53 protein-coding genes, 1 tRNA gene and 1 pseudogene (2 of these 55 only partly in view) are annotated in these 56233 nt (G+C 62.0%); 20 read left to right on the forward strand and 35 right to left on the reverse strand.

Features of this window, described 5'->3' with window-relative positions; translation table 11 throughout:
• On the forward strand, positions 1–266 hold the end of the coding sequence (locus LJE98_RS03220; protein ID WP_229573377.1) for a class I SAM-dependent methyltransferase. 538 nt of this gene lie to the left of the window's left edge; only the last 266 of its 804 coding nucleotides appear in the window; the start codon falls outside the window, past its left edge; the stop codon is at positions 264–266.
• A 132-nt stretch (positions 267–398) separates the two neighbouring features.
• Here the strand turns inward: LJE98_RS03220 and LJE98_RS03225 are convergent.
• Together LJE98_RS03225 and LJE98_RS03230 are read right to left on the reverse strand one after the other, a co-directional pair.
• Positions 399–475, reverse strand: a tRNA-Arg gene (locus LJE98_RS03225).
• 115 nt (positions 476–590) lie between these two features.
• Positions 591–2024 carry a sensor histidine kinase gene (locus tag LJE98_RS03230; RefSeq protein WP_229573898.1) on the reverse strand — a complete coding sequence of 478 codons (1434 nt, stop codon included), beginning with the start codon at positions 2022–2024 and terminating at the stop codon, positions 591–593.
• A gap of 425 nt (positions 2025–2449) precedes the next feature.
• On the opposite strand from LJE98_RS03230, the gene rpmH reads away from it, so the two are divergent.
• Genes rpmH through yihA form a run of 5 tightly spaced genes read left to right on the forward strand, consistent with a single transcriptional unit; the run spans position 2450 to position 6475 of the window.
• Positions 2450–2587 (forward strand): 50S ribosomal protein L34, encoded by a 138-nt coding sequence (gene rpmH / locus LJE98_RS03235; RefSeq protein WP_102020813.1) that lies wholly within the window; start codon positions 2450–2452, stop codon positions 2585–2587.
• A 32-nt stretch (positions 2588–2619) separates the two neighbouring features.
• Positions 2620–3009, forward strand: coding sequence for a ribonuclease P protein component (gene rnpA, locus LJE98_RS03240; RefSeq protein ID WP_136556811.1), 390 nt, complete (start codon positions 2620–2622; stop codon positions 3007–3009).
• Entirely contained in the window at positions 3009–4799 is a 1791-nt protein-coding gene (gene yidC, locus LJE98_RS03245; protein WP_229573379.1) for a membrane protein insertase YidC, read from the forward strand. Before rnpA ends, yidC begins: the two co-directional genes overlap by 1 nt.
• Before the next feature lie 57 nt (positions 4800–4856).
• Positions 4857–5765: a DMT family transporter gene (locus LJE98_RS03250; protein ID WP_229573381.1), complete on the forward strand. Its 909-nt coding sequence runs from the start codon at positions 4857–4859 to the stop codon at positions 5763–5765.
• Between the two features lie 50 nt (positions 5766–5815).
• Complete coding sequence (gene yihA / locus LJE98_RS03255) at positions 5816–6475, forward strand: ribosome biogenesis GTP-binding protein YihA/YsxC (protein ID WP_229573383.1); 660 nt, start codon at positions 5816–5818, stop codon at positions 6473–6475.
• A 48-nt stretch (positions 6476–6523) separates the two neighbouring features.
• Here the strand turns inward: yihA and LJE98_RS03260 are convergent, their stop codons facing one another.
• The 3 genes from LJE98_RS03260 to LJE98_RS03270 all read right to left on the reverse strand — a co-directional run bounded on the left by LJE98_RS03260 (position 6524) and on the right by LJE98_RS03270 (position 8510).
• Positions 6524–7081 (reverse strand): fasciclin domain-containing protein, encoded by a 558-nt coding sequence (locus LJE98_RS03260; protein ID WP_229573385.1) that lies wholly within the window; start codon positions 7079–7081, stop codon positions 6524–6526.
• Positions 7082–7261: 180 nt separating this feature from the next.
• A complete protein-coding gene (locus LJE98_RS03265; protein ID WP_229573387.1) occupies positions 7262–7978 on the reverse strand; it encodes an anti-sigma factor in 717 nt (238 codons plus the stop codon).
• A complete protein-coding gene (locus LJE98_RS03270; protein WP_229573388.1) occupies positions 7965–8510 on the reverse strand; it encodes a sigma-70 family RNA polymerase sigma factor in 546 nt (181 codons plus the stop codon). The genes LJE98_RS03265 and LJE98_RS03270 overlap by 14 nt, the downstream gene beginning before the upstream one ends.
• Positions 8511–8669: 159 nt before the next feature.
• Here LJE98_RS03270 and argB point away from each other — a divergent pair, with 159 nt between their 5' ends.
• On the forward strand, positions 8670–9557 hold the full coding sequence (argB, locus tag LJE98_RS03275; protein ID WP_229573389.1) for an acetylglutamate kinase: 888 nt from the start codon (positions 8670–8672) through the stop codon (positions 9555–9557).
• 27 nt (positions 9558–9584) lie between these two features.
• Here argB and LJE98_RS03280 read toward each other — a convergent pair whose 3' ends face one another.
• Both LJE98_RS03280 and LJE98_RS03285 read right to left on the reverse strand, forming a co-directional pair.
• Positions 9585–11093 carry an MFS transporter gene (locus LJE98_RS03280; RefSeq protein WP_229573390.1) on the reverse strand — a complete coding sequence of 503 codons (1509 nt, stop codon included), beginning with the start codon at positions 11091–11093 and terminating at the stop codon, positions 9585–9587.
• A gap of 204 nt (positions 11094–11297) precedes the next feature.
• Positions 11298–12212 carry an EamA family transporter gene (locus LJE98_RS03285; RefSeq protein ID WP_229573391.1) on the reverse strand — a complete coding sequence of 305 codons (915 nt, stop codon included), beginning with the start codon at positions 12210–12212 and terminating at the stop codon, positions 11298–11300.
• Between the two features lie 321 nt (positions 12213–12533).
• Here LJE98_RS03285 and LJE98_RS03290 point away from each other — a divergent pair, with 321 nt between their 5' ends.
• Complete coding sequence (locus LJE98_RS03290) at positions 12534–13253, forward strand: pyrimidine 5'-nucleotidase (protein ID WP_229573392.1); 720 nt, start codon at positions 12534–12536, stop codon at positions 13251–13253.
• Positions 13254–13361: 108 nt separating this feature from the next.
• A complete protein-coding gene (locus LJE98_RS03295; protein WP_229573393.1) occupies positions 13362–14045 on the forward strand; it encodes a calcium-binding protein in 684 nt (227 codons plus the stop codon).
• A 40-nt stretch (positions 14046–14085) separates the two neighbouring features.
• Here LJE98_RS03295 and LJE98_RS03300 read toward each other — a convergent pair whose 3' ends face one another.
• Entirely contained in the window at positions 14086–14964 is an 879-nt protein-coding gene (locus LJE98_RS03300) for an LOG family protein (RefSeq protein ID WP_229573395.1), read from the reverse strand.
• A 138-nt stretch (positions 14965–15102) separates the two neighbouring features.
• On the opposite strand from LJE98_RS03300, the gene dapD reads away from it, so the two are divergent.
• From dapD to LJE98_RS03320, 4 genes are all read left to right on the forward strand, one after another.
• A complete protein-coding gene (dapD, locus tag LJE98_RS03305) occupies positions 15103–15963 on the forward strand; it encodes a 2,3,4,5-tetrahydropyridine-2,6-dicarboxylate N-succinyltransferase (RefSeq protein ID WP_229573396.1) in 861 nt (286 codons plus the stop codon).
• Positions 15964–16028: 65 nt separating this feature from the next.
• On the forward strand, positions 16029–16349 hold the full coding sequence (locus LJE98_RS03310; RefSeq protein ID WP_324255813.1) for a DUF805 domain-containing protein: 321 nt from the start codon (positions 16029–16031) through the stop codon (positions 16347–16349).
• Positions 16350–16453: 104 nt separating this feature from the next.
• Positions 16454–17647: a succinyl-diaminopimelate desuccinylase gene (dapE, locus tag LJE98_RS03315; protein WP_229573400.1), complete on the forward strand. Its 1194-nt coding sequence runs from the start codon at positions 16454–16456 to the stop codon at positions 17645–17647.
• Positions 17634–18230, forward strand: coding sequence for a hypothetical protein (locus LJE98_RS03320; protein WP_229573401.1), 597 nt, complete (start codon positions 17634–17636; stop codon positions 18228–18230). Before dapE ends, LJE98_RS03320 begins: the two co-directional genes overlap by 14 nt.
• Before the next feature lie 7 nt (positions 18231–18237).
• Here the strand turns inward: LJE98_RS03320 and truA are convergent, their stop codons facing one another.
• From truA to LJE98_RS03345, 5 genes are all read right to left on the reverse strand, one after another.
• Positions 18238–19005: a tRNA pseudouridine(38-40) synthase TruA gene (gene truA / locus LJE98_RS03325; RefSeq protein ID WP_229573408.1), complete on the reverse strand. Its 768-nt coding sequence runs from the start codon at positions 19003–19005 to the stop codon at positions 18238–18240.
• A complete protein-coding gene (fmt, locus tag LJE98_RS03330; RefSeq protein WP_229573414.1) occupies positions 19005–19949 on the reverse strand; it encodes a methionyl-tRNA formyltransferase in 945 nt (314 codons plus the stop codon). The genes truA and fmt overlap by 1 nt, the downstream gene beginning before the upstream one ends.
• Before the next feature lie 39 nt (positions 19950–19988).
• On the reverse strand, positions 19989–20501 hold the full coding sequence (gene def / locus LJE98_RS03335) for a peptide deformylase (protein WP_229573416.1): 513 nt from the start codon (positions 20499–20501) through the stop codon (positions 19989–19991).
• A 71-nt stretch (positions 20502–20572) separates the two neighbouring features.
• Positions 20573–22078 (reverse strand): globin-coupled sensor protein, encoded by a 1506-nt coding sequence (locus LJE98_RS03340; RefSeq protein ID WP_229573417.1) that lies wholly within the window; start codon positions 22076–22078, stop codon positions 20573–20575.
• A 117-nt stretch (positions 22079–22195) separates the two neighbouring features.
• Positions 22196–23707 (reverse strand): globin-coupled sensor protein, encoded by a 1512-nt coding sequence (locus tag LJE98_RS03345; RefSeq protein ID WP_229573419.1) that lies wholly within the window; start codon positions 23705–23707, stop codon positions 22196–22198.
• Between the two features lie 280 nt (positions 23708–23987).
• On the opposite strand from LJE98_RS03345, the gene LJE98_RS03350 reads away from it, so the two are divergent.
• From LJE98_RS03350 to LJE98_RS03360, 3 genes are all read left to right on the forward strand, one after another.
• Positions 23988–25211: a DNA recombination protein RmuC gene (locus LJE98_RS03350; protein ID WP_229573420.1), complete on the forward strand. Its 1224-nt coding sequence runs from the start codon at positions 23988–23990 to the stop codon at positions 25209–25211.
• Positions 25212–25359: 148 nt separating this feature from the next.
• Positions 25360–26259 carry a ribokinase gene (locus LJE98_RS03355; protein WP_229573422.1) on the forward strand — a complete coding sequence of 300 codons (900 nt, stop codon included), beginning with the start codon at positions 25360–25362 and terminating at the stop codon, positions 26257–26259.
• Positions 26260–26411: 152 nt separating this feature from the next.
• Entirely contained in the window at positions 26412–28757 is a 2346-nt protein-coding gene (locus tag LJE98_RS03360; protein ID WP_229573424.1) for a methyl-accepting chemotaxis protein, read from the forward strand.
• A 56-nt stretch (positions 28758–28813) separates the two neighbouring features.
• Here the strand turns inward: LJE98_RS03360 and LJE98_RS03365 are convergent, their stop codons facing one another.
• Entirely contained in the window at positions 28814–29761 is a 948-nt protein-coding gene (locus LJE98_RS03365) for a nucleoside hydrolase (RefSeq protein ID WP_229573426.1), read from the reverse strand.
• 142 nt (positions 29762–29903) lie between these two features.
• On the opposite strand from LJE98_RS03365, the gene LJE98_RS03370 reads away from it, so the two are divergent.
• Both LJE98_RS03370 and LJE98_RS03375 read left to right on the forward strand, forming a co-directional pair.
• Complete coding sequence (locus tag LJE98_RS03370) at positions 29904–30326, forward strand: Hsp20 family protein (protein WP_229573427.1); 423 nt, start codon at positions 29904–29906, stop codon at positions 30324–30326.
• Positions 30327–30375: 49 nt separating this feature from the next.
• Positions 30376–30633: a DUF1150 family protein gene (locus tag LJE98_RS03375; protein WP_229573429.1), complete on the forward strand. Its 258-nt coding sequence runs from the start codon at positions 30376–30378 to the stop codon at positions 30631–30633.
• Positions 30634–30673: 40 nt separating this feature from the next.
• On the opposite strand, the gene trmB is transcribed toward LJE98_RS03375, so the two are convergent.
• The 17 genes and pseudogenes from trmB to LJE98_RS03455 all read right to left on the reverse strand — a co-directional run bounded on the left by trmB (position 30674) and on the right by LJE98_RS03455 (position 45290).
• Positions 30674–31375 (reverse strand): tRNA (guanosine(46)-N7)-methyltransferase TrmB, encoded by a 702-nt coding sequence (gene trmB, locus LJE98_RS03380; protein ID WP_229573431.1) that lies wholly within the window; start codon positions 31373–31375, stop codon positions 30674–30676.
• A gap of 5 nt (positions 31376–31380) precedes the next feature.
• Positions 31381–32619, reverse strand: coding sequence for a methionine adenosyltransferase (metK, locus tag LJE98_RS03385; RefSeq protein WP_229573433.1), 1239 nt, complete (start codon positions 32617–32619; stop codon positions 31381–31383).
• 163 nt (positions 32620–32782) lie between these two features.
• The gene (locus tag LJE98_RS03390; protein WP_102020784.1) at positions 32783–33202 is read right to left on the reverse strand and encodes a helix-turn-helix domain-containing protein; all 420 of its coding nucleotides are present in this window, start codon (positions 33200–33202) and stop codon (positions 32783–32785) included.
• A gap of 147 nt (positions 33203–33349) precedes the next feature.
• Entirely contained in the window at positions 33350–34939 is a 1590-nt protein-coding gene (gene lnt / locus LJE98_RS03395; protein ID WP_229573434.1) for an apolipoprotein N-acyltransferase, read from the reverse strand.
• Positions 34940–35254: 315 nt separating this feature from the next.
• A pseudogene (locus LJE98_RS03400) lies at positions 35255–36337 on the reverse strand (transporter associated domain-containing protein); the annotation flags it as partial.
• 12 nt (positions 36338–36349) lie between these two features.
• Entirely contained in the window at positions 36350–36856 is a 507-nt protein-coding gene (gene ybeY, locus LJE98_RS03405; RefSeq protein WP_229573438.1) for an rRNA maturation RNase YbeY, read from the reverse strand.
• Between the two features lie 21 nt (positions 36857–36877).
• Positions 36878–37933, reverse strand: a complete 1056-nt coding sequence (locus tag LJE98_RS03410; RefSeq protein WP_229573439.1) for a PhoH family protein — start codon at positions 37931–37933, stop codon at positions 36878–36880.
• Between the two features lie 40 nt (positions 37934–37973).
• On the reverse strand, positions 37974–39368 hold the full coding sequence (miaB, locus tag LJE98_RS03415) for a tRNA (N6-isopentenyl adenosine(37)-C2)-methylthiotransferase MiaB (protein WP_229573440.1): 1395 nt from the start codon (positions 39366–39368) through the stop codon (positions 37974–37976).
• A 64-nt stretch (positions 39369–39432) separates the two neighbouring features.
• On the reverse strand, positions 39433–39936 hold the full coding sequence (locus tag LJE98_RS20275; protein ID WP_420710086.1) for a thermonuclease family protein: 504 nt from the start codon (positions 39934–39936) through the stop codon (positions 39433–39435).
• A gap of 79 nt (positions 39937–40015) precedes the next feature.
• Positions 40016–40810 (reverse strand): lysophospholipid acyltransferase family protein, encoded by a 795-nt coding sequence (locus LJE98_RS03420; RefSeq protein ID WP_420710100.1) that lies wholly within the window; start codon positions 40808–40810, stop codon positions 40016–40018.
• A 33-nt stretch (positions 40811–40843) separates the two neighbouring features.
• Positions 40844–41272 (reverse strand): Fur family transcriptional regulator, encoded by a 429-nt coding sequence (locus tag LJE98_RS03425; RefSeq protein WP_229573442.1) that lies wholly within the window; start codon positions 41270–41272, stop codon positions 40844–40846.
• 44 nt (positions 41273–41316) lie between these two features.
• Positions 41317–41814 carry a GNAT family N-acetyltransferase gene (locus LJE98_RS03430; protein ID WP_229573443.1) on the reverse strand — a complete coding sequence of 166 codons (498 nt, stop codon included), beginning with the start codon at positions 41812–41814 and terminating at the stop codon, positions 41317–41319.
• Between the two features lies 1 nt (position 41815).
• Complete coding sequence (tsaB, locus tag LJE98_RS03435; protein ID WP_229573444.1) at positions 41816–42463, reverse strand: tRNA (adenosine(37)-N6)-threonylcarbamoyltransferase complex dimerization subunit type 1 TsaB; 648 nt, start codon at positions 42461–42463, stop codon at positions 41816–41818.
• 21 nt (positions 42464–42484) lie between these two features.
• Positions 42485–43048, reverse strand: coding sequence for a NifU family protein (locus LJE98_RS03440; protein WP_229573445.1), 564 nt, complete (start codon positions 43046–43048; stop codon positions 42485–42487).
• A 101-nt stretch (positions 43049–43149) separates the two neighbouring features.
• Positions 43150–43641 carry a universal stress protein gene (locus LJE98_RS03445; RefSeq protein WP_229573446.1) on the reverse strand — a complete coding sequence of 164 codons (492 nt, stop codon included), beginning with the start codon at positions 43639–43641 and terminating at the stop codon, positions 43150–43152.
• A 73-nt stretch (positions 43642–43714) separates the two neighbouring features.
• The gene (trpS, locus tag LJE98_RS03450; RefSeq protein ID WP_229573447.1) at positions 43715–44779 is read right to left on the reverse strand and encodes a tryptophan--tRNA ligase; all 1065 of its coding nucleotides are present in this window, start codon (positions 44777–44779) and stop codon (positions 43715–43717) included.
• Positions 44780–44891: 112 nt separating this feature from the next.
• The gene (locus LJE98_RS03455; protein ID WP_229573448.1) at positions 44892–45290 is read right to left on the reverse strand and encodes a VOC family protein; all 399 of its coding nucleotides are present in this window, start codon (positions 45288–45290) and stop codon (positions 44892–44894) included.
• 251 nt (positions 45291–45541) lie between these two features.
• Between LJE98_RS03455 and LJE98_RS03460 the strand changes: the two genes are divergently transcribed.
• Complete coding sequence (locus tag LJE98_RS03460; protein WP_229573449.1) at positions 45542–45961, forward strand: YcbK family protein; 420 nt, start codon at positions 45542–45544, stop codon at positions 45959–45961.
• Here LJE98_RS03460 and murJ read toward each other — a convergent pair.
• The 3 genes from murJ to mutS all read right to left on the reverse strand — a co-directional run bounded on the left by murJ (position 45952) and on the right by mutS (position 53135).
• Positions 45952–47562: a murein biosynthesis integral membrane protein MurJ gene (gene murJ / locus LJE98_RS03465; RefSeq protein ID WP_229573450.1), complete on the reverse strand. Its 1611-nt coding sequence runs from the start codon at positions 47560–47562 to the stop codon at positions 45952–45954. The two genes, LJE98_RS03460 and murJ, sit on opposite strands and share 10 nt — an antisense overlap.
• A 3-nt stretch (positions 47563–47565) precedes the next feature.
• Positions 47566–50391, reverse strand: a complete 2826-nt coding sequence (locus LJE98_RS03470) for a [protein-PII] uridylyltransferase (protein ID WP_229573451.1) — start codon at positions 50389–50391, stop codon at positions 47566–47568.
• Positions 50392–50483: 92 nt separating this feature from the next.
• Complete coding sequence (gene mutS / locus LJE98_RS03475) at positions 50484–53135, reverse strand: DNA mismatch repair protein MutS (protein WP_229573899.1); 2652 nt, start codon at positions 53133–53135, stop codon at positions 50484–50486.
• Between the two features lie 198 nt (positions 53136–53333).
• Here mutS and LJE98_RS03480 point away from each other — a divergent pair, with 198 nt between their 5' ends.
• Positions 53334–55619 (forward strand): NADP-dependent malic enzyme, encoded by a 2286-nt coding sequence (locus tag LJE98_RS03480; RefSeq protein WP_229573452.1) that lies wholly within the window; start codon positions 53334–53336, stop codon positions 55617–55619.
• A 15-nt stretch (positions 55620–55634) separates the two neighbouring features.
• Here LJE98_RS03480 and LJE98_RS03485 read toward each other — a convergent pair whose 3' ends face one another.
• Positions 55635–56233, reverse strand: partial view of a LysR substrate-binding domain-containing protein gene (locus tag LJE98_RS03485; protein WP_229573453.1) — the 3' portion only. It continues 319 nt past the right edge of the window; only the last 599 of its 918 coding nucleotides appear in the window; its start codon lies beyond the right edge, outside the window — the gene reads right to left on this strand; the stop codon is at positions 55635–55637.

Raw genomic sequence — 56233 nt, forward strand, 5'->3', positions numbered from 1 at the left:
GTGGCATCCTCAAGGCCATTCGCCTCAGGAAGCATCGAACGCTCGAGCTGCGCGCAGAGGACCATGCGATCCTGATGCATGGCGCGCATGATTTCGGCATCATGGTGCATGCGACCACGCGCCGACATCTTCTGGATCAACTCGGACAGGCGGGTTTTGCAAGCGATCCGCTGCTCATGGACAGGGACGGAAGCGTCCTTGGGCATCAGTGGCCCAGCAGCCTGCATTTTCTGTATGTGCTCGCACAGAAGCCGTTGCGGAGCTGAGAACCGCATCTCCCTGGACTGTGCAGTCTCACCCAGCGAGCCCGCCACTACGGGCAAGCCCCGCTGTCTGCATAGATGCAGCCAGGACACGTGCAGTGTCAGGTTTGTGCAATAAAATAATCAGAGAAAGAATGGCGCACCCGAAGAGATTCGAACTCCTGACCCCCAGATTCGTAGTCTGGTGCTCTATCCAGCTGAGCTACGGGTGCGTGCCAACCGACTGTTCGTCGGCGTGTGGCGATCCTCTAAAACGGGACGATCCGGAATGCAAGCGTCCATTTCGAAAAAGAGTCATTTTCCTGTCACGTCCCGGCCAGGCTTCGCTCAGGCGCGGGCGCGCCAATCGTCGAGAGCCACTGGCCTGTCAGGGATCTCGACCCGGAACATAGTGCCCGGGCCGGGTTTTTCGACCAGCGCGATGGTGCCGCCATGGGCGATCACGAGTTCGCGGGCAATGGCGAGGCCGAGCCCCGTGCCGCCGGAGCGGGCAGAGCCGCGGAAGGCGGCAAACAGGTTTTCGCGGGCCTTGCGCGGCATGCCTGGCCCCGTGTCGTCGATGACGATGCCGACGACAGAGCCGGTGCGCTGCGCCGAGATGGTGATGCGCCTGACATGTTCAGGATCGTCGGTCGAGAAGCCGGCCAGGGCCTGAACTGCATTGCGGCAGATGTTGTGAACCACGCGGAACAATTGCTCGCTGTCGGCGTCCACTTCGATATCCGTTCCGACGCTGTCGACAAATTCAATGCCGGTTTCCGGACTGAGATGCAGGAGGTCGCGCACTTCCTGGCAGAGCTCCGCCAGGAGAAATCGCCGCCGGCGCGGCGCGGCCTCCGACGTCTGCCCATAGGACAGAACCTCGCTCGTATACCCGACAGCACGGTCAATGGTCCGCAACAACTTCGGTGCAAAGCTCTTCACCAGCGGATCGTCCACATCCACCAGCCGGTCGGACATCAGCTGGGCCGAAGCCAGAATGTTGCGCATGTCGTGATTGATCTTCGAGACTGCGAGACCGAGGTCGGCGAGCGTCTTCTGCTGGCGCAGCGTCTTCTGCAACTGGACCTGCATGCGCGACAGATGGCGCCCCGCAACGGCAATCTCATCCTTGCCTTCGGGCGTCGGCAGCACACGGGTCGGATCCTCGGGGGCTTCCGCGAAGAACTGCATGCTGCGGGCGAGCCGTCGGACCGGCATGATCATCACCCGGTTGATGGCGAGGAACATCAGGAAGGCCGTGATGACCGAAATGATCAGGGATACGACGAGGATGTTGCGCGCATAACCCAGCATAGCCTTGCGCAGCGGCGCCTCGTCGATGACGATTTCGACGGTCACTTCGCTGGTCTCGGCGATCGGGCCATAGACCCGGAGCAGCCGATCGCCGCCGAAGAAAAGCGTGTAGAGGGCATCGCGGATGGAGCCGAATTCGGAATAGTCCGCGAGATCGAAGGCGGCATCCACTTCGCTCGGCATCTCCGTGACCGCGAGCAACTGAGACGTGCCGTCCTTACGCAGAACGATCGCCTTGGTTCCAGTCGTCGCAAGAGTAAGGTCCTGCACGCCACGGGGCAATTCCAGCGGTTGCAGCCCGTCGATCACGACGCTTGCGGCCGCCGCCGTGTTGAGACGGTCCTGCAGCCAGCGCTGGCGCATGGTCGCCACAGACGGCGCAAAGATTAAAATTTCGGCCAGCATGACAAAGGCGATCGTCAGCCAGAGCAGCTTGCCCGACAAACCGCGGATGCGGGACGGCATGGCGTAACCTCCGGAGAGGTCTGCCTGCAGATCGGTGTCCTGCAGATCACTGTCCTGCCGGTCGAACATCAGCCCTCGTTCCTATCGCCCCTGTCCACTGCCCGAGGTTCACAAACATCAAGGCAGCGTCACAAGACTAATGCAGCGCGATCGCACATGCCATGCGTAAGTCGCGAAGAAACATGAAACTTCGTCCATGTTATGGAGAGAGATTGCATGGCGGAGGCACGGCAAGGCGGCTATATTTCACAAAGTCGTATGGCTGGAGACGGTTCTTGCCCGGCTGATTGACTCCTAGGGCCCCTGACACTATAAGCCGCGCACGTTCGGAAACATGCGCCCGGCGGCGCGTACCCGTGCGAAGAACCAAAACGCTGTTGCAATTTGCACATCCAAGAAGGGCCGCACACCGCGGTATTAAATAAATGTCGAAGCGTACTTTCCAACCTTCCAAGCTTGTTCGCAAGCGCCGCCACGGCTTCCGTGCGCGTATGGCCACCAAGGGCGGCCGCCTGGTCTTGAACGCTCGCCGCGGTCGCGGTCGCGCCAAGCTTTCGGCCTAACGGCCAGATGAGCCCGACGAGATGACGGGCCCATGACGTCCACGGACTCCAAAAATCCTGTCGGCCGGCTGAAAAGCCGGCCCCAGTTTCTCGCCGTGAGACACGGCGAAGCGCGCAAGGGTCGCATCTTCCTTCTCGAAGTGCTCGACCGCAAGGACGACGCGCCGCCCCGCGTGGGCTTCACCGTCACCAAGAAACACGGCAATGCAGTAGAGCGAAACCGCATGCGGCGCAGGTTGAAGGAAGCCGTGCGACTGAATGCGGCGTTTGCAATGCAGCCGGGACATGACTATGTCATTGTCGCCCGGCGCGAGGTGCTGGGTATTCCCTTTGATCAATTGTCCCGGCAATTGATCCACCGCATCGAAAACCGCCCGTCGAACAAAAGCCGGTCCGACAAGACCGCTCCCAGGAAAGAGTGATGCAGAACAACCGCAACTATTTCATCGCGATTGCCTTATCGGTGGTGATCGTCCTCGCCTGGCAGTTCTTCTACATGAACCCGCGGATCGAAGCCCAGCGCAAGGTCCAGGAAGCCCAGATCGAACAGCAGCAGGCTCAGACGGAGCAGCAGGTCACCACACCGGCCGCGACCGTCGATGGCAGCCTTCCGGCCGGTGGTGTCGCCACTGCGGAAGCCAGCCGCGAAGCAGCCGTCGCAAAGACGGCGCGTGTTGCGATCGAGACGCAGGACCTGGTTGGTTCGATCAACCTGACCGGCGGCCGCCTCGACGATCTGAAACTGCGCCAATATCGCGAGACCGTGGATCCGGCGAGCCCGATCGTCACCTTGTTCAATCCGGCTGAAACCCGCGACGCCTATTTTGCCGAACTCGGCTTCATCGCCGGGGAAAATGCCGGGTCCGTTCCGGGTCCGAACACCGTCTGGACCGCAGCGGACGGCTCCAAGCTCACCGAGACGACGCCTGTCACGCTGACTTTCACGAACGAAGCCGGCCTGACCTTCTCCCGCAAGATCACCGTCGACGAACATTACATGTTCACCATCGAAGACGAGATCGTCAACAATGGCACGGCTGCCGCAAGCCTTGCGCCCTATGGCCGTGTCACGCGCTATAACAAGCCCGCAACGCCCTCGATCTTCGTCCTGCATGAAGGTTTCCTCGGCGTCCTCGGAGCCGAAGGCAGCCTCGCCGAACACGACTACACGGATGTCGAGGAAGAGGCGATCGCCAATGCCAAGGCGACCGGTGGCTGGATCGGCATCACCGACAAGTACTGGGCAACGTCGCTCATCCCGCAGCAGACGTTCCCTTACGAATCGCGCTTCTCGTACTTCACCGATGGCCAGCCCCGTTTCCAGGCCGACTACAAGAACGACGCCGTCAGCATTCCCGCCGGCCAGAGCACCTCGGTGAAGACACTTCTCTTCGCCGGCGCCAAGCAGGTTCCGGTCATTGACAGCTATCAGGAAAGCCTGGGCATTCCGAAGTTCGACCTGATGATCGACTGGGGCTGGTTCTATTTCATTACCAAGCCGATGTTCCACCTGATGGACTACTTCTTCCATCTCGTTGGCAATTTCGGCGTGGCCATCCTGCTCACCACCATCGTCGTCAAGCTGCTCTTCTTCCCGCTCGCCAGCAAGCAATACGCCTCCATGGCCAACATGAAGCGCGTGCAGCCGAAGCTTGAAGAGCTGAAGACCAAGTTCGCCGACGACCGCATGGGCCTGCAGCAGGCGATGATGGCGCTCTACAAGGAAGAGAAGATCAATCCGGTGGCCGGCTGCTGGCCGGTTCTCCTGCAGATCCCGGTCTTCTTCGCCCTCTACAAGGTCATCTACGTCACGATCGAAATGCGTCATGCGCCGTTCTTCGGCTGGATCCAGGATCTCTCGGCGCCCGATCCGACGACCTTCATCAACCTGTTCGGCCTCCTGCCGTTCGATGCGCCAACCTTCCTGCATCTCGGCGTCTGGCCGATCATCATGGGTGTCACCATGTGGCTGCAGATGCGCATGAACCCGACACCGCCGGACCCGACACAGGCGATGCTGTTCAACTGGATGCCCGTGATCTTCACCTTCATGCTCGGCACGTTCCCGGCAGGTCTGGTGATCTACTGGGCCTGGAACAACACGCTGTCGATCCTGCAGCAGGGCTTGATCATGAAGCGCCACGGCGTCGAGATCGAACTGTTCAAGAACATTGGTCGAATGTTCCGGCGAAAGCCCGCAACGACCAAATAACGATCAGAAAGCCCCGGCCCAAGCCGGGGCTTTCTGCTTTTTGGAACGAGATCGCCAATGACGGACATCACTGCCCCCACTCCACGCGCCTGGCTCGGCATCGCGCTCGTTGCCGGCTCTGCCCTGGCCTGGAGCTATGGCGGTGCAATCCAGCGCTTCATTGGTGTGGAGGACGGTTGGACCATCGTCTTCTGGCGCTGCCAGTTCGCCGGGCTTTTCCTTCTGGCCTTCATGCTGCTGCGCGATCGGTTCGACGGCACCATCCGTCTCTTCCGCTCCATGGGCTGGCCCGGCTTCTTCATCGCCGTCGGCTTTGCCCTCGTCTCCACCTTCTTTGTCTTGGCAGTGACGATGACGCCGGTCGCGAATGTCGTGCTGTTCTTGGCCTCCATCCCGCTCTTTGCCGCCCTCCTCGCGCGGATCGTGCTGAAAGAGCCGATTACGCCCGTCACCTGGGGCGCCATCTTCGCGGTCATCCTTGGCGTCGGTATCATGGTGTCATCATCGATCGGCGACGGCGGCTCAATCCTCGGGCTGGCGCTTGCCGCAGCCATTCCGGCGATCTTTGCCTGCATGACGGTGATCACCCGCAGCTATCCCGGCATCCGCATGACGCCCGCGGCCTGTGGCGGCTCGTTCATCGCGTCCGCAATAGCCGCCAGCCAGGCCGGCACCTTTGCCGTCAGCGGACAGGACCTCGCACTTCTCTTCTGCTTCGGCGCACTCAACCTGGGGCTCGGCATGGCGCTTTATGTCACGGGCGCGCGCATGATCCCCTCGGCGCTCGCCGCCCTGATTGGTACAGCCGAAATGATCCTCGCCCCGGTCTGGATGGTGGTCCTGCACAACGAGATCCCCTCCGGCCGCACAATCATCGGGGGCGCACTCGTCATGGCGGCCCTCTTCACCTATCTCATCAACCACGCACGGCAGGGGCCGAGGCACCCAGATGCAGCGGCGGCTTGACTTTGCCGCGCAAAACCCTGATTTGACCGGGTTCAAGAGAGACCCAAGCCATGCGCGACCCTAATCAGAGAAGTGACTATCCCCTGTTCGTCCGCCCGTGGATCTTCATCCGCGGCGTGCCGTCGATGGACTTCCTGCCGCCGGAAGGCCCGCTCGAAGTCGCCTTCGCCGGTCGTTCGAATGTCGGAAAGTCGTCATTGATCAATGCGCTGGTCGGTCAGGCTGGCCTCGCCCGCACCTCGAACACGCCGGGTCGCACCCAGGAACTCAACTACTTCGTGCCCGACGGCTATTCCGGCAATGCCGGTGACCTGCCGCCGATGGCGCTCGTCGACATGCCTGGCTACGGCTACGCCAAGGCGCCGAAAGAACAGGTCGACGCCTGGACCAGGCTGGTCTTCGATTATCTGCGCGGTCGCGCGACACTGAAGCGCGTCTATGTGCTGATCGACAGCCGCCACGGTATCATGAAGAATGACGACGAGGTGCTGACCTTGCTCGACAAGGCCGCCGTCTCCTACCAGATCGTGCTCACCAAGACCGACAAGATCAAGGAAGCCGGCGTACCGCGGCTGATCGCCGAAACGCTTGAGAAGATCAAGAAGCATCCGGCCGCCTTCCCGGAAGTGCTGTCGACTTCGTCCGAAAAGGCAGACGGCCTCGAAGAGTTGCGGGGCGCAATCACCGAGGCCGTCAAACAGGGCCTTTGACGCTCAGGCGCCTGTCGTCGCGTCAGGGGCGGTTACGCCCCCTTAGCCTTACATCTTCGGCAGGATGACCGTGTCGACGACATGGATCACGCCATTCGACTGCTTGACGTCGGCGATGGTCACGGTGGAGACACCGCCATTTTCATCTGTCAGCGTGACCTTGCCGTCCATGGCCTTGGCCTTCAGCACGCAACCGCCGACGGTGGTCACGTCGTGTTCGCCGCCGTCATCCGCAATCATCTTGACGATGGCATCAGACATCACGTCGGCTGCAACCACGTGGCAGGTCAGAACCTTGGTGAGCTGGTCCTTGTTTTCCGGCTTCAGCAGGGTGTCGACCGTGCCGGCCGGCAGCTTGGCGAAGGCGTCATTGGTCGGGGCGAAAACGGTGAACGGACCGGCGCCCGAAAGGGTTTCAACGAGACCTGCGGCCTGAACGGCGGCAACCAGCGTCGTGTGATCCTTCGAGTTAACGGCGTTTTCAACGATGTTCTTGGTTTCGAGCATTTCACCACCGCCGACCATCGGATTGGCGGCATAGGCTGCGGCAGCGCCTGCCAGGATGGCTGCGGAGAATGCGAGCGGGCGAAGAGCGGTCTTGAACATTGCGGTTTCCTCTTATCCTTGGTGTTCTCGATCGTGTCCCTGCGGTTCGCGCGGGACATCGGGGCGTTCCTCAGCGGGAACACCTTCAAGGACGGAGGCGCGGTCAGCTAAGTTTCAGGCGGCTCGAAATATCCGGCCGCCTGACATTCATTGCATTGATTCTACGAGGGGATTTCTTCGTCAGGGCCGTATTTCACCGACCGCCACAACGGGACCTGTCGCCTTGCCCGTCGGCGACCCGCCGAATGGTTCGAGGCTGACGGCCAGGACGACGCCTTCGGTCAGGCGAGCGCGCAGATCCCTGGGAACGTCGAGTTCCCCCAGCCCCGATTGCGGCAAGACGCCGAGCGAGATCGGCGCCTGCTCTCCTTCGACAAGCCAGAGTTCCAGAGACTGCTCCTCTGCACCGCCACTGGCCACCGGCGTCACCGAAAGGCGTCCGGATGCTCCGTCGTAACGGGCATGGAGCGCGATGGCCTGATTGTCTCCGGCGAGATCTGCCATCAGCGCCGCTTGCGGCTTCGGGCGGATCTGCTCCGCATAATCGAGGCCGAAGACGAGACCGAGCGCTGCGATCGAGGCGAGGCTCAGCCCGCGCCAGAGCACCAGCGAATTCCACAGGCTGCCTCTGACCCCAGCCGTTGTGGCCGGAGATGCAAACAGCCGATCCTCGATCGTCGAAAGCAGTTGATCCGGCGGCGTCACCTCGGCGTAGTCGTCGTTGAACTGGGTAAGGTTCTCTTCCCAGCGACGGACCATGGCGGCGAACTGCCAATCGTGGCGCAGGCGCGCGTCCACCTTCTGGCGTTCTGATCCGCTCAGGACGCCGAGGACATATTCGCCCGCGAGAACTTCATCCCGCGACCGGTCTCCCTTGCTTTGGTCAGGCGTGCTCATCCATGCACTCTCTCAGTTTCAAAAGGCTGCGCCGCAGCCATGTGCGCATCGTGTTCAGCGGAACGGCGAAATGATCCGCCAGCTCCTGGTAGGAGAGACCTTCGACATAGGCCTGGCGTACCGCCAGCGCCCTGTCAGGATCCAATGCCTCCAGGCAGGTGTCAATGCGGCCGCCCTCGGATCGAAGCACGGCGTTCTGCTCCGGATCGGGTGCCAGATCAGCGATATCCACCGCAGCCTCGATATCCTCCCCCTGCGGCCGACGCGCCCTCAGGCGATCGATGCAATGGTAGCGGACGATGGCGCATAGCCATGGATAGGCATTGGCTCCGTCGCCCGTATAGCTGCCGGCCTTGTGCCAGATCTTCACGAACACATCCTGGAGCGCCTCTTCGGCCTCGCCCCTGTCTTTGAGCATACGGATGCAGATGGCGAAAAGTTTCGCCGAAACACCACTATAGAGCAAGGAAAAGGCATTCCGGTCCCGCAGGGATACCCGGGCCAGCAATCCGCCGATGTCGTCGCGTTCCATTCAGCCCCCTCACGCCACCGCCGATCATATAGCGCATCATCAGCGGCGGACAATGCAACGAGAAGAAGAAGCATGTCACGCGCCGCTTATATTGCCGGGCGATTATTCCATCGCGGCGACACATGCGCTAAAAGGCCGCGATCCACAGCGAGGTTTTCCATGTCAGCTTCCGAAAGCGAAATCCAGGCCCGCCTTCTCGTCCAGGCACTGCCCTTCATGCAGCGCTACGAGAACAAGACCATCGTGGTCAAATATGGCGGTCATGCCATGGGCAATCCCGAGCTCGGCAAGGCTTTCGCCGCCGACATCGGGCTTCTGAAGCAGTCCGGCGTCAACCCGATCGTCGTGCATGGCGGCGGCCCGCAGATCGGCGCCATGCTCGCCAAGATGGGCATCGAATCGCGTTTCGAAAACGGCTTGCGCGTGACCGACCAGAAAACGGTCGAGATCGTCGAAATGGTCTTGGCCGGCTCGATCAACAAGGAAATCGTCGCGCTGATCAACCAGACCGGCGAATGGGCGATCGGGCTCTGCGGCAAGGATGGCAACATGGTCTTTGCCGAAAAGGCGCAGAAGAAGGTCCGTGACCCTGACAGCAATATCGAGCGCGTGCTCGATCTCGGCTTTGTCGGCGAGGTTGTCGAAGTCGACCGCACCCTGCTCGACCTCTTGGCACGGTCGGAAATGATCCCGGTCATTGCCCCCGTTGCCCCGGGCCGTGATGGACATACCTATAACATCAATGCCGACACCTTTGCCGGTGCCATTGCCGGTGCGCTCAACGCCTCGCGCCTGCTCTTCCTGACCGACGTTCCCGGCGTGCTCGACAAGAATGGCACGCTGATCAAGGAACTCTCGGTCGCCGAAGCGCATGCGCTGATTGCCGACGGCACGATTTCAGGTGGCATGATTCCCAAGGTCGAAACCTGCATCGAGGCGATCCAGGCCGGCGTTCAGGGCGTTGTCATCCTCAACGGCAAGACTGCTCATTCCGTGCTTCTCGAGCTCTTCACCGAAACCGGTGCCGGCACGTTGCTCGTCCCTTGAGTCGACAATGCTTCTGCCTGCCGCCGGTCACTCGATCGGCAGCGGGCGCTCCAGTTTCTCGCTCGCGGGCGTAACAGTGCGCATGGAAAGGACCGCGCCCAGCACGATCGCATATGCGACGAAGTTGTAGATCAAGCCGAGGCTCATGCCCTCGGCATAGGCCGCCTTGCCGCTCAGACCTTCAGCCGTATTGCGCGCCAGATCGGAGAAGAAGATCTCGCTGACGATCGCGATCCCGAGCGCGCTGCCAACCTGCTGGATCGCTTGAAGCGCGCCCGATCCACCACCAGCATCCTGCGGCGGCACGCCCGCCAGCACCAGCTGGAACATCGGTGCGATCGCAATGCCCATGCCAAGGCCGCTCAACAGGAACCAGGGCAGAAGCGCCATACGGTCAACGATCTCGCCGACCGTCTGGATCTCGCTCCGCAGCAGGCCCATGCCGATCGCCACCATCACCACGCCGACGATAACGCGGATTCGGGGCGCGATATTGCCAAGACGTCCCGAGATCAGCGAGGCGATGAAGATGCCGACGGAAAAGGGCACGGTCGTCATGCCGGACTGGAGGGGCGTCAGGCCATAACCCTGCTGCAGGAACATCGCCAAGATCAGGAAGAAGCCGGGCAGCGTCGAGAAGAAGGTCGCTGTCATCAGCGCGCCGATGACGAAGTTCCGGTTCTTCATCAGCGCGACCGGCAAGAGTTCGGGCGCCTTCAAGCGGTGTTGGCGCCGCTCCCAGAGACCGAAGGTGACACCTAGTGGAACGGCCATGGCGAGCATGACGAAGCACCAGAGGGGCCAGCCGAAGCCACGCCCCTCGATCAGCGGAAAGATGATGCAGAAGATCGCGGCCGCCGCCAGCACGATGCCACCGAAATCGTTCCTGAGACCGGGCTTTGGCGCAAGCGCCGGGATCAGCCGCCAGCCGAGCAGGATGGTCACGATGCCAACCGGGATGTTGATCAGGAAAATCGGCCGCCAGCCGAGCTCGAAGAGATCAAGGGCAATCAGCCATCCCCCGAGGATCGGCCCAGAGACCGCGGCAAGTCCCGCACTCAGGCCAAACAGCGAAAAGGCCGCGGCCCGCTCCTTCGGCGGAAACATCATCTGGGCAATCGCCAGCACCTGCGGCGTCATCACCGCCGCCCCTGCCCCTTGCAGCAGGCGTGCCACCACAAGCCAGCCGATATCGGGCGCCAGCCCGCAGAGCAGCGAGGCAAAGGTGAAGGCCGCGACGCCGACGAGAAACACCTGCTTCTTTCCCCGGACGTCACCGAGCCGCCCGAAGGGTAGCAGACCGAGCGCGAAAACCAGCACATAACCGGCCACCACCCATTCGATCTGGCTTGAGGTTGCCCCGAGTTCCGACTGCAGACTGGGCAGCGCGACATTGACGATGGTGACATCGAGCAAATTCATGAAATTCGCCAGCATCATCACCGCCAGAGCCGTCCAGCGCTTCGGGTAGGGATGGGACGCAGACATTTGCGGTGCATCGGCAGGGCGGTTTACGACGGGCGTCTCGGTCATCATCTTCTCTCCCGCCTTCGGCACGCTTGCGGCATCCGGTGTATCGCGCTGGGGAATGGGTCGCAACCATATGGAGCAAACGGCAGCGCAAACTTTTCCCTCATGCTGAGAGGGACGCGCCGCGCTCCTTGAATTACGAGGACTTAGACGTGTCAGCCGAAAGCATGCTTCGAGGCCCGCGTTGCTTGGGCACTCCAGCATGAGGGCTCACACCAGAACCAGCAGCAATACCCCGAACACGATCAGCACGCAGCCCGCGATCTCCAGCCGGTTGATGCTTTCCTTGAAGAAAAGGACCGAGGACGCAAATGTGAAGAGCATCTCGACCTGGGCCAAGGCCTTGACCACGGCCACTTGCTGCAGGGTCATCGCCGTGAACCAGCCGAAGGAGGCCGTAGCACCGACAAAGCCGACCAGGGCGCTGATCTTCCAGGCGGCACGGACGCGGGCGAGTTCGGCGCGGTCACGCCAGGTCATCCAGGCAAGCATGGACAGCGTCTGGAGGGTGATCACCACGCAGAGCGTGTAGCCGGCTTGGACCATGGCATCCGGCGCAGGCAGGCTCGGCGCCAGCGAAAGCGAGGCGGTGCGGTAGGCAATTGCGGAGACGCCGAAGAAACAGCCTGAGGCGAGGCCGATCAGCGCGGTGCGGCTGGTGACCGAAGTGACGAGGCTCAAGGGCGTGAAGGCCGTACGGGCCACAGAGATCAGCATGACCCCGAGGATGGAGACGAGGATTGCAGCTGCGGTGCCCAAGCCAATCGTTTCGCCGAAGAGTATCAGTGCCAGCAATGCCGCCTGGGCCGGTTCGGTGCGCGAATAGGCCGTTCCGACTGCAAAGTTGCGGAAGGAGAAGAGGTGCACGAGCAGGAAGGTGGCACTGATCTGGGCGAGCGCCCCGATGACCGCCCAGACCGCAAAGGTCAGCCCCGGAGCCGGCAGTGGGCGGCCGAGGCCAAGATGCAGGATGGCAAGATAAAGAAAGGCGAATGGCAGACCGAATCCGAAGCGCACGAAGGTGGCGCCTGTCGTGCCCATCAGGCCTTTGAGGTGTTTTTGCAGCGTCGAGCGCAGGTTCTGCAGGAAGGCGCTGCCAACCGTGATGATGGCCCAGAGTTCCATGGGAAAGCGTCCAGAAGAGCCGCGGCGCGGTTTACCCGGCTTGCGGCGGGAGATCGATGAAGTGGTGAATTTCGCCAGAGCGGCTGAGGCTCAAGGCCGCGTATATCAACCGGCGCGGTGGCGAATGGTGCCCGCACTGACCGGGTGAAACCGCGACGGCAAACGCTTGCGGTCCTGAAGGACCACGACGCGTTCCATTGTCGAAATCGGCATCTTCTTTCCCATCTTACCCAGATAGCACTTCCCGAAGCGGCGACCAATGCTAATTAGGGACAACGCGCCTGATGTCATCAGGCGATCCGCACCACCCAAGAGGACCTGATGAACACCCCAGCCAAGATCCCCTCGCCCGCCGATTTCGCCCATGTGCGCGACTGGGTCTTCGACCTCGACAACACGCTCTATCCACATCACATCAACCTTTTCGAGCAGATCGACTCGAATATGACCGCCTTCGTGGCGGAAATCCTGCAAATGGAGCCGGCCGAGGCGAAGGTGCTGCAGAAGCGCTACTACCACGAGCACGGCACGACGCTCGCCGGTTTGATGCTGCATCACAAGGTCGATCCGAACGCGTTTCTGGAGCGGGCGCATGCCATCGACTATTCGGCGCTGATCCCGGACGAGGCGCTGGGCTCGGCGATCAAGCGGCTTCCGGGACGGAAGTTCATCTTCACCAATGGAACCGTTGCGCATGCCGAGGCTGCAGCACGGGCGCTCGGCATCCTCGACCATTTCGACGATATCTTCGACATCGTCGCTGCCGACTACGTGCCGAAGCCGGCCGGAGCTACATACGACAAGTTTGCGAGCCTCAACCGGATCGACACGAAACATGCGGTGATGTTCGAGGATCTGCCGCGCAATCTGATGGTGCCCAAGGCACTCGGGATGAAAACCGTGCTGCTCGTGCCGCGCAATCTGGGTACTGCGATCCTGGAGACCTGGGAGCGTGTGGAGCATGTCGATGCTGACATCGTCGATTATCTCACCGATGATCTGACGACCTTCCTGCAGAGGCTGCTCGCGGACGAGACGTGAGCTGAAGCTTACGAAAGTTTCATGCAGCTTACGGAGAGTTAAGTAGGTCCGGGACCTTCCCGCCGCTACGGTTATCCCATCGAAGCAGACACTCGAAAGGATTACCAAATGAATGGCAAGACCCTGACGCTGGCGGCGGTAGCAGCCTCTCTCCTCATCGGCACCACTGCCGGCGGCGCATTTGCGCAGGACCGTAGCGAGCGCCGTGGTGGCGCCGGCCGTGGCGGTCCGGAAACGATGTTCGTACAGATGCTGCAGCAGCACGACACGAACAAGGACGGCAAGGTCAGCAAGGAAGAGGCGACGGCTGCGGGTGCGGTCATGTTCACCGCCATCGACGCCGACAAGGACGGCGTGCTGACCCCTGGCGAGATGCGCCAGCACCGTGAAGCGATGCGCGAAGAGCACAAGGCGACCCGTGACGCCATGCGGGCCGAGCGCCAGGCAGAACGGGAAGCGGCCAAGGCCGACGCCCCGACACCGCCTCCGGGTGATGCCCCTCAGGAAAAGGCCATGAATGGCGATGGTCCGCGTGGTGAGGGCAAGGGCCAGCACGGCAAGCGCCACGGCGCGCAAAACGAGCGTGCAGAGCGCGGCGAAAATCGTCGTGGTCCCGATGGCATGCGTGGCGAGGGCCGGATGATGCGGGTCGCGGATACCGACGAGAACGGCCAGATCAGCCAGGCGGAAGCAACCGCCATGGTCGACAAGATGTTCACGCGGATGGACCGCAACAATGACGGCGTCATCAGCGCCGACGACATGCCGAAGCGGCCGATGATGATGCGCTGATCGGAAGATCAGAGCCCCAGATGACCAAACAGGCGGCCCCCTACGGGGCCGCTTCGTCGTTCAGGTCGTAGAAATCCTCGATGATCTTCCAGGCTTCTTCGGCCGTTTCGGCAAACTGGAAGAGGTCGAGATCCGCGGGCGCGATCGTGCCGAAGGCAGCGAGCGCCTCAAAGTTGATGATGTCCTCCCAGAAGGCGCGGGAGAAGAGGATCAACGGGATCGGCGCCATGCGCTTGGTCTGGATGAGCGTGATCGTCTCGAAAAACTCATCCAGCGTCCCGAAACCGCCGGGGAAAATGGTTATCGCCTTCGCGCGCATCAAAAAATGCATCTTGCGGATGGCGAAATAGTGGAAGTTGAAGCTGAGCTCCGGCGTGACGTAAGGATTCGGCGCCTGCTCGTGCGGCAGGACGATGTTGAGGCCGATCGAGGGCGCGCCGACCTCGGTTGCACCGCGATTGCCGGCTTCCATCACCCCCGGCCCGCCGCCGGTCACCACGACAAATTCCTGGTAATCGCTCAGAAGCGCCCGCTTCGAGCAGAGCTGCGCGAATTTGCGGGCTTCGTCGTAATAGATCGATGCATTTTCGAGGTTCGTCTTCTGGACGTCGTTCTTGGCGGCCCAGGCAGCTTCACCCGGTGCAGGAATGCGCGCTCCGCCAAACATCACCACCGTCGACTTGATGTTGCGCTCGGCAAGGATCATCTCCGTCTTCAGAAGTTCGAGCTGCAAGCGGACGGGGCGAAGCTCCTCGCGGCAGAGGAATTCCTCATCGACATAGGCGAGCGTGTAGGACGAAGACACCGATTGCGGGGTACGCGGAACGACCTGCGCCGTCTGCTTGTCGGTCGAGCTATCCTTCAGCGGATCCCAGGATCCGTCCTTGCGCCTGTGCTTGCCGTTTTTCCACTGTGCCATGCCTCTTCCTTTCCAGCCTGCGGGGCTGCCGCGGCTGTTTTCTTCCAGCCCTTTATGCGCTAGAGCTTTGCGCGAATTTTCGATCAGATCCTGATCGTTTCAATCCCCAAGGTAGACAACGAAGTTTAAGGAATTCAGATGAGCGCCTCCGATCTTACCCAGCTCGAACACGTCATCGAAGCGGCATTCGACAATCGCGATACCGTCACGACGGCGACAAAGGGCGAGATCCGCGATGCTGTCGAAACGGCACTTAACCTGCTCGACAGCGGCAAGGTGCGGGTTGCCGCCCGGGGCGAAGACGGCAACTGGGCCGTACAGCAGTGGCTGAAGAAGGCGGTGCTCCTCTCCTTCCGCCTCAACGACATGGAAGTCGTCAAGGGCGGCCCGGGTGCCTCTACCTGGTGGGACAAGGTGCCGTCGAAGTTCGAAGGCTGGGGCGAGGACGAGTTCCGCGCCGCCGGTTTCCGCGCCGTGCCGAACGCCGTCGTGCGCCGCTCGGCCTATGTTTCCAAGGGCGTCGTGCTGATGCCGTCCTTCGTCAATCTCGGCGCCTATGTCGGTGAAAACACCATGGTCGACACCTGGGCCACCGTCGGCTCCTGCGCCCAGATCGGTGCAAACGTTCACCTCTCCGGCGGCGTCGGCATCGGCGGCGTGCTCGAACCTCTGCAGGCCGGCCCGACGATCATCGAGGACAACTGCTTCATCGGCGCCCGCTCCGAGGTTGTCGAAGGCTGCATCATCCGCGAAGGCTCCGTGCTCGGCATGGGCGTTTACATCGGCAAGTCGACCAAGATCGTCGATCGCGCAACCGGCGAAGTAATGTATGGCGAAGTGCCGCCCTATTCCGTCGTCGTCGCGGGCTCCATGCCGTCAGGCAATGCCGTGATGGCAAATGGTCTGCCGGCGCCGCATCTCTACTGCGCCGTCATCGTGAAGCGCGTCGATGAAAAGACCCGCTCGAAGACCGGCATCAACGAACTGCTCAGAGACTAAGCCCTCATGGCCTTGCCGGGGCGGGAGATATCGATCGGCTGGGCGCTCTTCCTCTGGGACGGCGCATCGGGCGACGCGTCTTCATCCTCGGCACGCTGTTCTGGATGATGACGAACGCGGCGGTGATCGCGTTCGTCACCGGGCAATCGGCCGACGACATCTCGCCTGGTTCCTTCTCGCTTTTCCTGACGACTGCAAGCCTGTCGCTTGTCTCCCTGCTGATGCTCGGCACCAAGCGACTGCACGATATCGGCATGCCGGGGCCGGTCTCAGTCCTTCTGCTCCTGCCTGCTTTTTCGCTGATCCTCTTCTTCGTGCTCTGCGTCTGGCCATCCGTCGAGGATGACAACCGTTATGGACCGGGGCCCGACTTGCGATCGTCCTGACCGGTGGGTGACAGGTCCGGGCAGATCGGCTAAGTCTCACAAATCTTCTCAAGGTACCGACGGTCGGGCTGAACCGGCACTCGGCCAAGCCCGTAAAAGTATTCATGACCGCTACCAATCCTGCCGACGTTCTCCAGGCCCTCATTCGCTGCCCTTCCGTCACGCCTGCCGAGGGTGGTGCGCTTGATGTGCTGGAAGGCCTGCTCTCGCCGCTCGGCTTCCGCGTCGATCGGATGATTGCGAAAGATGAAGGCACGCCCGACATCGAGAACCTCTACGCCCGTGCCGGATCCGACGGCCCGCATCTGATGTTTGCCGGCCACAGCGATGTCGTGCCTGTCGGTGCCGAGAGCGACTGGAGCGCCGGGCCATTTTCGGGCGATGTCCGCGACGGAATGATCTATGGCCGCGGTGCTGTCGACATGAAGGGCGGGATCGCCTGCTTCATCGCGGCCTATGCGCGACTGGTCGAAGCCGGTAAGGCGCCGAAAGGCTCGGTCTCTCTGCTGATCACCGGCGACGAGGAAGGCCCGGCCGTCAATGGTACGATCAAGCTGCTCGAATGGGCGGCCGGGCGCGGCGAGTGCTGGGATGCCTGCCTGGTCGGCGAACCGACCAATCCCGACACGCTCGGCGACATGATCAAGATCGGCAGGCGTGGCTCTGTCTCGGCCACGGTGACAGTGAAGGGCGTGCAGGGTCACGCGGCCTATCCGCATCTGGCCGACAATCCGGTACGCGGCGCGCTGTCGCTTGCAAAAAGCCTGATGTATCCGGCCTTCGACCAGGGCACGGAGAACTTTCAGCCGTCGAACCTCGAGGTCACCACGATCGATGTCGGCAATGCCGCAACGAACGTCATTCCGGCTTCGGCGCGGTTCAAGTTCAACATCCGGTTCAACGATCTCTGGACCGCCGACAGCGTCAAGGCCGAGATCGTGCGCCGTCTCGATGCAGCCGCTGTTGATCCCGAGCTTCGTCCGGAGCGTGCAGCGATCGGCTATGATATCGTCTGGTCGGAGCGTCCGAGCCACGTTTTCCTGACGTGCAACAATGCGCTGATCGCCTCGCTGTCGGGTGCGATCGAGACGGTCACCGGCAAGACACCCAAGCTCTCGACCACGGGTGGCACCTCGGATGCGCGTTTCATCAAGGATTATTGCCCGGTGGTCGAATTCGGCCTCGTGGGCCAGACCATGCACATGGTCGACGAAAGGGTCGCCGTGTCGGATCTGGAAACCCTGACCGTGATCTACCAGACCTTCATCGAACAGTGGTTTGCCCATGCCGACGCTTAAAGAGGTCGAGTTCTATCTCAGGGGCCTCTGGCTGCTGTTCAAGCAGGATCCATCAGGCTTTTCCTATCTCGACCTCACCGACCGCGGCGCCGTGCGTTCTTTCTGGGCCATCCTCTGGGCACTGCCGGCGATCCTGATCTCCTTCGCCTGGTGGCGTCTGCTCTATCTCCAAGGCCTTCCCGAGGATACTGGACCGGGTGCCGTCTTCTTCTTCCGGCTCGCGCTGGTCGAGGCGTCGAACTGGCTGTTTCCGCTAATTCTGCTGGGCATTCTCTGCTGGATGATCGGGATCGGCGAGAAATACGCATCGATGGTGGTGGTGACCAACTGGCTCGCCTTGCCGGTTTCCTACTCGTACGGCCTGCTGGTTTTGTTGATGATGTTCGTGCCGGCGCTTTCCGGAGTCGTCGCCTTCCTGTGGCTTCTTCTGATGATCACACTGATCGCCGTGCTGTTCCGTATCATGCGGATGATCGTGGGCGATCAGCTGCTGATGGTGTCGACCGTCATCATGGTGCTGCTGATCCCCTCGATGATCATCGCAGAGGTGCTGGAACGCTATCTCGGCGTCTATCCGGGCTGAGCGCGCCTCAGCGTTCTGCCGGCTCGTCGTCGGGATAATCCACGGCCATGAAGAAGAGCCCTTCCGGCGGCGCCACTGGTCCACAGGCCGACCGGTCGCGGGCATCGAGGGCTGCCCGGACATCTGAAGGCGTCATCTTGCCTTCACCCGCCAGTTTCAGCGTACCAGCAAACGAGCGAATCTGGTTGTGCAGGAAACTCTGGGCCGTGGCGCGGATCTCGATGAGTTCGCCTGAGCGCGTGACGTCCAGGCGATCGAGCGTCTTGACAGGGCTTTTCGCCTGGCAATGGGCTGAGCGGAAGGTGGTGAAGTCGTGATGGCCGATGAGCTGCTGGGCAGCCGCGTGCATCGCCTCGTGATCGAGCAGCTTCGGCACCCACCAGGCGCGCTTGTCCTCGAGCGCGAGCCGCGCCGGTCGGGTAATGATGCGGTAGAGATAGTGACGGCGCAGCGCCGAGAAGCGCGCATCGAAATCGTCAGACACGGCCTTCACATCGAGCACGGCGACCTGCTCGGACGCCATCGCCAGATGCGCATTGAGCGCGTTGCGGAGTTTGTGCGGCACCCAATCACGCGCAAGATCAGCATGGACCACCTGGCCCATGGCATGAACGCCGGAATCGGTGCGGCCGGCGCCGCGAATGACGACCGTCTCGCTGGTGAGCGACAGGATCGCCTTTTCCAGGGCCGCCTGGACGGAATGACCGTTTTCCTGACGCTGCCAGCCGACATAGGCCGAGCCATCATATTCGACAGTCATCCGAAAGCGGGGCATCAGGCGATCACCGTGCCCTTGGGCAGAGGCGTGCCACGCACGAAATCTTCGGCCTTCAGTGCCTTGCCGCCGGCCTTCTGCAGGCGCACGAGGCTGACGGCGCCCGTGCCGCAGGCGATCGTCAGGCGGTCGTCGAGCGCCGTACCGGGAGCAGCCAATGCTCCATCCCTTTCAGCAAGATGCGACGCGATGAGCTTGACGCGTTCGGGTTTGCCGTTGACATCCATTTCGGTCCAGGCACCCGGAAAGGGCGAAAGTCCGCGAATGTGGTTGTGCACCTCGACTGCCGGCCGGGTAAAATCAACGCGGGTTTCGGCCTTGTCGATCTTGGCGGCGTAGAGCACACCCTCCTCGACTTGCGCGACCGTTTCGAGCGTGCCGGCTTCGAGCCGGGCCATCGCCTCGACCATGGCTTCGGCGCCGACGACGCTCAAGGCATCGTGCAACTCGCCGGCGGTCACGTCGGGGCCGATCATCACCTTGCGGGTAAGCGCCACGGGGCCTGTGTCGAGGCCCTTGTCCATCTTCATCACCATCATGCCCGTCTCGGCATCGCCGGCCATGATGGCGCGCTGGATGGGGGCTGCCCCACGCCAGCGCGGCAAAAGCGAGGCATGACCGTTATAGGCGCCGAGACGCGTGCCGGTGAGAACGGCTTCAGGCAGCAGCAGGCCGTATGCCACGACGACGGCGACATCGGCTTGCAGGGCAGCGAAAGCTTCGCGATCGGCGGGGTCGCGGAAATTCAGCGGATGGCGGACATTGATGCCGAGGTCTTCTGCGGCGACATGCACGGGCGACTTCTGCAGATCGAGGCCACGGCGGCCACCGGGACGCGGTGGCTGCGAATAGGCCATGACAATCTGATGGCCTGCCGCATGCAGCGCCTTCAGGGTCGCGACGGAAAAGTCCGGCGTGCCCATGAATATGATGCGAAGTGCCATCGTGTCTGCCTTCACGCGCGGGTTAAACGACGGCCGGGATCAGATCTTCTGACGGGCGGCCTTGGTGAACCTCTTGATCACCATCTCGCGCTTGAGGCGGGAGATGTGATCGATGAAGAGCACGCCGTTCAAATGGTCGATCTCGTGCTGAAGGCAAGTGGCGAGAAGGCCGTCGGCCTCGGTCACCGTTTCCTTGCCGTCACGGCCGAGCGATTTGACCGTGATCGATGCCGGACGCTCGACTTCGGCATAATAATCCGGGATCGACAGGCAGCCTTCCTCGTAAACCGAGCGCTCGTCGGAGCTCTTGAGGATCTCCGGATTGATGTAAATAAGGGGCGCGGGCTCTTCGCCCTCCTTGGCGAGGTCAATGACGAGGAGCCGGCGCGGCACGCCGACCTGAATTGCCGCCAGGCCAATGCCGGGGGCCTCGTACATTGTTTCGAGCATGTCGTCGATCAACTGCTCAAGCTCGGCATCAACGCGCTCGATGGGCGCGGATACCTGACGCAGCAGAGGATCGGGCAGGATGATGAGAGGCTTGATGGTCATGGCCTCCATTAGCGCAAGTTCCAGGCGGAGGAAACGGAAAAAACGCTGCCGTTTTGCCGTTTCCTGTCCTGTCAGGCGGCGCGGCGGTCGGGTGCCCGGCGGGTCGGCGATCCCGCCTCGTCAACACGGGTGCGGATCTTCGAGAGCTGCTCGACGAGGGCTGCGACCTCGCTACGCAGGCGGCGCGTCTCGTCCGAAGTGCGATCGACCATGCCACTGTTCTCGTGCGTGAGGAGATCCATGTTGCGGGTCGCCTGGTTCACTTCGTTCAGGCCAATCGCCTGGTCCTTGGCGGCAGCGGCGATGTCGGAGACGAAGGTGTCGATCTCATCGATCCGGGTAATGATGTCACCCAGCACCTCGCCCGTGCCGGTGACCAGACCGACGCCTTCCTTGACCTGCGTTGAGCTCTGGGAGATCAATTGCTTGATTTCCTTGGCTGCATCGGCCGAACGCTGGGCAAGCTGGCGCACTTCCTGCGCGACCACCGCGAAGCCCTTGCCGGCATCCCCGGCACGCGCGGCCTCGACGCCCGCATTCAGCGCGAGAAGGTTGGTCTGGAAGGCAATTTCGTCGATGACGCCGATGATCTTGGAGATCTCGGTCGAAGACTTTTCAATGGCATCCATGGCGGAAACGGCTTGCGAGACCACAGTGCCCGAGGTCTTCGCCTGCTGTTGCGTGTCGCGCACGGCGTGCGAAGCGCGCTCGGCATTGGCGGCCGTCTGGCTGACGCTGACGGAGAGCTGCTGGAGGGCCGTCGAACTCTGCTGGACCCCGCTCGCCTGACGAGTGGTGCGGCTGGCGAGTTCATCGGACGCGTGGGCGATCGCGTCCGTGCCGGTGAGGATGCCTTCCGAGGCGCGGCGGATTGCGGCGAAGGATGTATTCAGGCGATCGACGGTTTCGTTGTAATGGCCAGCCATTTCCTTGAAATTGTCAGGCAGGTCCGTCGTCATGCGGGCTTCGAAATCTCCCTGGGCCAGCGCTTCCAGGCCGCGGCGAAGATGCTCCATGGCGATGGCCTGATCGGCCTCGAAACGGGCGCGCTCCTCCTCCAGAGCGCGACGCCTGGCATCGAGCTCTTCCAGATAGACCGAGATCGCATAATCCATGTCGAGCATGGCGGCCTTGACCACAGAACGAAGCTTTTCACCCAGCGAGACTGCATGTTGCCTGCCGAAAGGAAAGGGCCAGTGCTTAACGAGAATGCCGGAGAGAAGCTCGCCGACCAGCATGGAATAGCCACCGATATACCAGCGTGGCTCCAGCCCGATGCGGGCATGGGCCTTGCCGACGGCGGTGACGCCTCGCACGTAGTTTTCATCGAACTGACCGCTTGCTACCTTGTCCCAATGCCCGATCTGGGCAGACTTCGCGCCATTCATATGGGCGCCGTCGCGGAAGTGTCCGGCGATCTTTCCGGTCTTCGTCACCTTGGCGTAGAACTTGTCGAGCGCGCCGCCCATGATCTCCTTGATCGAAGGACGCAGCTCGGCGAGCGTGCTGCGTGCCTTCTGGTCGATCTCAAGGAATTCAAGGCGTTCTGACAGGTCGTTCTGGGCTTTGGTGGTCATGATGCGATGCGGGCTCTCGGGATTGACTGGTTACAAAAAGAACTGTCACGGTTTGCTGAACAGATTCTAAATGCCCGATGGCGAATTCCCTGGAAACTCGCCATCGGGTTCGTGTCGTCAGCCAGCCCGGCGAAAACCGCCGGCAGCAGACTGGCTTGCGTTTTGCGACCAGGCTCCTGATGTCTTGAAGCCCTGAAGCGCCTGGACCAGACGGCCCGCCTCCTCCTGGAGAGTGGCTGTCTGGGCCGAACTTTCCTCGACCATTGCGGCATTGCGCTGGGTGATCTGGTCCATCGAGGCGACCGAGGTGTTGACCTCACGCAGGCCGCCGGACTGGTCGGCTGCAGCCAGGGCGATCTTGGCGACGATATCGTTGATTTCGCCGATGCGGACGATGATCTTGCCGAGTGCTTCGCCGGCATTGTTGACGAGGTCGACACCTGCCTCGACCTGCGTGGAGCTTTGCGAAATGAGGTTCTTGATCTCGCGGGCGGCATTGGCGCAGCGCTGGGCGAGTTCGCGCACTTCCTGGGCGACGACGGCGAAACCACGGCCGGCCTCTCCGGCGCGAGCGGCCTCGACGCCGGCATTGAGGGCCAGGAGGTTCGTCTGGAAGGCGATCTCGTCAATAACGCCGATGATCTTCGAGATCTCGTCCGAAGACTTCTCAATGGCACCCATGGCACTGACCGCGCGGCCGACGACCTCTTCGGACACACGGGCTTCCGACAGAGCGACGCCGACCACCTGTGATGCTTCCTTGGCGCCGTCGGCCGTCAGGGTGACGTTCTGGGTGAGTTCGTGCAGTGCCGCCGTGCTCTCTTCGAGGCCTGCGGCCTGTTGCTCGGTGCGCTGCGCGAGATCGTCGGTGGCATCGAAGATGGCAGCGGTCGACTTGAAGATCTCGTCGGCCGACTGGCGGACCGTCACAACAGTCGAGCGCAGAGCATCGATGGAGGCGTTGTAGTCGCTCGCCATCTGGACAAAATTGTCCGGCAGGTCGGCCGGAAGTCGGGCATCGAGATCACCCGCGGACAGCTTGGCGAGCACAGCGCGGAGGGCTGCAAGTGCGGTCGCCTGTTCTGCCTCGGTCGTGAGGCGGGCATGCTCAGCGGCCTGGCGCTGTTCGGCGAGGATGTCCAGATAGACGGAGATTGAATAGTCCATGTCGAGCAGGGCGGCCTTGACCACCACTGAGATCTCGTCGGCAAGCTGCGCGGAATTCTGGCGGCCGAAGCGGCTCGGCCAGCGCTCGCGGACCACCGCATGGACCAGCTGTTCCAGGACCAGCGCATAGCCGCCGATGTACCAGCGAGGCTCCAGCCCGATGCGGGCATGTGCCTCTCCGACCCTGGTGACGCCTTCAACATAACTGTCGGTGTATTCGGCCGTTCCGACGATGCCCCAATGTTCTTCCTGACGCTTCTTGGCACCCTTGATGTGATCTTCGCTACGGAAGAAGGCCGCCGTTTCCGGTACTTTGCGCACCTTGTCATAGAAGATGTCGAGTGCGCCGCCGATGTTCCGGCGGATCAGTGGCCCGAGGCGACGCAGGGTCTCTCGACCCTGGTCATCAAGCCCGAGAAAACGAAGACGGTTCTTCAGATCGGAATTGTCGGCACGCGACATGGCACACTCACTCTTTTACAACCCAGGGAAACATCAGATGATGCTGATGGAAAGGCGGGAAGGAGGCACCCAAATGGTAAATCTTTGGTTGCGTCAGCGGCGCCGTTTTTCGCCGACACGATCGAACACGGTGTTTCGGGGCGCGCTCCCTCCCCCTGGCTTGCGCTTTGTCAGTTTCGGCTGGAAAAAAGATACGCCGGCATATGGCTCCGGACACTACGCGCTTCGCATGTTCACTCTTTGATCTGTCAGCCTCCTCCGAATCAGCTATTGTCAGCGTATGAACATCCAGGACATTCCGGCGGTGACCATCGGCTCAGTCACCCTCTCGCCCACCTTCCTGCTGGCGCTCGCCGCAGCGGTCGTGCTCGTTCCCATTATCGCACTCGTCCTGCTCTTGACGCGTGCGGCATCTGCCAGAGCAAGACAAGTGGAGGAGATGGCCCGGCGGGACGAGACAGCGGAGGCGCGGCTCGCAGAACTCCTGAAGGCGCAGGCCGAAATGCAGGGTCGGCTTGCGACCATGGCCGAAGTCTTCGGCAGCCGTCAGACTGAACTGAACCAGACAATCAGCCAGCGACTCGACGGCATGACGCACCGGATCGGCGCGACGATCACCGAACAGACCAAGTCGACCCATGACAATCTGCGGACCCTGCAGGAGCGGCTCGCAGTGATCGACGCTGCACAGAACAACATCCAGTCGCTGGCCAAGGACGTCGTCGGCCTGCAGGCGATCCTGTCCAACAAACAGACGCGCGGCGCCTTCGGGCAATCGCGAATGGAGACGATCGTCGCCGACGGCTTGCCCATGGGGGCCTATGCCTTCCAGACGACACTGTCGAACGGGTCGCGCCCCGACTGCACCATCCGCATGCCGAATGATTCTCCGCCGCTGGTGGTGGATGCAAAGTTCCCGCTCGAAGCCTGGAACGTGATCCGGGAAACAGAAAGCCCCGAGCAGAAGAAGGCGGCTTCCCAGCAGTTCAAGCGCGACATGGAGGTACACATCCGGGACATTTCGGAGAAATACCTGATCGCGGGCGAGACCCAGGACATGGCCTTTCTGTTCGTGCCGTCGGAATCGATCTTTGCCGAGATCCACGAGAATTTCGAGGGTGTCGTGCAGAAGGCGCACCGGCAGAAGGTCGTCATCGTCTCGCCGTCGCTTCTGATGCTGTCCATCCAGGTGATCCAGGCCGTTCTGAAGGACCAGCGCATGCGCGAGCAGGCACACCTGATCCAAGGCGAGGTGATCCGCCTGATGGAGGATCTGAGCCGCCTGGACGATCGCACGCGGAAACTGCAAAGCCATTTTCTGGCGGCCCAGAAGGACGTGGAGATGATCATCACCTCCTCGGACAAGCTGGCCAAGCGCGGCGCCAAGATCGAAGCCATGGAGTTCGAGACGCCGGGCGGACGCGAGGATGGCGAAGATGTCCCCGCGCGGGCGGTGGAGAGCCGCACCAGCATGCTCAAGCTCAGGGTTGTTGACGAAGACTGAGGGGCTGGTCCAAAAGAGAAAAAAGACGGCAGAGCATTCCGACGAAACGTCGTCGCCTTCAATGCTCTGTCCCGCTGGTTTCATGCCATTCCGGAGGCAAAACCGGTTACCGCTTTTGCTGGAATTGCCTTAGGGAGGCACCTCGCTCATGATCACCGTCTTCGGCTCCATCAACATGGACCTCGTCGCCACCACGCCGCGCCTCCCGAAGCCGGGCGAGACAGTTTCGGGAACCGGATTTGCAACGGCAGCCGGCGGCAAGGGCGCGAACCAGGCGCTGGCCGCCAAGCGCGCCGGCGCGTCCGTGCGCATGGTGGGGGCGGTTGGGCGTGACGAGTTCGCGGCACCCGCGCTCGACCTGCTGGAAAAGGCGGAAACGGACCTTTCCGGCGTCGCGCGCGTGGATGGCCCCACCGGTACAGCGCTCATTCTCGTCGGTGGCGACGGGGAGAACATGATCGCGGTGGTGCCTGGCGCCAACGGCACCCTCAGCCCCGGCCAAGCAGCCGAAGCGGTTTCGGGCAGCAAACCGGGTGACATCCTGATGCTGCAGCTTGAAGTGCCCGCCGCATCGGTGAAGGCAGCACTCGAGGCTGCCAAGGCGCAGGGCGTGCGCACCGTGCTCAATACGGCGCCGCTGATTGCCGAGGCTGCCGATCTCGCGAAACTGGCAGACATTGTCATCGCCAACGAGACCGAATTTGAACTTCTGGTGGGGCGCGAGGCGCTTACCGCCGACCAGCGCGAACAAATGCTGCTTCAGATGCACACCGAGACCGGGCAGATCCTGATCATCACGCTCGGCGCCGAAGGCGTCGTTGCTGCGGAGGGGGGCCGCCTGCATCGGACGAAGGGGCTGAAGATCGAACCGATCGATACCGTCGGCGCCGGCGACACCTTCTGCGGGTATCTGGCAGCCAGCCTCGATTCCGGACTGATGCTCAGCGAGGCGATACGTCGCGCGGCGGTTGCCGGATCGCTCGCCTGCCTCAAACCCGGGGCGCAGCCGTCGATCCCTGTGTCCGATGAGGTTTCCGCCTCGCTCTGATCTGAAACAGAGCTGACAAGTCTGATTTATTGCCCGTTAAGCAATGGAACATAGCATCGGTCGCGATCGGGGTGCGTGAAGCGCGCCCGGCCGCGCCATGAAAGTGCGGAACGAATGCCCCTGCGTCCTGATCCTCAGTCCTCGAGGCCTCCATGTTCGCCTTCTTCAACCGTTCGATTGCAGCCAAGCTTCTCGTTGTCACTGGCATTGCCATCGGCCTCGTGCTCATTCTCTCCAATCTCGTTCTGATCTCGCAGACCCGTGACCGGGTTCACTCCCTGACCATGGACCAGGCGGACGCCGAGGCCAAATCCATCGCGCGTGAAATCGCCGGTGACATCGGCGAACTTGCCAGTGCCGCGCGCACCATGTCCGGCGTCATCGGTCGCGGGCATGAGGGCAAGTCGCTCGACCGGCTCGGCATCACCAATATCCTGAAGGCAAATCTCGAACAGAACCCGTTCGCTTTCGGCAGCTGGATGGCGGAAGAACCTCTCGCCATCGACGGGCAGAAAGACGAAATCAAGGGCAAGCTCGACCTTTCGGCCAATGACGAAGGCTACTTCACCCCTTACTGGTCGAAGAACCGCAACGGCGAGGTCCAGTTCTCTACCTTCCGCGCGGATTATCCGGCCGAGTGGTATGCGCTGGCGGCCAAGAGCGGCAAGGGCGCGATCACGGCTCCTTACATGGCCGAGGGAACCGACGTTCCGACGACCATGAGTTCCATCGCTTTTCCCGTCTTCTCCGGCGGCAAGCTGATCGGCGTCACGGGCGTAGACATGTCACTTCTGTCGCTGTCCGACAAGCTGAAGGCGTTGAAGCCCTTCGAAACCGGCCGCGTGATGCTCGTGGCGCAGGGCGCGCAGTGGCTCGTGGCCCCGACAGACGACCTCGTGATGAAGACCTATGAAGCCGAAGGGGCGGACGCGCTCAAGGCTTCGCTATCGAACGGAACCGGCGGCCTGGTCCCGAACCTCGTCAACGCAAGCGGCGAAGGCTTCGACCGCCTGCTTTATCCTTTTGCCGTTCCGGGCGTGAACGCGACCTGGGCTGTCATCATCGACATTCCGCATGCGGCGATCAATGCCGCGATCGAGGCGCAGACAATGATGATGATCGTCGGCGGCCTGATCGTGCTCGCTGCCGTGATGCTGACGCTGCTCCTCGCCGTTCGTTCTCTCGCACAGCGCCCGTTGCATGGTCTCGTCGGCGATGTCGAGCGCATGACGAAGGGCGATTATGAAAGCGACATCTCGAACCAGCATCGCGAGGACGAAATCGGCCTCGTCGCCAAGGCGCTCAACGGCTTCCGTCACAAGCTGGCCGAAAGCCACATGCTGGCAGCAGAAGCCGAGACACAGCGAAAGGCAGCCGAAGGCGAACGCCGGCGCAACGAAGAGGATCGCAATGCCTCGGCCTCGGTGCAGCAGCATGTGGTCACCGCGCTCGGCAGTGGTCTCGCCCAGCTTTCGCAGGGCAATCTGGCCCATCGGATTGCCGAGGACTTCCCCGGCGAATACGGGGCGCTGAAGCGGGACTTCAATGAAGCAGTGGCGAGCCTCGAACAGGCAATCGCGTCGGTCAACGGCAGCGTCGTCAATATTGCCGCCGGGACGAGCGAAATTTCCGAAAGTGCCGCCGACCTCTCCAAGCGCACCGAGCAGCAGGCCGCCAGCCTGGAGGAGACGGCTGCAGCCCTCAACGAACTCACAGAGCAGGTCCATTCCAGCGCCGAAAACGCGGGTACTGCCGCCAACACCGTCTCGGTCGCCGTCAAGGATGCCGAGAAGTCCGGCGAAGTCGTACAGAAGGCAGTTGCTTCCATGCACGGCATCGAACAGTCGTCGCAGGAGATCTCGCGCATCATCGGCGTGATCGACGAAATCGCCTTCCAGACCAACCTTCTGGCACTCAATGCGGGCGTCGAGGCGGCGCGTGCCGGGGAAGCCGGCAAGGGTTTTGCGGTCGTGGCGCAGGAAGTGCGTGAACTGGCGCAGCGATCGGCCACCGCTGCCAAGGAAATCAAGGCTCTGATCAACGCCTCGGCCGCACAGGTCAAGGACGGGGTGGAGCTGGTCGGTGAAGCGGGGCAGACGCTCGAAAAGATCTCCCAGCAGGTCATGCAGATCAACGGCCTGATCCGGCAGATCTCGGCTTCGGCCAGCGAACAGGCATCGGGCCTCAAGGAGGTCAATGCCGCCGTCAACCAGATGGACCAGGTGACGCAGCAGAACGCGGCCATGGTCGAAGAAACGACGGCCGCCAGCATGGCGCTGCGCAACGAATCCGACACGTTGCGCGGGCTTGTGGCGAAGTTTCAGGTGGGTGGTGCGGTCGCTCCGGCTGCTATCCTCAGAGCCACAGCGGAAAGCATGCGCGGTTCCTACACGCCACAGGCCGCGGCTCCCCGCGCGCCAGTCTACACGCCGGCGCCGCGGAAGGTGGCGGCGGCAGGCGGGGCCTCAGGCGGCGCCGACAGCTGGGAAGAATTCTGAGCCGAGAACAGATTGCAGACATAGAGGGCCGCTGCAGATGCAGCGGCCCTTCTCGTTTATTGGAGGCGCGAAAACCGCTCGACCAGGAGGTCGAAGAAACCGTCGGCATCGACATTGCGCATGACGGTTGCGTTCGGCGTGCGGCCGGAGACGCCCCACCAATCGACGACCGTCATGCCAACCGTCAGTTCCGACTGCACCTCAATCTCGACGTTGCAATGACGTCCGCTGAACAGCTCCGGCTTCAGGAGGTACGCGACGACGGTCGGATCATGGAGCGGACCGCCATCGGAACCGTATTTCGCCTCATCGAAGCGTTCGAAGAATTCCAGCCACTGCGCCATTATTTTCGCCGGCCTGGTGCCGATGGCGGCGATCCTCGCGACGCGCGCCTTGGTGGTCATCAACTGGTGCGTGACATCAAGCGGCATCACGACGAGGGGAATGCCCGAAGCGAAGACGGCAGCGGCAGCATGGGGATCAACATAGATGTTGAATTCGGCAGCCGGCGTGATGTTGCCGCCCTCGAAGAAGCCGCCGCCCATCATCACCAGTTCCTTGACGCGGGGCGCGACATCGGGCGCCTTTTCAAGCGCAAGACCGATGTTGGTCAGCGGGCCGAGTGTGCAGAGCGTGACGGAGCCGGCCGGTTCGTTGCGCAGCGTATCGATGATGAAATCAACGGCGTGCTGGGTCTCCACGATCATGGTCGGTTCCGGAAGGACGGCGCCGTCAAGGCCGGTCTTGCCGTGTACGTGTTCTGCGGTGACGAGCGGGCGCACCATGGGGCGATCCGCGCCTTCGAAGACGCGCCGGCCTGTCTCGCCGCAGAGTTCGCAGACGATGCGGGCATTGCGGCTGGTCATCCGCAGGGGAACATTGCCAGCGACTGTCGTGATGCCGAGGAGTTCGATTTCATCCGGGCTGGCGAAGGCAAGCATGAGGGCAGCTGCATCGTCCTGACCGGGGTCGGTGTCGATGATGATCTTGCGGGGTTCGGTCATTGGGCATCCTAAGGTCGAAAGCCTGAGGCTTGGAGCGCAGCCTTGCATTTGTCAAGCAAGAGAGTGCTTGTCGGGCGGGATGTGATTTCCCATATTCAGTATGACTGGCCAACAGCCCCTGCCGGGCTGAACAAGGAATGAAATGACGCGCACCAGACTGCCGACGGAAGCCTTCCTCATCACCTTCGACACGGCCGATGGCGGCGCATTGCGGCGGCCTCGGGGTAGTGACGGCTACCCGCCCTACGACATCGAACGCCTCGCCCCGCGGATGGGGGTGGAGCGGCTGCGCGTGACACTCGCCGTGGCGGGGTTCGACGAAAACGAACTCGACGTCAGCATCGAGGCGAACCAGTTGATCATCTGTGGCAAGCAGGTGGACCGCGAGGAGGTAGACTATCTGTTTCGAGGCATCGCCTCCCGGCAATTCCAGCGCGTCTTTGCGATCGAGGATGGGATGGAAGTAACCGGGGCGTCGTTGAGGAACGGGCTTTTGTCGGTCGACATTGAAAGGCACGATCCCGTGCATCTGGTAAGGAAAATTAACATCTCCACCGCAGAATGAGACTTGCGGCAATGTTCGGCCGCCTCTCCCTCATTCGCGGAGGATCGGAATGTTACTGAAAGAAGCCTCGTCCCACCTGACCAAGTCTGAGTTCGCCCATCTGGGCGCCGGCGAAGTGGGCTATATCCGGAAGATGAAGTCGGCCGAAGTTTCCCGCTGCTTCCCGGAAGCTCCGGAAATTGATCCTACACTGGACCTTTGGGCTTTGTTCGCCGCCGATGGCACACCCATTCTCCTCACGGACAATCGCTCCAGCACCTTCTTCAAGGCCGCCGAAGACGATCTGAAAACCGTATCGCTGCACTGAATTTGTGCTCTGGCCAGTTCGCGGCGACGGCGCTCGCGAATCAGCGCTTGTGGAAGGTGAGATAGGCCGAGGATCGGCCCTCACGGCGAGCCTTGGCTTCGTAGCGCGTTCCCGGCCAGCCGTCATAGGGCGTCAGCCAGTCGCTGGCATTGCGGGCCGTCCATTCGAACCCACCATGATCGCGGCAGTGCTGCAGCGTCCAGTTGACATAAGTGTCGATGTCGGAGGCGAAGCAGAAGGTGCCTTGCGGTTTCAGCACCTTATGGAAGCGCTCAAGGTTCACCTGCGAGACGAAACGGCGCTTCCAGTGGCGCTTCTTCGGCCATGGATCGGCATAGAAAAGATCGATCTGGTCGATCTGGCCTTCCGGCAACCAATCGAGCAGCTGCGTGGCATCGTCATCATAGACGCGGATGTTTTGCAGTCCCTCGGCCTCGACGACCGCCAGCAGCTTTGCCATGGAATTGATGAAGGGTTCGACGCCGATGAAGCCGGTGGTCGGATTGGTGCGGGCGCGGTGAACGAGATGCTCGCCGCCCCCAAAACCGATTTCGAGACGGATCTTGTCGACAGGCAGAGGAAACAGCGATTTGAGGTCGGCTGGCACCGGAGATGCCAGGTCGACCTTCAGCTCCGGCAGGATGGTTTCCATCCGCCCGACCTGCTGGTCGCGCAATGGCTTTCCCTTGCGTCGACCGAAGAAGGCTTCGGTCGATCTCGTCCTGCGTTCCTGTTCCGTCATTCAGATCAAGCCTTGATCGCATCCTTGAGCGGCTTGACCAGGTCCAGCTTCTCCCAGGAGAAGGAACCGTCGCGGCCAGCCTTGCGGCCGAAATGGCCGTAGGCCGACGTCTTAGCATAGATGGGCTTGTTGAGGTCAAGATGGCGGCGAATGCCCGACGGGGACAAGTCCATCACCTTGCGGATGCCGGCTTCCACCTCGTCCTCGGTGACCTTGCCGGTTTCATGCAGGTCGACATAGATCGACAGCGGCTGGGCAATGCCGATGGCATAGGAAATCTGGATCGTGCAGCGGTCGGCGAGACCGGCGGCAACGACGTTCTTGGCGAGATAGCGGGCGGCGTAAGCTGCCGAACGGTCGACCTTGGTCGTGTCCTTGCCGGAGAAAGCGCCGCCACCATGGGGGGCAGCACCGCCATAGGTGTCGACGATGATCTTGCGGCCGGTCAGGCCGGCGTCACCATCGGGACCGCCGATGACGAACTTGCCGGTCGGGTTGATATACCAGGCGCAATCGTCAGCGATCTTGAGTTCGCCCAGAGCTTCGCGAATGAAGGGTTCGACGACCTGGCGAACCTTTTTGGAATCCCAGTTCTCGTCGAGATGCTGGGTGGAGAGTACGATGGAAGTTGCTTCGGCCGGCTTGCCGTCGACGTAACGGACGGTGACTTGGCTCTTGGCATCGGGGCCGAGCTTGCCGACGTCGCCTTCGCCCTTCTTGCGGGCGGTGGAGAGCGTCTGCAGAATCTTGTGCGAATAGTAGATGGGTGCCGGCATCAGGTCCGGCGTTTCCTTGCAGGCGTAACCGAACATGATGCCCTGGTCGCCGGCGCCTTCGCTGTTGGAGCTATCAGCAGCCTTGTCGACACCCTGTGCGATATGAGCGGACTGCGAGTGCAGGAGAACGTCGATCTTGGCCGTCTTCCAGTGGAAGCCGTCCTGCTCGTAGCCGATGTCACGGATCGCCTTGCGGGCGGCGGACTTGAACTTGGCCGGATTGATGACCTCGTTGCCGTTCTTGTCGGTCTTCATCAGGCTCGGCGGAAGGCGGACTTCGCCGGCAATGACGACGCGGTTGGTGGTGGCAAGGGTTTCGCAGGCAATGCGCACAGTCCAGGGATCAACACCGGTCTTGGCCGCTTCCCGGTATACCAGGTCGACGATTTCATCGGAAATTCGGTCACAAACCTTGTCCGGGTGACCTTCGGAAACGGATTCGCTGGTGAAAAGGTAGTTTGCGCGCATCGGGATTCCCCTCAAAGTATGGATGGCGGCATCGTTACTCAGTTCCAGCGGCGATGACAAGGACACAACCACATAAATATATCTTTATGTGAGTAGAATTTTCCTTTCCGCGCATAAAAAAAGCGGCCCGACGGCCGCTCTCTTTGAACAGGACGTGGCTCGCTTACTCGCTGTCCGCCTCTGCCGCCAATGCCTTGACGAGATCGACGATCTTGCGGCGCACCTTGGCGTCGCCAATCTTGACAAAGGCACGGTTCAGCTGGAGACCTTCCGAGGAAGACAGGAAGTCGACGACGTAGTTGGAGCTCGATGCTTCTGCCATCCCGGTCGCATTGGAAGGCTGGTCGCCCGGGGCATCCTCGAAAAAGAAGGAAACCGGAACCGTCAGAATGTTGGAAATGTTCTGAAGGCGGCTGGCGCCGACCCGGTTGGTGCCCTTTTCGTATTTCTGGATCTGCTGGAAGGTGATTCCGAGGCTTTCGCCCAGCTTTTCCTGGCTCATGCCAAGCATCGTGCGGCGGAGCCTGATCCGGCTCCCGACATGGATGTCAATCGGGTTCGGCTTCTTCTTGTTCTCGATCATGAAAGTCGTCCTGACAAATTGTTGGCGTTCCGACCAGAACCCGGCGTCCACGAAACCATAACGATACGTTGTACTCGTGATCGCTGATCTTTCAGCATACTTATAGATTACCGGTCTGTTCCACTATGCAATTTTAGGGGTTTTTGGTCAATTCGTCCGCCTAATAAAACCCAGACTAGAAAACAGGGCAATCACGGCCATTGCGGCAATCACCAACCAGAAGTTTAGCAGGTGGGATTGAATGTTACGTTTCGGATCGGAGCTGACATCAAGGGTTGCATCCACAGCCCCCGACGCGTTCAGCGCCAAACCATCGATCACACGTCCATAAGGGTCCACGACTGCCGAAATGCCGTTGCTTGCCACCCGGATCAGCGGCAGGCCCGTCTCGACGGCGCGCAGCCTTGCCTGAAGAAAATGCTGATAGGGACCTGGTGTCGAACCGAACCAGGCGTCGTTCGTCACGTTCAGGATTGCATTTGCGCCGGCAAGGTCAGGCGCGATTTCTGCGGGAAAGATCGCCTCGTAGCAGATCAGTGGATAGAACCCGATGCCGGATGGCAATTTCAACGGCGCCCGGCTGGCCGCAGCGGTGAAGCCACCGGGCAGGCTGATCAGTTCCTCGATACCGAAGCGGCGCAGAATGTCCTCGAAGGGGACGTACTCACCGAAGGGCGTCAGATGTATCTTGTCGCTCGCGCCGAGGATCTGGCCCTTGTCATCGATCATGTAGACCGAATTGTAGTAAAGCGGCGGCTGGCCAGCGCCCCGCTCCTCCGCCCGGACGGCGCCGGTCAACAGAACCTGACCTTCCTGGAGCACGTCGCCGATACGGACGAGGGCATCCGGGTTTTCGGTGAGGATGAAGGGGACGGAGGTTTCAGGCCAGATGATCACGTCGGGTCGTGGTTTACCGTCTTCCGGCGCTGCGGCGCTCAGGCTCAGGTGCTTTTCAAAAACTCCGATGCGATCAGTATTCTCCATCTTCTGCGACTGATCGATCGCCGGCTGCACGAGGCGGACCGTCAGCGTCTTGTCCGCTTCCATCGGCGGAGCGACGTAGAGACGATAGCCACCGTAGCCGAAATGGGCGGAGAGCAGCAGAGCGGCAAGCAGCAGGCCTGGCCAGGCACCGCGGCGCGTGCCGAGAAGCGCGGGTGCGGAAAAGACATAGACTGCGAGGGGTGTGATCGCGAGGATGCCGAGCAGATAACTTGACTGCATCATCAGCGGCACGGGCATTGCGGCATAGCCGATTGCATTCCAGGGAAATCCGGTCGCGATGAAACTGCGCAGCCATTCGACGAGGCCAAAGGCCACCGCAAGGGCAGCTATGCGACCCATGCCATCGGACCATACCTGCCGCGCCAGCATGGTGGCCAGCCCGTAAAAGATCGCGAGCACGGCGGGGAGCCCGAGCACGGCGAGCGGGATTGCCCAGGCAAATTCATCCGCCTCGAGCAGAAGAGCATTGCCGAGCCACCAGAGACCGCTGACGAAATAGCCGAAACCGAAGAACCAACCCGTCCAGAAGGATGAGGAGAGCCCTGCCCTGCCCGTTTCGGCATCGCCCGTTGCCCCGTCCAGAAGCCAGACGAGCAGTGTGAACGAGACGAACATCGAGGCGAAGATGTCGAATGGCGGAAGGGCAAGCGCCCCGATCGCTCCTGCGAGAACTGCGAGACCTGCTCGTCTCACGCCCCACAGCAGCAAGATCCTCGCTGCCAAAGCCTGCATGTCCACCCCTCTTGACCGCGAATCAAACGCGGGCAGTCTTCCAAAAAACAGGGGCCGTGTCGCGGCTTTCGGTGCTGGAGGCTCCGACCGTCAGGACGATGGCCGGTCGGCGCTCTCTAGCGGCGTCTCGCTCACGTCGACAACCGGCTCGGCGGCTGGTTCGACGACTGGTTCGCTCGGCACTGCTGCAGCTTTGGGCGCGCGAGGCTTTGCCGGTGCCTTGGTCCGCGTCCGCGCCTTGGGTGCGGGCTCGCTCTGCGTGGGAGCCACGGCCTTGGGCGCCTTGGCATCGACGTCGCCGTCGGGGCGGATTTCGACATCCCCCTTCGTGGTCGAGCGACGGCGCGCACCGGCCCGCTTGCGGGCGACGCGAACACGCTTGATGCGGCGGGGATCAGCATCGAGGATGTGGAACTCGAAGCCGGGCAGCGCCTGGACCACCTCGCCGCGGGCCGGGATGCGGCCGAGCGCGGAGAAGATCAGGCCGCCCAGCGTATCGACGTCTTCGAGGCGATCCTTGATGTCGAAATCGGGACCGATCGCTTCGGCGATCTCTTCCAGTTCGACGCGGGCGTCAGCGATCAGAACATCGTCGGAGACGCGGCTGAACATGACTTCTTCATCGTCGTGTTCGTCATCGATGTCACCGATGACCATTTCGACGATATCCTCGTGGCTGACGAGACCGTCCGTGCCACCATATTCGTCGATGACCAGTGCCATCTGGGTGCGGGCCGCCTGCATGCGGCTCATCAGGTCCGAGGCGAGCATGGAGGGCGGAACGAAGAGGATCGACCGGATGATGCCAGCTTCGGCGACAGTCTTCATGAGATCGATGCGGGCGAGGTCGAAGTCGATCTTCGGCTTGGCCGGCTTTTCCACCTTGTCTGCAGCGTTTGCTGCTGCGGCCGGCTTTGCCATGCGCTTGCGGCTGCGAGCCTGCTTGGTGACGTAGGATAGAAGGTCGCGGATGTGGACCATGCCGCGCGGGTCATCGAGCGTATCGGCATAGACAGGCATGCGCGAACGACCGGACACATCGAAGATGGTCATCAATTCGCCGATGGTGACGCTCTGATCGACCGCTTCGATATCGACGCGCGGGACCATGATGTCCTCGACGCGGATCTCGCGGAAGCGGAGAATGTTGTTGAGCATCGCCCGCTCTTCGGGCGTAAATGCCTCGCCCAACTGGGCATCGGCATTCAGGGCGACCGTCAGGTCCTCGCGCAGGCTCGTGGAAGAAGACGGTTTCAGAATGCGGGCCAGGCGAGCCCAGAAGGATGGTGATTGTCGGGCCGAGCCTTCCGCTCGGGGGGGACTACTGCCCTCTTCCGAAGAAGATCCCTCATTACTCTCTTTGGCCTCGGGGGCCGTTTTCGTCGCAAAATCGGTCATTGTTCCAAACTATCAGATCGGGTCTTGTCCCGCATAGGGGTCAGATAGGCCAAGTTTCGCCAGAATGCGAGTCTCCAGCGCTTCCATTCTCTCGGCATCGTCAATTTCGATGTGGTCATAGCCGAAGAGATGCAGGAATCCATGAACCATCAGATGGGTCAGATGATCCTCGAAACTTTTCTCCAGTTCAATCGCTTCACGCTCCACCGTCTCACGCGCAATGATGATGTCACCGAGCATCGGCCCCGGCATTTTGCCGGGGGTCAGCGGATAGGCGGGAAAGGAAAGGACGTTGGTCGGCTTGTCCTTGTCGCGCCATTCGGCATTGATCTCACGGATCATCTCGTCATCTGCGAAGACCAGCGAGACCTCCGTCGGTTGCTTCGGGAAGGCCTGGCCTTCGCTTGAAGCGAGATGCGTTTCGGCCGCGCCGAGAACGCGCGTGGCCAAAGCCTCCAGCGCGATCTCGTCTGCCCAACCGTCTGCCTCGACGGCTATCTGTATGTCCAACTGGCTCATCGTTTCATGGCAGGGCGGGCCTTAGTGCTCGCTCTGCTCGCTCTCGTCCTGTACCTTGTACTTCGCGTCATAGGCCTGCACGATGCGGCCGACAAGCGGATGGCGGACCACATCGGTATCCTTGAAGCGGACAACCGAGACACCTTCCACACCCTTCAGCACCTGCAAGGCCTCGACGAGGCCGGATGTGACGCCGCGCGGCAGGTCGACCTGGCTCGGGTCGCCGGTGATGATCATGCGGCCATTCTCACCGAGACGGGTGAGGAACATCTTCATCTGCATCGAGGTGGTGTTTTGCGCCTCGTCGAGGATGATGGCGGCATTGGCGAGCGTGCGGCCACGCATGAAGGCGAGCGGCGCGATTTCGATGACGCCGGCGGTGATGGCACGCTCGACCTTGTCACCGGGGATCATGTCGTAGAGCGCATCATAAAGCGGACGGAGATAAGGATCGACCTTCTCCTTCATGTCACCCGGCAGGAAGCCGAGGCGCTCTCCGGCTTCAACGGCTGGGCGGGTGAGCACGATGCGATCGACCACACCGCGTTCCAGAAGCTGGGCAGCATGCGCGACGGCGAGATAGGTTTTGCCGGTACCGGCGGGGCCGACGCCGAATACCATTTCGGATCGTTCCAGCGCGCGCATGTATGCGTCCTGGGTCGGCGTGCGGGCCGCAATCGTCTTCTTGCGGGTGGAAATCTGCGCCATGGAGAGCTTGGCCTTGCGCTCCATTGTCGGAAGGGACAACTGGTCGTCTGCAGCGACTGCCATGCGGATCGCGCCTTCGACATCCGAAGCTTCGACTGAGACGCCGCTCTGCAGGCGGGCATAGAGGAAATCGAGAGCGCGACGGGCCTGATTGGTTGCCTGAAGTTCGCCGGTTATGGCGACCGAATTGCCGCGGGCGCGGGCCTCGATCTGCAGGCGCTGCTCAAGCAGTTTCAGATGCTGGTCGAACTGGCCGAAGAGCTCGCTGGCAAGCCTGTTGTTCTCGAACGTCAAGATGAAGTGATTGGCGTCGGTCGCAGGGTTGCGGACATTGCGCGAGGGTGAAGAAACCACTTCTGTTGCGTTCAAGCGATCAGGCTCCTGTTGCGTTCAGGTTCAGACCCTCACTCTAACCCTCTGCCACCTCGGCAAACAAGCTGTTTGGGCCGGCTGCGGTGATTCGTACCTGTATAATGTCACCGATTTGCGATGACTTTGCATCAACATTCACAGAGTGCAGCCAGGGCGAACGACCAATGAGCTGGCCCGGCATGCGGCCCGGCTTCTCCAGTAGCAGATCGATGGTTTTGCCAATCATCGATTGCATGAAGGATTGCTGCTGGTCGAGCAGCAGCGCCTGGAGCCGTGCCAGGCGTTCTGTCTTCACATCCTCGGCCACGTGATCGGGCAGATCGGCGCCGGGCGTGCCCGGACGGGTGGAATATTTGAATGAATAAGCCTGTGCGTAGTTCACGTCGCGCACAAGGGTCATCGTGTCCTCGAAATCGGCCTCGGTCTCGCCGGGAAAGCCGACGATGAAATCACCCGACAGCGCGATATCCGGACGGACGGAACGGATGCGTTCGATAAGGGCGATGTATTCCGAGGCCTTGTGGCGACGGTTCATCGCTTTCAGGATCCGGTCGGAGCCAGACTGCACCGGCAGATGCAGATACGGCATCAACATCCTGAGATCGCGATGCGCTTCAATGAGACGGTCATCCATGTCGCGCGGGTGGCTGGTGGTGTAGCGCAGACGGGCAAGGCCCGGGATTTCCGCAAGCCTGTAGAGCAGGTCGCCGAGACCGATCGTCGTGCCCTGCTCGTCCTCGCCATGCCAGGCGTTGACGTTCTGGCCGAGCAGCGTCAATTCGCGCACGCCTGAATCCACGAGACGACGGGCTTCCGTCAGAAGCTGGGAGAGCGGACGGGAGACTTCGGACCCACGGGTATAAGGCACCACGCAGAAGGTGCAGAACTTGTCGCAGCCTTCCTGGACCGTGAGGAAGGCGGTGACCGAGCGCGGTTTGCCGATGATCTTGGTCGGATCGGGCAGGTGCTCGAACTTGTCTTCCAGCGCATATTCGGTATCGACCACGCGCTCGCCGGCGCGGGCCTTGCGGAGCGCCTGCGGCAGACGGTGATAGGTCTGGGGGCCGAGCACGACATCAACAGCGGGCTCACGGCGGGAGATTTCCTCGCCTTCAGCCTGGGCGACGCAACCGGCGACGCCGATCATGAATTCCTTGCCTTCGGCCGCACGCACCTTCTTGTGCTCGCGCAGGCGTCCGAGCGCCGAATAGACCTTTTCGGCGGCCTTCTCCCGGATATGGCAGGTGTTGAGCAGAACGAGGTCAGCCTCTTCCATCACCTCGGTCGGCGCATAGCCATCCGCCGCCAGGGCATCGGCCATGCGACCGCTGTCATAGACGTTCATCTGGCAGCCATAGGTCTTGATGAAGACCTTGCGCGTATTGGCGCCCGGCAGCGGGGTTTCGGTGAGGCTCGCGGTTTCCTGGGTCATGGCCGCTATTTAGTGGTTTTCGGCCGGCGATTAAACCGAAAAGTTGGGGTTGTGATGAAACCCTTTAGCCATTGATCTCAGATTTTGGAGGGAGCTTGCCCCGTTGCCGAGCATCGGCACGCCACAATCTCTTTCTGGCATCCGGCGCCTCCAGATGACGATACCTGCCTCCAGAAAACTTTGGCCAGTCAAGGGCCATCCCAGCACGCACAAGTTCGGCAGCAATATCGCGACCGTCCGGCAAGAAGCACTCCGCAACTACACGATCATATGAAAGATCCGGGCGCAGTCTAGCAGTAACAACTTGGCCCTTGCACATCTGGACCAGAGTCCACTTCGACTTTTTACCCCAAGGATGATCCAGTTCTGGCGCGTCTATGCCTGCGATGCGAATGTGCGTGCCGTCTATCACGATGGTATCGCCATCCACGACCCAACATTGTCCTCTGAGAATTCGTTCGCTTACAGGCTCAGGCTTCAGGTGAACCACAACGACTGGAGGTCTGCCAGAATCTCTGGACCGTCGCTTTGTCTCACGCAACAAAAGCCTGAACAGCATTCGAAACATTCGGTCTTCCCCCACCGCATTTTGTTGCGAGTAAGATGACCTACCGGCGTCCAGACTACAACCACTGACAAAGTCTCGCTCAGCGGCGGTGCCGGCCGCGCAGATGGGCGAGCAGCATGGTCCGCAACTTGTCCTCGATGCGGATCGCGAGTGCCTTGCGGCTGTCGCCTTTCTTGAATTCGACCGTCTCGCCAAAGGTCACGTCTACATCAAGCGCGCCCGCACGCAGGACGCCGATCAGATGCTCCAGGAGACCGATGTCGCCGGGCCAGCCGGCGATCGGGCGGTGGTACCGTCCCATGGGCATGCCCTGGACGCGGGTATAGGCGATGGCGACGGGCTGAACGTAGACGACAGCATCTTCCCCATTCGGGAGGGCGGCCGCGGCCGCACCGAAGAGGGACGACTTGATGCCGAGGATGCGGTTGCCATCCGAGGTCGTGCCTTCGGGGAAGAGCACGACGATTTCGCCATCTCCCATGCGGGCCGCAATCTCGTTGATCTGGTCGCCGGTGCGGCGCTTTTCCTCGCGAACCACGAAGATGGTCTTCTGCAGCCTGGCGAGGAAGCCGAAGACGGGCCAGGAAGCGACCTCGGTCTTGGCAATGAAAGCAACATCGGCCAGCGAACCAAGGACGAGAATGTCCATCCAGGACGCGTGATTGGCGGCAATCATCAACGGGCGGCGGGTGTCGAGCGCGCCATGGACATGGACGCGGATGCCGAGGAACCAGAGCGCCATGCGGTGCCACTGGCGCGGCAAACGCCTGCGCAGCGGCCAGTCGAGGCGGAGCGCCAGAAGCTGGACCGGAATCAGCAGCCCCGAGACCACGAGCAGCACGAGCAGGTAGAGCCCGACCCTCAACCAGTTGATCACGCGGGCCTCGCAGGCGTGGTGGTCATCGGCTCACTTCTCGTCCTTCGACAGCGGTATGCCATAGAGCTCCAGGCGATGGCCGACGAGGCGGAAGCCGTGTTCGCGGGCGATGCGCTCCTGCAAGGCTTCGATTTCCGGCGAATGGAATTCGACCACGGTGCCCGTCTTCAGATCGATCAGGTGGTCGTGGTGCTCTTCGGGCACGGTCTCGTAGCGCGAGCGGCCGTCGCGAAAATCATGTCGCTCGATGATGCCGGCGTCCTCGAAGAGCTTGACCGTGCGATAGACTGTCGAAATCGAAATCTTGGCGTCGATCCTGGACGAGCGGCGATAGAGTTCCTCGACGTCGGGGTGATCGTCAGATTCCTCGAGGATGCGGGCAATGACGCGGCGCTGCTCGGTCATGCGCATGCCCCGTTCGGCACACAGCGTTTCCAAAGATTTCAGGGCGTCGTTCATGGTGTCAGCTTATCTGCAGATGGTCGGTTCGTCCAACCGACCGGTTAGCGAAGATCGCGGCGCATGACAAGCGCGGAGGACCGGCGGCCGTTTTCATTCATATAGTAGGCCGGCCGTTCGCCGGCCTTCTCGAAGCCGAGCTTGCGGTAGAGGCCGAGGGCCGCCTGGTTGCCGTCGTCGACTTCGAGGAACATGGATTCGCCGCCCCTCAACTTCGCCTCGCGCATCGCCGCCTGCATGAGCCGCCAGCCGAGGCCGAAGCGGGCGACTTTGTCGCTGACGGCGATCGTCAGGATCTCGGCCTCGCCGGCCACTTCGCGTGCGAGCACAAAGCCCGATAGCGGCGCCTTGAAGAAGAGAGTGTTTGTCTGCCAGGCGGCGAAGCCGAAGGTATTGGGCTGGTAAAGCAGGCTGAGGAATTCGCCATCGCCCCAGGCGCGGGGGAAGCGCTCGGCATGCAGCCCGGCCACCGCGCGGCAGTGTTCGGAGGTCATGGGGACGATTTCGAACTCGGGCTGGCGGTAGAACAGGCTGTCGCGCATGTCAGGCTCTCGATACGGCAAACCCGGCTTGCGGTTTCGCATCCGGTCCGCGCAGATAGAGCGGCCTCGGCTTGCCCTGGGCTTTCGCCGTTGCTGAGATGCGCGCAACGAGATCGATCGGATAATGATCGGGAGCGGTTTCAGCCTCCCGGTCATTCACCAGGGTCGAAGCCGAGCCGACCAGCACGACGCCGGGCGCGGTCGCGCGGGCGAGATAATCGTCGAGCTCGAGCAACAGCGGTTCGCCCTGCGGCACATCGCGCTCGAAGCCCTGGGCATAGACCTGATCGCGATGGGCGTTGATCGCGGCCAGCACGGGTTTTTCGGAACTGGATGCGGTCCGGGCCAGAACTTCCAGCGTCGACACGCCGACACATTCCACCCCGAGTGCCAGAGCCAGCCCGCGGGCGGCGGCGACACCGACGCGGATGCCGGTGAAGGATCCGGGACCGACTGTCACCCCGATACGCTCGACATCGGTCAGCGTGAGCTTCGCCTCGGCCAGGGCATCATCGATCATGGCCATCAAGCGTTCGGCATGACCACGCCCGATGGTTTCGCTGACGCGGCCGAGCATCTTGCCCGTTTCGGACTCAAAAACGGCGGCTGCGCAGTCCACACCCGCCGTATCGATCGCAAGAACGATCATGTTGTCTCCAGTCCGGTCCAATCAGACCGCTTCGACTTCCTGCACCTCGGGCACGAAGTGGCGGAGCAGGTTCTGCACGCCGTGCTTCAGGGTCGCGGTTGAGGACGGGCAGCCGGCGCACGAGCCCTTCATGTTGAGGAAGACCTTGCCGTCCTTGAAGCCGCGGAAGGTGATGTCGCCGCCATCCTGAGCGACGGCAGGACGAACGCGGGTTTCCAGCAGTTCCTTGATGGTCGCAACGATCGTTTCGTCACCCGCATCGAAGAACTCCTCGTCGCTGTCCACTTGCGCGGACGTCGAGGCCGTGCCCATGACGGGGGCACCGCTCATGAAATGCTCCATGATCGTGCCGAGAATGGCCGGCTTCAGATGCTGCCATTCCGGGCCGTCCTTGGAGACGGTGACAAAATCATAGCCGAAGAAGACGCCCGTCACGCCCGGGATCGTGAAGATGCGCGAGGCGAGCGGTGACGCGGCCGCACTTTCGGCGTCGCGGAATTCGGCCGTGCCGGTCTGCATCACCACCTTGCCGGGCAGGAATTTCAGGGTCGCCGGGTTCGGCGTGGCTTCGGTCTGGATGAACATTATGGCCTCCGGTGCGGTGAGGGCACCACTAAAGATTAGAATATTTCCAAAATAGACCTTGCGGGCCGCATCTTCAAGACACGATCGTCAGGAAGTCGACATCAGCAGAGCGCGTCGATTTCCTCATCCGTCAGCGAGTCCGGCAGGACTGTGACCGGGATCGGGAAGGCAGCGCCGCGTCCGGCGATCATCGAGACCAGCGGGCCGGGACCTTCCTTGGTCGAGCCTGCGGCCAGGACCAGAATTGCGATGTCTCTGTCTTCCTCGATCAGGCCGTTGATCTCGGGATAGGCGCTTCCCTCACGGATGACGAGCTCAGGCTCGATGCCGATCGTATCGCGCACCGTCTGGGCTGCCTTGGCCATGACCGCCTCGGCCTCTTCCCGGGCCTCGGCCCGCATGATCTCCTCGACGCCCAGCCATTGCTGGAAGTCACCTTCCGGGATCACGTAGATCAGCACCAGTCCGCCATTGGAATTCTTCGCGCGGCGTCCGGCATAATGGACCGCTCGCGAGCATTCCGGAGTGTTGTCGATGACCGCCATGAACTTGCGGCGATGACCTTCAAGACGTGACAGACGCGTTGAAACCATTGATGACCCCGCCGCCGGAAAGATATCATGTGGCGCAGGCGGGCTCCGGGCGGACCCGCCAGCGACCAAGACCTTATCGCACGAATCCGATGATGTCGCGGACTTCGTTCATGGTCTTTTCGGCACGGGTACGCGCACGTTCACCGCCATCCCGGAGGACCGCATCGATGTGACCGGGGTCTTCCATGAGGCGACGCATCTCCGCGTTGATCGGGGCCAGAACCTCGACCGCGAGATCGACCAGAGCCGGCTTGAAGACCGAGAACTGCTGGCCGCCGAATTCGGAGAGCACGTCCGCCTTCGACCTGTCGGCAAGTGCCGCATAGATGCCGACGAGATTGTCGGCCTCGGGGCGGCCCTTCAGACCGTCGACTTCGCTCGGCAATGCATCCGGATCGGTCTTGGCCCTGCGGATCTTCTTCGAGATCGCATCCTGGTCGTCCATCAGATTGATGCGCGACAGGTCGGACGGGTCCGACTTCGACATCTTCTTGGTGCCGTCCTTCAGGCTCATGACGCGCGGCGCGGGGCCATCGATCAACGGCTCGACCATGGGGAAATAGGCGTGAACCGGCTCTTCGCCGACCTTGATGTCGATGCCGAGGCCGGTGGGAACGATCTTGTCATGGAAGTCCAGGTTGAACTTCATCGCGATGTCGCGGGCAAGCTCCAGATGCTGCTTCTGGTCATCGCCAACCGGCACATGGGTGGCGCGGTAGACGAGAATGTCGGCGGCCATCAGGCTGGGATAGGCGTAGAGGCCCAGCGAGGCCTGCTCGCGATCCTTGCCGGCCTTGTCCTTGAACTGGGTCATGCGGTTCATCCAGCCGAGGCGGGCGACACAGTTGAAGATCCAGGCCAGTTCCGCATGCTGCGGGACCTGGGACTGGTTGAAGACGATGTGCTTCTTCGGGTCGATGCCCGCGGCAAGGAAGGCGGCGGTGATCGAGCGGATCTGGGTCTGCATGTCCTCGTGGACGAGCTGAGCCGTCAGCGCATGCAGATCAACCACGCAATAGATGCAGTCGTTGTTTTCCTGCAGTGCGACGAACTTTCTGATGGCACCGAGATAGTTTCCGAGATGGAGATTGCCGGTCGGCTGAACGCCGGAGAATACCAGCGGCTTGAACTCACCCATGATTGTCCTCAACAGGCTGGTGGAGGGCCCGATCTTGCGATCGCGTGTCGATCACGGCTTATGCACGGCGGACGCTGTGCAATCAAGCGCTCACTTCCATGGCGCTTAGCGCTCAGACCTTCGCCGGTTCGATCAGATCCCACAGGTTGCCATAGAGGTCCTGAAACACCGCGACGGTGCCATAGGGCTCGTGGCGCGGGGCTTCCCGGAAGAGCACACCCGCGTCACGGAAACGCGCATGGTCACGGGCAAAGTCATCCGTTCGCAGGAAGAAACCGACGCGGCCGCCGGTCTGGTTGCCGATCGCCGCCCGCTGGGTCTCGTCTGCCGCCTCGGCAAGCAGGATGGCGGCACCTTCTCCACCCTTGGGACGGACCACCAGCCAGCGCTTGCCATCCGGCATTACCTTGTCCTCCACGCAATCGAAGCCAAGAGCCTCGCAATAAAAGGCCTTCGCGCGGTCGTAGCCGTCGACCAGCAGACTGACGAGAAAGAGACTGTTCAGGGTCATAGATCACGCCCTCCGGTCCGCTTTGTGACGCTCGGGCTCAAAAAATCACGCATGGGCAAATTTCCTCCCTGATTCGAGGGGGTTAGAGACTGATTTCGCGAGGCGCCAAGGGCCCCGCGGGCAGCCTAAAAAACAGGCGAAAACGTCAATCCGAGCAAAGCGCACCAAATTTGCCACATTTGCAGGAATAAAAAACTGCCGCAAGCGATCTGGATCGCTGAAAACAACAAACTCATTCCAGAAGGTCACTCATGCGCACTTTGTTTCGCGTCGCGCTCGGCTGCGTTCTTTCGCTCGGTCTCCTCTCCCCCGTCGAGGCCGTGGAGAAGAAGAAGCGCCATTTTTTCATGAAGCATGACACGGCCGTTGCCTATACGCTGCAGCGTGTCAGCGTCAAAGCCAACTGTTTTCCGGATGAGCTGAAGGGAATTCTCGCCCATATCGCCAAGAAAACCGGCAAGAAGCCGGTCGTCACCTCCGGCCACCGTCCTCGCTCGGGTCGGTCCCAGCACAGCCACTGTTTTGCCGCCGACATTCGTGTGCCCGGCGTTTCCGAGAAGAAGATCGTCGCAGCCGCGCGAACAGCACCCGGCATCGGCGGGATCGGGCGCTACTGCAATGGCATCGTGCATGTCGACATCGGCCCGAAGCGGACCTGGACCTATTGCTGATCAGGCGCGGACGGGGTCGTTTCAGACTCGGCGGCGGGCTTTTTCCTACGCTTCAGATTGCGGCGGATCATGCCGATATCGGCACCGCCGATGAGGAAGGCAATGCCGAAATAGACGGGCATGGCGACGACCACCAGCGCACCCAGAGCCAGAACCTGATCAAAGAGCGGGCTTTCCGGCGATAGGCAGGACGACCAGCGATCGGACAGGTAGACGAGCAGGGCGGCCATGATCGCGGACGCGATCATCAGGCGCACGGTGCGGGTGACGAGCGTCCACTCGAAGACGAGATGGCCGCGCCAGAGCAGGACCGAAAATAGTAGAACGGTGTTTGTCCATCCAGCTGCGGCTTCGGCGATCGCAATGCCGCTTTCCTCGAAGATCGGGAAGAGTGTCACGGCAAGGCCCGTGTTCAGCGCGACCGAAACCATGGTGAAGCGCATCGGGGTCTTGGTGTCTTCGCGGGCGTAATATCCCGGCTGAAGCGCCTTGATCAGCACGAAGCCCGGCAGACCGATGCCGTAGATGGCAAGGATCGAGGCAACGACAGCGGTGTTCTGTTCACTGAAGGCGCCGCGCTCGTAGAGCACACGGATGATCTCGTCGGAGAGAACCCAGATGGCGGCGGCGGCGGGGAGCGTGAGGAAGAGGACGAATTCGATCGATCGGTTCTGAAGGGTGCCGGCCTCCTTCATGTGCCCACCCTTCAGCGCGCGCGCGAGTTCCGGCAGGAGCACGACGGCGACCGCCACGCCGACAACGCCGAGAGGCAACTGGTAGATGCGATCGGCATATTGCAGAGCCGAAATCGCCCCCTCTTTCGTCGAGGCGATGGCCTGGCCAATCAGCTGGTTGATCTGGGTGATGCCACCGGTGACGGCAGCCGGGACGGCCAGTACCAGCAGGCGCTTCACATTGGGGGTGAAGCGCGGACGCTTGAAGCCGATCCGGATGCCGGCACGGCGCACGCCGATGTAGACGACGGCCATCTGCAGGAGACCCGCCCCGAGCACGGACCACGAGAGCGCCCAGGCTGTTGCAGCGGGATCGGCACCGGTCCACAGCGCCCATCCGAGCGCCCCGATCATCAGGACATTGAGGAAAACAGGGGCGATGGCAGCCGCAAAGAAGTGGTGCAGCGAATTCAGCATGCCGCTCAGCATGGCCGTCAGGGACATGCACATCAGATAGGGGAACATGACGATCGCCAGGCGAACCGTCAGGTCGAACTTTTCCGGATCATCGGCGAAGCCCGGGGCAATGACCCACTGGACGAGCAGCGGCATGGAAAGCTGCATTCCGATGGTGAGGATCAGCAGGACGGAAAAGAGGACGCCGAAGACTTCCTCGGAAAAACGCCTGGCGCCATCGGTGCCGTTCGCCTCGATCTCCTTGGCGAAGAGCGGCACGAAGGCGGCGTTGAAGGCACCTTCGGCAAAGAGACGGCGGAAGAGATTGGGGAAGCGGAAGGCTGCATAGAAGACGTCTGCGACCGGTCCTGTGCCGAGGGCTGCGGCCATCAGGGTTTCGCGCGCAAAGCCGAAGATGCGGCTGCCGAGCGTCGCACCACCAACGGTCATGAATTTCTTGACCAGGCTCATTCCTCAGGCCCGCGCCTTTTTCGGCGACGGCGTCGCCCGTTGGGGCTGCGCGATGATGCCCGAGGGCATGTTGTCCCGAAGTTCGTCCGGCTGGTCGACCATGACGGATTTCAGCCGGTTGCCGATATTCGCCTGGCGGTTCTCACTGGTGACCTTCTGGCCGACGAGGTCAGTCACGTAGAAGGTGTCGATGACCTTTTCACCGAAGGTGGTGATGCGGGCCGAGTGGATGTCGAGCGAGAGGTCGGAGAGGACAGCGGTGATCTCGGCAAGGAGGCCGATGCGGTCGAGGCACTCGACTTCGATGACCGTGAACTTGTTGGAGAGCGCATTGGAGAGACGCACATCCGGCTGGACCGGGAAGGTCTTGTTCTTCTTCTTGCCCTTGGAGCGCGTGGCGATGACTTCGGGCAGGCGCTTGCGGCCCGACAGCACGTCCTCGATCATCTTGCCGATCGTGGCGGCGCGGCGGGTTTCGTCCTCGTCGATCGGGAATTCGCGATTGATCAGGATTGTGTCCAGCGCGCGGCCATCCGACGTGGTGAAGATCTGGGCGTCGGCGATGTTGGCGCCGGCAGCGGCACAGGCACCGGCGATGATCGACAGCAGGCGCGGATGGTCGGGCGACAGCACCGTGATCTCGGTGATCGCGTGGAACTGGTGGGTGCGCACCATGGTGGCGAGCGCCTGGCCGGACTTGTCCGTCTGGCGAATGAAATGGGCGTGACGCACCTGGTCTTCGAGATCGACGGAAAGCAGGTAGGGTTCGTAATGCAGCTTGGTGTAGGTGCGCTGGTCCTTCTGGCTCCAGCCTTCGAGCGCCTTCGAAAGCTGCTCGGCAGCATGTTTGGCGCGCTCCTTGCGGGAGACCTGGGAAAAGCCGCCTGACAGCAACAATTCGGTCTCGTAATAGAGCGTGCGCAGGAGTTGGCCCTTCCAGCCGTTCCAGACACCCGGACCGACGGCTCTGATATCACAGACCGTCAGCACGAGCAGCATCTTCAGGCGATCGAGCGACTGTACCTTTTCGGCAAAGTCGGTGATCGTCTTGCGGTCATGCAGGTCGCGGGTCTGGGCGACCATGGACATCAGCAGATGCTGGTCGATCAGCCAGGCGACCATTTCAGTCTGTTTGGGCGAGAGGCCGAGACGCGGGCAGAGCTTGCGGGCGACCTTGGCACCGGCAACGGAATGGTCTTCCTGGCGGCCCTTGGCGATGTCGTGCAACAGGATCGCGACGTAGAGCGTCTGGCGATCCTCGATCTCCGGCATGATCTTGTTGGCCAGCGGATGAACTTCCTCCGCCCTGCCGTTGTCGATTTCGGAAAGCACCTCGACGGTGCGGATGAGATGCTCGTCGACGGTGTAGTGATGATACATGTTGAACTGCATCATCGAGACAATCTTGCCGAATTCCGGCATGAAGCGGCCGAGCACGCCGGCCTCGTTCATGCGGCGCAAGATGAAGCCGGGATCCCTGCGGGATGTCAGGATTGAGAGGAAGAGGCGGTTTGCTTCCTCGCTTTCGCGGAAGGTATTGTCGATCAGCGAGAGAGACCGGGTGACCGCCTTCAGCGCATCGGGGTGAAATTCGAGGCCGTTCAGATCGGCGACATGAAAAAGGCGCATGATCGACATCGGATCATTCTTGAAGACGCCAGGATCGGCAAGCGCGATGCGGCCGCGATCGTCGATGAATTCGCTGGCGCCGGCGATCTTTCGCGGGCGGTTGGCGAAACGGCCAATCATGCCGCCGATGCCGGGCGCGGCTTTCGCCTGTTGGTCTTCCAGCGCCGCCGAGAAGATACGGGTCAGGTCACCGACATCCTTGGCCACCAGGAAGTAGTGCTTCATGAAGCGCTCGACGGCGGAAAGACCGGGACGCGGCTGGTAGCCGAGGCTTTTGGCGATTTCCGGCTGGATGTCGAAATAGAGCCGCTCTTCCGGCTTTCCGGTCAGGTAATGCATGTGGCAGCGAACCGCCCAGAGGAAGTCGTCGGCCTTCTGGAAGAGGCGCCATTCGTGGCGGGAGAGAACGCCGAGGCGCACCAGTTTGCCGGTATCGCGGACGTGATAATTGTATTTCGCGATCCAGAACAGGGTCTGGAGATCCCGCAGGCCGCCCTTGCCTTCCTTGACGTTGGGCTCGACGAGATAGCGGCTGTCGCCGGCCTTGCGGTGGCGTTCGTCGCGTTCGGCGAGCTTGGCGGCAATGAATTCGGGCGCGGTGCCGGTCGTGACGTCCTGATCGAAACGATGCTGGAGTTCGGTAACGAGCGTCTCATCGCCGCAGATGTGGCGGGTTTCGAGGATGGCCGTGCGGATGGTCATGTCCAACTTGGACAGGCGGATACACTCCTCGACCGTGCGAGTGGCATGGCCGACCTTGAAGCCGACATCCCACAAGAGGTAGAGCACGAACTCGACCGCCTTGTGCATGTCTTGCCCTGCCTTGGGCGGCAGGAGAAAGAGGAGGTCAATGTCGGAGCCGGGCGCCAGCGTGCCGCGGCCGTAACCGCCGACGGCGGCGACAGAGAGGCCCTCGACACCGCGCGGATAAACATGGGTGCGGGCAAATTCGAAGATCACCGAGATCAGCTGGTCCTGAATCCATGAGATCCGGTTGGCGCAGTTCATGCCGCTGCCATCCTCGAAGAGCTTCAGGCGCGCCTGCTCACGGGCATCCGCCGAGGCTTTCTTCAGGATGGGCAGGAGCCGCGAGCGGATCTCGAGCAGATTGCCGGAGCCGCTCCGTGTCACCGCTTCGCAGGACGCACGCAGCGCGTCGATGTCTAGGAGATCGTCGAAGGCAAGGTCTGCTTTGGCCATGGGGGGCAGCATCATCTCTCGGGACCCGGGAATCGGCCGGGATTGGTGGCGCTATAGCCCTTTTCGGGCGCGATTGACAGGCACTCTACCGGTCAAGGCTTGCCAAGTTGTTTCTTGAGATCATAGAGCGCGTCGAGCGCCTGGCGAGGCGTGAGGTCGTCAAGATCAATCGAGCGGAGGGCCTCCTCGACCTTGGAAGGGCCTGATTTCTGGACCTCCTCGCGGCGGACGGCGACCTGGAACAGCGGCAGGTCATCGATCAACTGTGCGGCCGGGTTCTTGCGGTCACTGTCTTCCAGGCGGGTCAGAACTTCCCGGGCGCGCGAGACCACAGCGGCCGGCAGGCCGGCGAGGCGGGCAACCTGGATGCCGTAGGAGCGATCGGCGGAACCGGGGCCGACCTCATGCAGGAAAATGACATCGCCATCCCATTCCTTGACCCGCATCGTGACGTTCGACATACGGGCAAGCTTTTCCGACAGTGCCGTCAGTTCGTGGAAATGGGTGGCGAAGAGCGAGCGGCAGCGGTTTGCCTCGTGCAGATGCTCGACGGCGGCCCAGGCGATGGAGAGGCCATCAAAAGTGGCGGTGCCGCGACCAATCTCGTCGAGGATGACCAGCGAGCGATCCGTTGCCTGATTGAGGATGGCGGCGGTCTCAACCATCTCGACCATGAAGGTGGAGCGGCCGCGGGCGAGATCGTCAGAGGCGCCGACGCGGGAGAAGAGCCGATCGACCACGCCGATATGGGCGGCACCGGCGGGCACGAACGAGCCCATCTGGGCGAGGATGGCGATCAGCGCATTCTGGCGCAGGAAGGTCGACTTACCGCCCATGTTCGGGCCGGTCAGCAGCCAGATGGCACCGGGGCCTTTTGTATCATGCGGCGAGAGATCGCAGTCATTGGCGATGAAAGGGCTGGCGGCCTGACGGCGGAGCGCCTGCTCGACGACCGGGTGGCGACCGGCGGTGATGGCGAACATTCTCGAATCATCGACCAGCGGGCGGCAATAGCCCTGCTCTTCTGCCAGGGCCGCGAGGCCGGCAGCGACATCAATCACTGCGAGGGCGCGGGCGGCAGCCTTGATCGGTTCGGCGGCAGCGACGATCTGGCTCACCATCCGTTCGAAGGCCGCAAGCTCCAGCGACAGCGCCTGGCCGGCGGCGTTGGCGATGCGGCTTTCGAGCTCGGCGAGTTCCGTCGTGGTGAAGCGCATGGCATTCGCCATCGTCTGGCGATGGATGAAGCGAGCCTTGGCCTCGTCGCCCTCAGTCATCGGGCCGGCATTCCCCGCAGTGACCTCGATAAAATATCCCAGCACATTGTTGTGCTTGATCTTCAGCGACTTGATGCCGGTTTCCTCGGCATATTGCAGCTGCAGTCCGGCGATCACGCGGCGGGACTGGTCGCGTAGCGCCCTGAGTTCGTCGAGCTCTGAAATCGCGCCATCGCGCAGGAAGCCGCCGTCGCGTTTCAGGAGCGGCAGTTCGTCGGCCAGCATTGATGCGAGGCTCGGCGCGAGATCGGCGGGAAGCGCGGCGAGATCGTCCAGCGCTTCGGACAGCTCCTTCGGCAGGCTTGGAGGATCGAGCAGGCGGCCAACCTCGGCGGAGGCAGCAAGGCCGGCGACAATCGAACCGAGGTCGCGCGGGCCACCGCGATCGAGCGCGAGACGCGATAGCGCGCGCGGCATGTCGGGCACCCGCTTCAGGGCATCACGCAGGCGATCGACGAGCAGGCCATCAGCCAGAAGATGGGCGATGGAGTCCTGACGATCGGCAATCGCTTCCGGGTCCGTCAGCGGCGACATCAGGCGCTCGGCGAGCAGGCGGGCCCCGCCGCCGGTGACGGTTCGATCGACCGCCTTGAGGAGCGAGCCGTTGCGCTCGCCCGAGAGTGTCTTGACCAGCTCGAGATTGGCGCGGGTCGCCGGGTCGATGAAGAGGGTCGAGGCGGCGTTTTGACGTTCGGGAAGCCCAAGCGGCGGGCGTTCGGAAATCTGGGTCTTTTCGACATAGGCGACGGCGGCTGCAGCAGCGGCGATCTCGGCGCGGGAAAAAGAACCAAAGCCATCCAGCGTTCCGACGCCGAAATAGCGGGCGATGCGGCCCTCTGCGCTGGCGCTGTCGAAGAGGACGCCCGGCTGAGGCACCACGACACGACCGAGCACGTCGAAGGCCGGCTTCAGCTCCTCGTCGTGGAAGAGCGTATCGGGCACGATCAGTTCGCGCGGCTCGATGCGCAGGATATCGGCGAGCAGGCGGGTCTCGGTGGTTTCGGCCAGACGGAAGATACCCGTGGAGATGTCGATCCAGGCGAGCGCCAGCTGGGGTGCGGAGCCGCCACGGATGCGGGCGAGTGCCATCAGATAATTCGATTCGAAGGGCGAGAGGAGCTTGTCCTCGGTAATCGTGCCTGGTGTCACGAGGCGCACCACGTCGCGCTTCACGACAGATTTCGAGCCGCGCTTCTTGGCTTCTGCTGGGTCTTCGATCTGCTCGCAGACTGCGACACGGAATCCGAGCGAGATCAGCTTCTGCAGATAATCGTCGGCCGCATGCACCGGCACGCCGCACATGGGGATATCCTGGCCGAGATGCTGGCCGCGCTTCGTCAGCGTGATGCCGAGCGCGCGCGACGCATCGACCGCATCCTCGAAGAAAAGCTCGTAGAAATCGCCCATCCGATAAAAGAGCAGGCTGCCGGGGTTGGCGGCCTTGATCTCGATGAATTGCTCCATCATCGGCGTGGCCGTCGCGCGACTCTCTTCCGAGGTCAGCTCGGCGACGTTCAGGACATCACTCGGGGTGGCTTGATATAGCGTCACGGGCTCGGTGTTTTCTTGAAAAGGAAGTCGTGCAACACTAACGGCTTAAGGCGAGGAAAAACAACCAGGATGGACCAGCGAACGCCCGCTGCCCACAACAAGGTGAGGGGAAGCATGACGAGCGAGAACAAGACCGGCCGAACGAAAGTCTCGGTGACGGAACAGGAAGCGCTGGACTTTCATTCCCAGGGGCGACCAGGCAAGCTGGAGATTACGCCGACCAAGGCAATGGCGACCCAGCGCGATCTGTCGCTCGCCTATTCCCCCGGCGTCGCCGTTCCGGTGAAAGCGATCGCCGCCGATCCGGCCACGGCTTACGATTACACGACCCGCGGCAACATGGTCGCGGTCATTTCGAACGGCACGGCGATCCTTGGCTTGGGCAATCTCGGGGCGCTGGCCTCGAAGCCGGTCATGGAAGGCAAATCCGTTCTCTTCAAGCGCTTTGCCGACGTGGATTCGATCGACCTCGAGGTCGACACCGAAAACGTCGACGAGTTCATCAACTGCGTGCGTTATCTCGGCCCCTCCTTCGGCGGCATCAACCTCGAAGACATCAGGGCGCCGGACTGCTTCATCATCGAAAGCCGGCTGCGCGAGCTGATGGATATCCCGGTCTTTCACGACGACCAGCATGGAACCGCGATCATTGCGGCTGCAGGGCTGATCAATGCGCTGGAGCTGACGGGGCGCGACTTCAAGACGACGAAGCTCGTCTGCAATGGCGCAGGGGCTGCTGCGATCGCCTGTATCGAACTGATCAAGGCGATGGGGTTCAACGGCGAGAACATCATTCTCTGCGACACCAAGGGCGTGATCTACCAGGGCCGCACCGAGGGCATGAACCAGTGGAAGTCCGCCCATGCCGTCAAGACGGACCGGCGGACGCTGCGCGAGGCCATGGTCGGCGCGGACGTCGTGTTCGGGTTGTCACAGAAGGGCGCACTCGCATCCGACATGATCGCCTCGATGGCGCCGAACCCGATCATCTTCGCGATGGCAAACCCGGACCCGGAAATCACGCCTGAGGAAGTCGCCGAAATCCGCAACGACGCGATCATGGCGACCGGGCGTTCGGACTATCCGAACCAGGTCAACAATGTTCTGGGCTTTCCCTACATCTTCCGCGGTGCGCTCGACGTGCGCGCCAGCCAGATCAATGACGCGATGAAGATCGCGGCGGTCAGGGCGCTTGCAGATCTGGCGCGCGAAGATGTGCCTGACGATGTGGCGGCCGCCTATCAGGGCGAACGTCCGCGTTTTGGACCGCAATACATCATTCCCGTTCCTTTCGATCCACGCCTGATCTCGGCCATTCCGGTGGCCGTCGCAAGAGCCGCGATGGAAAGCGGTGTTGCGCGCAAGGAAATTGACGATCTCGGCGCCTATGCGCACGAACTATCGGCCCGGCGCGACCCGATTGCAGCGGCGACGCAGCGGATCTTCGAGCATGTGCGCAGCCACCCCAAACGCGTCGTCTTTGCCGAGGGCGAAGAGGAGCAGGTGATGCGCGCGGCGATTTCCTTCGTCAATCTCGGGCTCGGCACGGCGATCCTGCTCGGCCGCGACGAACCGCTGAAGGCGACCGCCGAACGTGCCGGCATCGATCTCGACCGCCCCGGCATCGAGGTGATCAATGCCCGCATGTCGACCCGCGTCGAGGCCTATACCGAATATCTCTATGCCCGCCTGCAGCGAAAGGGCTACCTGCATCGCGATGCGCAGCGTCTGATCAACACCGATCGCAACCATTTCGCTGCCTGCATGGTGGCGCTGGGAGATGCGGATGCCATGGTGACAGGCACGACGCGCAATTATTCGACCGCGCTCGAAGATGTTCGCCGCTGCATCGACACGGCTCCCGGACACCGGGTGATCGGGGTGTCGCTGGCGCTTGCCCGTGGCCGCACGATTGTGGTCGCAGACACCTCCGTGCACGACATGCCGACGGCTGATGAATTGGCCGACATCGCCGAAGAAGCGGCCGGCGTGGCACATCGGCTGGGGCTGGAGCCGCGCGTGGCGCTGCTGGCCTATTCGACCTTCGGTCACCCGACCGGCGAGCGCTCCGAGCGGGTGCGCGAAGCCGTGAAGATCCTCGACCGGCGTGGGGTTTCCTTCGAATATGACGGCGAGATGGGTGCAGACATCGCGCTCAACAGCCATCGGATGGAGCAGTATCCGTTCTGCCGCCTCTCGGGCACGGCGAATGTTCTGGTCATGCCGGCGATCCATTCGGCGGCAATCTCGACGAAGATGCTGCAGGAACTGGGCGGGCTGACGGTGATGGGACCGCTCTTGATCGGGCTCGAAAAGTCGGTTCAAATCGCCCAGATGGGCTCCAAGGACAGCGACATCGTCAATATGGCGGCGATTGCGGCCTATAACGCAGCGGTTTGATCAAGGCGCGAACGCCTAGGCGAATACGGGGGCGGCTCTTGCGAGCCGCTCCATGTCGTCGTCGATCTCGCGCTTCAGCCAGCGCTTGAACTTCTCCACCTTGTCGGAGCGCCTCGCGTTTTCGGCGGTCACGAAGTAGTGGCCGAACCCGGTCTTCACCGAGGGGCCGAAGGGCGCGACCAGCTGGCCGTGTTGCAGCTGATGTGAGGCGAGTGTCTGCCAGGCGAGCATCACCCCCTGCCCTGCAATCGCGGCATCGAGACACAGCGACGCCTCGCTGAAGGTGTGGCGCGCCTTGATCTCGGCGCCCGGAAGGCCCGCGGCGGCAAGCCAGACATCCCAGGTGAACATGGCGCGGCCATCAATGATTTTGGGCAGGGTCAGGATGTCGGCGGGCTTCTCAAGCGTGGCGGCCATGGCGGGCGTGCAGAGCGGCGCCACCTGCTGCTCCAGGATCAGTTCCGTCCGGAAACCCGGCCAGTGACCGCGCCCGACGCGGATCCTCAGATCCAGATCCGTCTGGCTGGCGTCGGTCAACCGGTCATTGGCATCGATGCGCAGGCTGATTTGCGGGAAACGTTCGGAAAAGTCTGCAATGCGGTGCACAAGCCAGC

The sequence above is a fragment of the Rhizobium sp. 'Codium 1' genome, from assembly GCF_020889605.1.
GTDB classification, from domain to species: Bacteria; Pseudomonadota; Alphaproteobacteria; order Rhizobiales; family Rhizobiaceae; genus Allorhizobium; species Allorhizobium algae.

Excerpts from the sequence above, each read along its gene's own strand:
- LJE98_RS03390 (WP_102020784.1), bottom strand. The coding sequence starts at position 33,202 with ATGATCGAGAACAAGAAGAAGCCGAACCCGATTGACATCCATGTCGGG.
- LJE98_RS03430 (WP_229573443.1), bottom strand. The coding sequence starts at position 41,814 with ATGCGCGACAGCCTGTTCTACCGCCAGCCCGAGTTCGAAATCGTCCCC.
- ybeY (WP_229573438.1), bottom strand. The coding sequence starts at position 36,856 with ATGAGCCAGTTGGACATACAGATAGCCGTCGAGGCAGACGGTTGGGCA.
- dapE (WP_229573400.1), top strand. The coding sequence starts at position 16,454 with ATGACCGCTACCAATCCTGCCGACGTTCTCCAGGCCCTCATTCGCTGC.
- LJE98_RS03480 (WP_229573452.1), top strand. The coding sequence starts at position 53,334 with ATGACGAGCGAGAACAAGACCGGCCGAACGAAAGTCTCGGTGACGGAA.
- LJE98_RS03250 (WP_229573381.1), top strand. The coding sequence starts at position 4,857 with ATGACGGACATCACTGCCCCCACTCCACGCGCCTGGCTCGGCATCGCG.
- LJE98_RS03440 (WP_229573445.1), bottom strand. The coding sequence starts at position 43,048 with ATGTTCATCCAGACCGAAGCCACGCCGAACCCGGCGACCCTGAAATTC.
- LJE98_RS03425 (WP_229573442.1), bottom strand. The coding sequence starts at position 41,272 with ATGAACGACGCCCTGAAATCTTTGGAAACGCTGTGTGCCGAACGGGGC.
- LJE98_RS03375 (WP_229573429.1), top strand. The coding sequence starts at position 30,376 with ATGTTACTGAAAGAAGCCTCGTCCCACCTGACCAAGTCTGAGTTCGCC.
- LJE98_RS03345 (WP_229573419.1), bottom strand. The coding sequence starts at position 23,707 with ATGTCGCGTGCCGACAATTCCGATCTGAAGAACCGTCTTCGTTTTCTC.
- trmB (WP_229573431.1), bottom strand. The coding sequence starts at position 31,375 with ATGACGGAACAGGAACGCAGGACGAGATCGACCGAAGCCTTCTTCGGT.
- LJE98_RS03295 (WP_229573393.1), top strand. The coding sequence starts at position 13,362 with ATGAATGGCAAGACCCTGACGCTGGCGGCGGTAGCAGCCTCTCTCCTC.
- trpS (WP_229573447.1), bottom strand. The coding sequence starts at position 44,779 with ATGGGTGAGTTCAAGCCGCTGGTATTCTCCGGCGTTCAGCCGACCGGC.
- LJE98_RS03260 (WP_229573385.1), bottom strand. The coding sequence starts at position 7,081 with ATGTTCAAGACCGCTCTTCGCCCGCTCGCATTCTCCGCAGCCATCCTG.
- metK (WP_229573433.1), bottom strand. The coding sequence starts at position 32,619 with ATGCGCGCAAACTACCTTTTCACCAGCGAATCCGTTTCCGAAGGTCAC.
- yidC (WP_229573379.1), top strand. The coding sequence starts at position 3,009 with ATGCAGAACAACCGCAACTATTTCATCGCGATTGCCTTATCGGTGGTG.
- LJE98_RS03360 (WP_229573424.1), top strand. The coding sequence starts at position 26,412 with ATGTTCGCCTTCTTCAACCGTTCGATTGCAGCCAAGCTTCTCGTTGTC.
- lnt (WP_229573434.1), bottom strand. The coding sequence starts at position 34,939 with ATGCAGGCTTTGGCAGCGAGGATCTTGCTGCTGTGGGGCGTGAGACGA.
- yihA (WP_229573383.1), top strand. The coding sequence starts at position 5,816 with ATGCGCGACCCTAATCAGAGAAGTGACTATCCCCTGTTCGTCCGCCCG.
- LJE98_RS03300 (WP_229573395.1), bottom strand. The coding sequence starts at position 14,964 with ATGGCACAGTGGAAAAACGGCAAGCACAGGCGCAAGGACGGATCCTGG.
- LJE98_RS03290 (WP_229573392.1), top strand. The coding sequence starts at position 12,534 with ATGAACACCCCAGCCAAGATCCCCTCGCCCGCCGATTTCGCCCATGTG.
- LJE98_RS20275 (WP_420710086.1), bottom strand. The coding sequence starts at position 39,936 with ATGTTTCGAATGCTGTTCAGGCTTTTGTTGCGTGAGACAAAGCGACGG.
- LJE98_RS03355 (WP_229573422.1), top strand. The coding sequence starts at position 25,360 with ATGATCACCGTCTTCGGCTCCATCAACATGGACCTCGTCGCCACCACG.
- fmt (WP_229573414.1), bottom strand. The coding sequence starts at position 19,949 with ATGGCACTTCGCATCATATTCATGGGCACGCCGGACTTTTCCGTCGCG.
- miaB (WP_229573440.1), bottom strand. The coding sequence starts at position 39,368 with ATGACCCAGGAAACCGCGAGCCTCACCGAAACCCCGCTGCCGGGCGCC.
- tsaB (WP_229573444.1), bottom strand. The coding sequence starts at position 42,463 with ATGATCGTTCTTGCGATCGATACGGCGGGTGTGGACTGCGCAGCCGCC.
- rpmH (WP_102020813.1), top strand. The coding sequence starts at position 2,450 with ATGTCGAAGCGTACTTTCCAACCTTCCAAGCTTGTTCGCAAGCGCCGC.
- argB (WP_229573389.1), top strand. The coding sequence starts at position 8,670 with ATGTCAGCTTCCGAAAGCGAAATCCAGGCCCGCCTTCTCGTCCAGGCA.
- LJE98_RS03285 (WP_229573391.1), bottom strand. The coding sequence starts at position 12,212 with ATGGAACTCTGGGCCATCATCACGGTTGGCAGCGCCTTCCTGCAGAAC.
- LJE98_RS03350 (WP_229573420.1), top strand. The coding sequence starts at position 23,988 with ATGAACATCCAGGACATTCCGGCGGTGACCATCGGCTCAGTCACCCTC.
- dapD (WP_229573396.1), top strand. The coding sequence starts at position 15,103 with ATGAGCGCCTCCGATCTTACCCAGCTCGAACACGTCATCGAAGCGGCA.
- mutS (WP_229573899.1), bottom strand. The coding sequence starts at position 53,135 with ATGATGGAGCAATTCATCGAGATCAAGGCCGCCAACCCCGGCAGCCTG.
- LJE98_RS03270 (WP_229573388.1), bottom strand. The coding sequence starts at position 8,510 with ATGGAACGCGACGACATCGGCGGATTGCTGGCCCGGGTATCCCTGCGG.
- LJE98_RS03340 (WP_229573417.1), bottom strand. The coding sequence starts at position 22,078 with ATGACCACCAAAGCCCAGAACGACCTGTCAGAACGCCTTGAATTCCTT.
- murJ (WP_229573450.1), bottom strand. The coding sequence starts at position 47,562 with ATGAGCCTGGTCAAGAAATTCATGACCGTTGGTGGTGCGACGCTCGGC.
- LJE98_RS03445 (WP_229573446.1), bottom strand. The coding sequence starts at position 43,641 with ATGGTTTCAACGCGTCTGTCACGTCTTGAAGGTCATCGCCGCAAGTTC.
- LJE98_RS03365 (WP_229573426.1), bottom strand. The coding sequence starts at position 29,761 with ATGACCGAACCCCGCAAGATCATCATCGACACCGACCCCGGTCAGGAC.
- LJE98_RS03230 (WP_229573898.1), bottom strand. The coding sequence starts at position 2,024 with ATGCCGTCCCGCATCCGCGGTTTGTCGGGCAAGCTGCTCTGGCTGACG.
- LJE98_RS03370 (WP_229573427.1), top strand. The coding sequence starts at position 29,904 with ATGACGCGCACCAGACTGCCGACGGAAGCCTTCCTCATCACCTTCGAC.
- def (WP_229573416.1), bottom strand. The coding sequence starts at position 20,501 with ATGACCATCAAGCCTCTCATCATCCTGCCCGATCCTCTGCTGCGTCAG.
- LJE98_RS03470 (WP_229573451.1), bottom strand. The coding sequence starts at position 50,391 with ATGGCCAAAGCAGACCTTGCCTTCGACGATCTCCTAGACATCGACGCG.
- LJE98_RS03280 (WP_229573390.1), bottom strand. The coding sequence starts at position 11,093 with ATGATGACCGAGACGCCCGTCGTAAACCGCCCTGCCGATGCACCGCAA.
- rnpA (WP_136556811.1), top strand. The coding sequence starts at position 2,620 with ATGACGTCCACGGACTCCAAAAATCCTGTCGGCCGGCTGAAAAGCCGG.
- LJE98_RS03265 (WP_229573387.1), bottom strand. The coding sequence starts at position 7,978 with ATGAGCACGCCTGACCAAAGCAAGGGAGACCGGTCGCGGGATGAAGTT.
- LJE98_RS03320 (WP_229573401.1), top strand. The coding sequence starts at position 17,634 with ATGCCGACGCTTAAAGAGGTCGAGTTCTATCTCAGGGGCCTCTGGCTG.
- LJE98_RS03460 (WP_229573449.1), top strand. The coding sequence starts at position 45,542 with ATGCGCACTTTGTTTCGCGTCGCGCTCGGCTGCGTTCTTTCGCTCGGT.
- LJE98_RS03455 (WP_229573448.1), bottom strand. The coding sequence starts at position 45,290 with ATGACCCTGAACAGTCTCTTTCTCGTCAGTCTGCTGGTCGACGGCTAC.
- truA (WP_229573408.1), bottom strand. The coding sequence starts at position 19,005 with ATGCCCCGCTTTCGGATGACTGTCGAATATGATGGCTCGGCCTATGTC.